The organism is Streptomyces sp. JLBJ103, assembly GCF_058215575.1.
The window spans coordinates 2,052,338-2,110,008 of record NZ_CM177089.1 but is presented as its reverse complement, the minus strand read 5'-3'; the positions used below and the strand labels follow the sequence as shown (position 1 = coordinate 2,110,008).

Here is a 57,671-nt window from a genome sequence, read left to right as displayed (position 1 = left end):
GAACTGCTCCTCATCACCGCGATGCAGCTCCGGGCCGAGGACCCGGAGGAGATGCGCCGCTATGTGCGGCGGCTGGCCGGCGCGGGTGTCGTCGGGCTCGGCTTCGCGGTCGGCGTCAAGTACGACGAGGTCCCGGCCGCCCTGGTGGCAGCGGCCAAGGAGGAGGGGCTGCCGCTGCTCGCCGTACCGCGCCGCACCCCCTTCATCGCCATCAGCAAGGCCGTCTCCGCGGCGATAGCCGCGGACCAGTACCGGTCGGTGACCGCCGGGTTCGAGGCACAGCGCGAGCTGACCCGCGCCGCCATCGGCGCCGAGGGCCCCGCCGCGCTGCTCGCCCGGCTCGCCTCCCACCTCGACGGCTGGGCGGCGCTCTACGACGCCTCCGGCTCCGTGGTCGCCGCCGCCCCCGACTGGGCCGCCCGCCGTGCCGCGCGGCTCACCGCCGATGTGGAGCGGCTGCGCGCCCGGCCCGCCCCCGCCAGCGTCGTGGTCGGCGGGGACGGCGCGGAGTCCGCGTCCGACGCGGCCGTCTCGGACCGGGTGGAGCTCCAGTCGCTGGGCACCGGGCGCCGTACCCGGGGCGTACTCGCCGTCGGTACCGGCGCCCCGCTGGGCACCGCCGAGCGTTACGCCGTGCACGCGGCCGTGGCGCTGCTGACCCTGACCACCGAGCGGTCCCGCGCCCTCCAGGAGGCCGAGCACCGCCTGGGCGCCGCCGTGCTGCGGATGCTGCTGGCGGGCGAGCCCGATCATGCGCGGGCGGTCGCCGGGCGGCTGTACGGGAGTCTGCTCGACGCGCCGTTCCGGATGCTCGTCGCCGAGGCCGCGGCCGGTGCCGGGACGTCCGGCGCCACCACGTCCCCTGCCGCCCCCGCCACCGCCGTCACCACGGACGACAGCGACCACCGCGCGGACACCGGCACCGCCCCCGCCGCGGGCGAGCCGGTCACCGCCGCCCCCCTCGCCACCCTCGCCGACGCGATGGAGGCCGCCGCGGCCCGCAACGGGGAGGCGGTGCTCGTCGTGCCCGACGGCGGACGGCTGATCGTGCTCGCTCCCGACGGCGGCGCGGCCGTCGCCGTGTGCGGGGAGCACGCCGGGGCGATAGAGCAGCGCCGGGGCGCCGCCACCCGCCCCCGCGAACGCGCCGCCGCCACCCCGGGCGACGACCTGGTCATCGGGCTGTCCGCGCCCGCGGGTCCCATCGCCGCCGCGACCGCCTACCGCCAGGCGGAGCAGGCGCTGTCGGTGGCCCGCCGCCGCGGCCGGGTGCTGGTCGAGCACGAGCAGGTGGCCGCGGGCTCGGTCCTGCCGCTGCTCGCCGACGACGCCGTACGGGCCTTCGCCGACGGCATGCTGCGGGCCCTGCACGAACACGACGCCACCGGTCGCGGTGACCTCGTCGCCTCCCTGCGCGCCTGGCTCTCCCGCCACGGCCAGTGGGACGCGGCCGCCGCCGACCTCGGCGTCCACCGGCACACCCTGCGCTACCGCATGCGCCGGGTCGAGGAGATCCTCGGCCGCTCCCTGGACGACCCGGACGTCCGTATGGAGCTGTGGCTCGCCCTGAAGGCGACCTCCCCCGCCACCGCGACCTGACCACTCCGGACCGCCCCGCACCGCCACGCCATAGCGGAGCGCACCCGCCGCCGACTGCTACGCCTCGGACAAACGCCCGGCGCGCCCCGCGGACCTACGGTGGGAGGCAGAGACATCCGCACCATCACCCCACCACTCCAGAAGGGTCGGGATCCGCCGTGCCAGAGACAAACGAAGCTGTCACCCATGCGTTCTGGCTCGCCGGCCGCAAGGCGACGGGCGAGAGCACGCTCGAGGTCACGTCCCCCTGGGACGGCCGTCGCGTCGGCGCGGTGAGCGTTCCCACCGAGGCGCAGATCGAGGAGGCCGTCGCCGCGGCCGACGCCGTCCGGGACGAGTTCGCCGCGACGCCCGCCCATGTCCGGGCCGCCGCGCTCGACCATGTCTCCCGGCGGCTCGCCGAGCGCACCGAGGAGATCGCCCGGCTCATCTCCGACGAGAACGGCAAGCCCATGAAGTGGGCGCGCGGTGAGGTCGGCCGTGCCGTCTCCGTCTTCCGGTTCGCCGCCGAGGAGGCCCGCCGGTTCAACGGCGGAGAGGCCCAGCGGCTGGACACCGACGCGGGCGGCGTGGGCCGTCTGGCGCTGACCCGCCGCTTCCCGCGCGGCACCGTGCTGGGCATCGCGCCGTTCAACTTCCCGCTGAACCTGTGCGCCCACAAGGTCGCCCCGGCCATCGCCGTCGGCGCGCCGATCATCCTCAAGCCCGCGCCCGCGACCCCGCTCTCCGCGATCGTGCTCGGTGAGCTGCTGTCCGAGACCGAGCTCCCGGCGGGTTCCTGGAGCGTGCTGCCGGTGCCTAACGACCGGATGCCCGCGCTGGTCCAGGACGAGCGGCTGCCGGTCATCTCCTTCACCGGCTCGGACAAGGTCGGCTACGCCATCAAGGAGTCGGTGCCGCTCAAGCACTGCACGCTGGAGCTCGGCGGCAACGGCGCCGCGGTCGTCCTCGGCGACTACGCCTCCGAGGCCGACCTCGACTGGGCCGCCACCCGCATCGGTACCTTCTCCAACTATCAGGGCGGCCAGTCCTGCATCTCCGTACAGCGGGTGATCGCGGACGCGTCCGTCTACGAGCGGCTGCTGCCGAAGGTCATCGCGGCGGTCGAGGCCCAGGTCACCGGCGACCCGACCGACGACGCCACCGATGTCGGCCCGCTGGTCAGCGAGGATGCCGCGCGGCGTGTCGAGGAGTGGGTGGACGAGGCCGTCCAGGCCGGTGCCCAGCTGCTGACCGGCGGCAAGCGCGACGGCGCCGCTTACGCCCCGACGGTGCTCGCGGACGTCCCGGCGGATGTCACGATCGCCCGCGAGGAGGTCTTCGGCCCCGTTCTGACCGTCCAGAAGGCCGACGGCGAGGAGGCGGCGTACGCGGCCGTCAACGCGTCCAAGTACGGCCTCCAGGCGGGTGTGTTCACCCGTGACGTCCAGACCGCCTTCCGCGCCCACCGCGCGCTGGAGGTCGGTGGCGTGATCATCGGCGATGTGCCCTCCTACCGCGCCGACCAGATGCCGTACGGCGGCGCCAAGCAGTCCGGTGTCGGCCGCGAGGGCGTGCGGTTCGCGATGGAGGACTACACCTACGAGCGGGTCATGGTCCTCACCGGCCTCGACCTGTAGGACCGGCCGTCGGCCGCGCCCGCGGCCTCAGGCGCCCACGTGGACGAACGCGGCCCACCGCGTGGGCGCCCCCGGGTGCGCGTCGCGCAGGGCCCGCACCGCGTCGTGCAGGGCGCGGGCGGCCCCGGCCGTTCCCGTCGCGGTGAACCGCGCGTAGCAGGCGTCCGCGATCCGTTCCGCCGCCGTCTCCTCGGGGCTCCACAGCGTCCCGAGGACATGCGCGTACCCGGCGAGGTGGAACGCCGCGGTCAGATGGACCGGTTCGGCGCCCGGCCCCCTCCGCGTCCCCGTTGTCACGCACCCCGGCAGATACGCGAGACGTGCGTCACCCAGGGGGAGGCGGGCGAGGTCGGCGGCGGTCAGCGGACGCTCCCGGTGGTCGTGGAGCAGCACCCGCCCGGCCGACGGCGCGCCGATCTCGCTCACCGCGCGGCAGGCGAAGTGTGCCCAGCGGTGCCGGGGGAGGGTGTCCAGCACCACGTCCCGGCGGGCCCGTTCACCGGTCAGCACCCGGCCGGCGGGCAGTCGGCGGGTCAGCGCGGCGCCCCCCTCCCGGCCCCCGGGCGGGCCCGGCGCCTCCGCGGTCGCCGGTACCGCCACCACCAGTGGTTCCTCCGGCCCCGGCGGGCCATCGGCGCCGCGCCGGACGGCGCGGGCGAGCGCGTGGACGGTGGGGGCGTAGGAGGAGACCACCCGGTCCAGTACGGAGTCGGCCGGACGGCCCGACGCGTCGTGGCGCCCGGCCGCGTGCAGCGGCAGCCCGGTCAGCGGACCCGTCGGAACCCACCACAGCCGCGGAAGCGCACCGTCCTTCGTGCCCCGGGACCGCCGGCCGGTGAGGCCCAGCGCGCCGAGCACCGGCCCGGCCACCGCGGTCCACAGCCACTCCAGCGTCTCGCGCACCCGGGCCCGCGCGCGGGCCCGTTCCTCCTCCGCCACCCCGGCGTCCTCCGCCGTGCGCACCGCGGGGAAGAAGGCGTCGGCGCGTCGGACCGCCTCCTCCCGGCTCAGCGCGGGCAGCGGAACGACCCGTACCGAGCGGCGGGTGAGCACCAGCGCGTCACAGCGCAGCCCGCTCACGTTCACGACCACGGCCCGGCCCCGCCCGTCGAGGGCGGCCAGCAGCTCCGGCACCTCCGGAGGGCGCAGGAATCCCTCGAAACCCGGCTGCTGACGGATCCGCGCCGTCAGCCGCTCCCACTCCTCCGCGAGCGCGTGCCGGTCCTCACCGCCCAGCGCGAAGGCCGCCGCGCCCGTACAGCCCGCGACGCTTGCCGAGGACCCGAAGACCGACTCCTCCGGGCGGTCCAGGGCCTTGCGCAGCTCCTCAAGACGGTGGGTCAGACCCGGGTGCTCCGCCCGCAGTTCCGGTGGTTCCGGGCCGAGGTCAAGCGCCTGGCCGAGCAGCACTCCGCGGCCCTGCTCCAGCAGCCGCAGCGCCCGCTCCGGGGCGCCGAGCCCGATCGCGCAGGCCGCCGCGTCCGACGCCAGCCCGGCGAAACCTTCCTGCGGACGCTCATCGGTGGACCGGCCGCCGCGGCGCGGTGCGGTGCGCGGCAGCAGCTCGACGGCGAGCGCGAACGGCTCCAGGGCGCCGGCGAGGTCGCCGGCCCAGAGCGCCGAGTACGCACAAGCCCGGGCGGCGCGCACGCGTGCGCTCACGGCGGCCGTCGCATCGTGGGCCAGCTCGCGGAGGACGGCCTCGGCCGCCCCCCGTGCCTCGGCCGACCGTGCCGCAGCCGCCCCCCGTGCCCCCGTGTCCCGCCCGTCCGCCGTCCGGAGTTCCAGGGCGTGGGCGTACAGGGTGAGCGCCTGGGCACGCAGCCGGTGGCCGGGCGGCGCCGCCTCGGCCGCCGCGCGGGCGTCGTCGATCAGGGCGTCCAGCGCCTCCGCGTCCCGCCGCCGTTCATGGTCCAGTCGCCGGACCTGTGCCAGCACGCTCAGCCGTTCCGGCCGGTCGGGGTCGCCGACCGGAGTGGCCGCCACCGCGCGCCGGGCGGCGTCCGCCGCGGCGCGCAGATCCTCCAGGTCGGCACGGGCGGTGAACCGCTGGTACAGGGTGATGCCCAGCCGGCACTGGAAGCGCGCGTACAGCGGCCGGCCGTCGGGGGTGGCATCGAGCGCCGTCCGCGCCAGCGCGACCGCCTCGTCCAGCGCCTCCGCCGCACCCGCGCCCTCCAGCCCGGCCAACTGCCGCAGCGCCTCGGCCAGTCGGGAGCGGGCCCCGGCGTCGTCAGGGGTGGCGGCCAGCGCCTCGCGACAGACCTGGACGGCCTCGGCGAGCGCGGAGGCGTCTTGGTGGTGCAGAAAGATCCCCAGCAGCCCTCCGGCGAGTCCGGACAGCAGCTCCGGGCGGCGCGGATCCTCCGGCGCGGTTGCCGCCAGCGCGGCGCGCGACAGTTCGACGGCGGCCGTCAGATCCTCACCGTCGTGGGTGAGCCGCCAGCGCAGCCGCAGCACCGCGGACAGCCGCGCCCGCACGGCGGGCGCCTCCGGATCGTCCGGCGGGCTCATCGCCAGCGCGTCCGCGAACAGATCGACCGCGCGGTCCAGATCGCGGCGTTCCCCGCCCCGCTCGTAACGCGACCGCGCGGCGGTGCCCAGTCCGTCCGCCGCCGCGGCACGCAGCCCGGCGTCGGCGGAGGACCGCAGCACGGACTCGAAGCCCGCCACCGCCGCCTCCAGATCCGGCAGAGCGCGGTCGCGTTCGTACCCGGCGAGCCGGGCGGCCGCCTCCCGCAGCACGGCGGCGGCCCCGGCGGCCGCGCCGTGCCGCGCGGTCCGGGGCCGCTGGGTGGTGCCGCGGCCAGCGTGCACCGCCTGCCGGACCCGGGCGCAGGTGGCCAGCGCCTCCCGGGTGCGCTCACGGGCCGGATGTCCGGCCGGGAACGTCTCCAGCGCGCGTTCGTAGGCGTCGACGGCCTCGTCCAGGGCGGGCAGTTGGACGGTGACGAGCGCGTACTGCAACAGAGCGGCGGCCAGATTGCTCAGGGCGGTCGGATAGCGCGGATGATCCGGGGGAGTGCCGCGCACCGCCGAGCGCCCGGCGTGCACGGCCTCGTCCAGGAGCGCGGCGTCCGGGTCCTGGCGGGCCCGGCGCAGCAGGCAGGTGCCGAAGTCCGTCCGCAGTCCGGCGTGTTCGGGATGGGAGGGCGGAACGGCGGACAGACAGGTGCGGTAGAGCGCGATGGCCTCGTCGATCACGGCGAGGTCGCCCGACCGCTCGAAGACCTCCTGGAGGGAGCCCGCGAGCCCGGACAGATGCCGGGCGTACTCCGGGTCCTCCCGGGAGGAGGCGGCCACCGCCGCCCGCCCCGTCTCGACGGCCTCGGCCAGCAACCCCGGGGAGCGCTCGCGTTCGTACGCCATGCGCAGCAGTACGCCGAGGGTGGACAGGGCGAGCGCGTAGCGGTCGGTGCGGGCGGAGCCCCGGTAGGTCTGGACCGCCAGCCGGCACATGTCCAGGGCGAGTTCGAGCAAGGGGGGATCGCCGGTCCGGACGTAGGCCAGCCGCAGCCCGTCGGCGGAGGTGAGCGGATCACCGGGGTCGATGGTGACGGCGGCTTCCTCGCGCGGTCGGCGCCCGGCGTCGGCGGACGGCCGCGGCTCCTGGTCGGTGAGCAGTGCGCCCAGGGTCCGCATGGCGTCCGTGGAGCCGTACCGCGCGGCGCGCTCGTAGAGGGGCCGTGCCGCACCGGGGTCGCCGAGCACCTGGTGGTGCACACCCGCGACGGCGCACAGCACCTCCGGGTCGTCCGTGCGGGCGGCCCGCGTCAGCCACTGCCGTGCCCCGTCGGCGTCCCCGCGCCGGGCCAGCCGCAGCCCGATGGCGGCCAGGGCGCGCGGATCGTCCGGGCCCGCGCGGCCAGGGCCGGGACGGTACGCCGGACGGTCCTGGAAGCCGTACGGGGAGCCGCCGCCGGAACGCGCCCAGGAGCTGTCCCCGGCGTCCGGCCCGCCGTCCTGCCGGTCCTCGTCCCACGGAGCGCGGGATGGACAGAAAGGCCGATCTCCCCCCATGCGCGGCACCCCCAGAACGTCTGGATCTCCCAGGGGGAGTGTGGCAGGAGACATGCCACACGGGGGGCGAATCGAGCCTGAGCGGACAGGGTCCTGGGTGAAGTACCGGAAAACGTCCTGAGAGGTTGCCCCGGGCCGGTCCCGCACCCCCGGAGGCGCTCGTGGACCCGTCCCGGCTTCCGCGGACCCTCAGCCGGAGAAGCCGGGGCGGGCCGGTCCCGGTCCTCCCACGGGCAGCGTGGCACGGCTCCCTCGCGCCCCACTCGGAGATCCGCGGAGGATCGTCGCGTCCGCCCGCTTTGCCGGAGTGCCCGACCGGAGGCACACTGGCAGCGGTACGTGCCGGTAATGTCACGAGATCGTCATTCGCGGCAAGGGAGCACCGATGACCGCATCATCCGTCAGGCCGGTGTCCGAGCGTGAAGCGCGCCAGGTGGCCGAGGCCGCCCGCGAGCAGGTATGGCACAAGCCGAGTTTCGCCAAGGAGCTGTTCCTCGGCCGCTTCCGACTCGATCTGATCCATCCGCACCCCGCCCCCGCACCCGACGATGTGCGCCGCGGGGAGGCGTTCCTCGTCAAGCTCCGCGAGTTCTGCGGGACGCGGATCGACGCCGCCCGCATCGAGCGCGAGTCCCGGATCCCCGACGAGACCATCAACGGCCTCAAGGAGATCGGCGCCCTGGGCATGAAGATCGACACCAAGTACGGCGGGCTCGGCCTCACCCAGGTCTACTACAACAAGGCGCTGGCCCTGGCCGGTTCCGTCAGCCCCGCCGTCGGCGCGCTGCTCTCCGCCCATCAGTCCATCGGTGTGCCGCAGCCGCTCAAGCTGTTCGGCACCCAGGAGCAGAAGGACCTGTTCCTGCCGCGCTGCGCCCGCACCGACATCACGGCGTTCCTGCTCACCGAACCGGATGTGGGCTCCGACCCGGCCCGGCTCGCCACCACCGCGGTCCCGGACGGGGACGACTACGTCCTCGACGGCGTCAAGCTGTGGACCACCAACGGCGTGGTCGCCGATCTGCTCGTGGTCATGGCCCGGGTGCCGCGGTCCGAGGGGCACAAGGGCGGGATCACGGCCTTCGTCGTCGAGACGGCGTCCGAGGGCGTCACGGTCGAGAACCGCAACGCCTTCATGGGGCTGCGCGGCCTGGAGAACGGCGTGACCCGCTTCCACCGGGTGCGGGTCCCCGCCATCAACAGGATCGGCCCCGAGGGCGCCGGGCTCAAGATCGCGCTGACCACGCTCAACACCGGAAGGCTCTCACTGCCCGCGATGTGCGCGGGCTCCGGGAAGTGGTGTCTGAAGATCGCCCGTGAGTGGTCCGCCGCCCGTGAGCAGTGGGGCAAGCCGATCGCCCGCCACGAGGCCGTCGGCGCCAAGATCTCCTTCATCGCGGCGACCACCTTCGCGCTGGAGGCCGTGATCGACCTGGCCTCCCAGATGGCCGACGAGGACCGCAACGACATCCGGATCGAGGCGGCGCTCGCCAAGCTGTACGGCAGCGAGATGGCCTGGCTGATGGCCGATGAACTGGTCCAGATCCGCGGCGGCCGCGGCTTCGAGACGGCGGCCTCACTCGCGGCCCGCGGCGAACGGGCCGTCCCCGCCGAGCAGATGCTCCGCGATCTGCGCATCAACCGGATCTTCGAGGGCTCCACGGAGATCATGCATCTCCTCATCGCCCGCGAGGCCGTCGATGCCCATTTGTCGGTGGCGGGCGACCTCATCGATCCGGACAAGTCCCTGTCGGACAAGGGCAAGGCGGCCGCCAAGGCCGGTGGCTTCTACGCCCGCTGGCTGCCCGGCCTGGTCACCGGCCCCGGGCAACTTCCCCGCTCCTACGGTGAGTTCCACCCTGAGGGCCACCGGGATCTCTCGCCCCATCTGCGCTATGTGGAGCGTTCGGCGCGCAAGCTGGCGCGCTCCACGTTCTATGCCATGTCGCGCTGGCAGGGCCGGATGGAGACCAAGCAGGGCTTCCTCGGCCGGATCGTCGACATCGGCGCGGAGCTGTTCGCGATGAGCGCGGCCTGTGTGCGGGCCGAGATGCTGCGCAACCGCGGTGACCACGGCGTGGAGGCGTACCAGCTGGCCGACGCCTTCTGCCGACAGGCCCGGATCCGCGCCGAGGAGCTCTTCGGCCGGCTGTGGACCAACACCGACGAGCTCGACCGCAAGGTCGTCTCCGGGGTGCTCTCCGGCTCGTACACCTGGCTGGAGGAGGGGGTGCTCGACCCCAGCGACGACGGTCCCTGGATCGCCGACGCCACCCCCGGCCCCTCGGCGAAGGACAACGTCCACCGCCCCATCCGCTGAGACCCCCGCCCGCCGTAGGCCCCCCGGCCCGTGATCCCAGGGCCGGGGAGGGCCGGGCGGGGGCTGGCAGGGGTGTCGTCGAGTGGGTCCCCCCGAGCCGCCACAATGGGGGGATGACGGAATCCCTGGCTGACCCGCATCTGAGCTTCCCGGCGGCCACCGCCGCCGCCGGAGCCCTGCGCGACCTCGTGATCCTGGGCTCCACCGGATCGATCGGCACCCAGGCCATCGACGTGGTGCTGCGCAACCCCGACCGCTTCCGGGTGACCGGCCTGTCCGCCGCCGGCGGGCGGGCCGGGCTGCTTGCCGAGCAGGCCCACCGGCTGCGGGTGGCCAGGGTGGCGGTCGCCCGGCAGGAGGCGGTGCCCGAGCTGCGCGAGGCGCTGGCCGCGCACTACGGCCCCGGTGAACCGCTGCCGGAGATCCTGGCCGGGCCCGACGCGGCCACCGAGCTGGCCCGTTCCCAGTGCCACACCGTGCTCAACGGCATCACCGGCTCCATCGGCCTGGCGCCGACCCTGGCCGCCCTGGAGGCGGGCCGGGTGCTCGCGCTGGCCAACAAGGAATCCCTCATCGTCGGCGGGCCGCTGGTGCGGGCCGTCGCCAAGCCCGGCCAGATCGTCCCTGTCGACTCCGAGCACTCCGCCCTCTTCCAGGCGCTGCTGGGCGGTACCCGCCAAGAGGTGCGCAAGCTGGTCGTCACCGCCTCCGGCGGCCCCTTCCGCGGCCGTTCGAAGGAGGAGCTGACCGCGGTCACTCCCGATCAGGCGCTGGCCCACCCCACCTGGGACATGGGCCCGGTGATCACGATCAACTCCGCGACCCTCGTCAACAAGGGGCTGGAGGTGATCGAGGCGCATCTCCTCTACGACATTCCCTTCGAACGGATTGAGGTGGTCGTCCACCCGCAGTCGTATATCCACTCGATGGTTGAATTCACCGATGGCTCCACGCTCGCCCAGGCGAGCCCGCCCGATATGCGCATGGCCCTCGCGCTCGGCATCGGCTGGCCCGAGCGGGTGCCGGACGCCGCGCCCGGCTGCGACTGGTCCAAGGCCCACACCTGGGAGTTCTTCCCACTGGACAACGAGGCGTTCCCCTCGATCAACCTCGCCCGGCACGTCGGCGCCCTCGGCGGTACCGCGCCCGCCGTCTTCAACGCGGCGAACGAGGAGTGCGTGGACGCCTTCCTCGGCCGGAAGCTGCCCTTCAACGGAATCGTCGATACGGTCGCGGAGGTGGTGGCCGAGCACGGCACCCCCACCGCGGGAACGCAGCTCACCGTCGCGGACGTCCTCGAGGCCGAGACCTGGGCGCGTGCCCGCGCCCGTGAACTGGCCGCCCGTGCGGCGAAGGCGACCCCGGAGGCTTGCGCATGACGACACTGATGACGGTCCTCGGCATAGTGGTGTTCGCCGTCGGCCTGCTCTTCTCTATCGCCTGGCATGAGCTCGGCCATCTCTCCACGGCCAAACTCTTCGGCATCCGGGTCCCGCAGTACATGGTCGGCTTCGGGCCGACCATCTTCTCCCGCAAGAAGGGGGAGACCGAGTACGGCGTCAAGGCGGTCCCGCTCGGCGGCTACATCCGCATGATCGGGATGTTCCCGCCCGGTGACGACGGCAAGATCGCCGCACGCTCCACCTCGCCCTGGCGGGGCATGATCGAGGACGCCAGGTCGGCCGCCTTCGAGGAGCTCCAGCCGGGGGACGAGTCCCGGCTGTTCTACACGCGCAAGCCGTGGAAGCGCGTGATCGTGATGTTCGCCGGGCCGTTCATGAACCTGGTCCTCGCCGTGGTGATCTTCCTCGGCGTGATGATGTCCTTCGGCGTCAACACCCAGACCACCAGCGTGGGCACCGTCTCCGAGTGTGTGGTCCGGGCCTCGGCCAACACCGACACCTGCCCCAAGAGCGCCAAGGACTCCCCGGCCAAGGCCGCCGGGCTCAAGCCCCGTGACAAGATCGTCGCCTTCAACGGCCATCCGACGCCCGACTGGAGCACTCTCCAGCAGGACATCCGGACGACCACCGGACCGGCCACGATCACCGTCGAGCGGGACGGCGTCCGCAAGACCCTGCACGCCAATCTCATAAAGAACCAGGTGGCCAAGTCCGACGGGGACGGCGGCTATGTCGAGGGCAAGTACGTCACCGCGGGCTTCCTCGGCTTCACTCCGGCCAACGGTGTGGTCCAGCAGTCCTTCGGACAGTCCGTGGACCGTATGGGCACCATGGTCGAGGACGGCATCGACTCACTGCTCGACCTGCCCTCCAAGGTCCCCGACCTGTGGAACGCGGCCTTCGGGGACGGTGAGCGCAAGGCGGACTCCCCGATGGGCGTCGTGGGCGCGGCCCGGGTCGGCGGCGAGGTGGCCAACCTCGACATCCCGCCCTCGCAGCGGATCGCGACGATGTTGTTCCTCGTCGCGGGCTTCAATCTCTCGCTGTTCCTGTTCAACATGCTGCCGCTGCTTCCGCTGGACGGCGGACATATCGCGGGCGCGGTGTGGGAGTCCGTACGGCGGCATGTCGCGCGGCTGGTGCGGCGGCCCGACCCCGGGCCGTTCGACGTGGCCAAGATGATGCCGGTCGCCTATGTGATCGCGGGGGTCTTCATCTGCTTCACCCTGCTGGTGCTGGTGGCCGACGTCGTGAACCCGGTGAAAATCTCCTGATGGCCCGATATGTCCCGAAGTTCACCTTTGGGTGGACTTCGGGTCCGGGTGTGCTGGCGCCCGGCCCCGTGCCGTAATCTCGGACGCGGAGCCCGCTGATCTCGGGCCTGTCACATACCTTGGGGTTGCTCGCCAGATGACTGCGATTTCGCTAGGCATGCCGTCCGTACCGACCAAGCTCGCCGACCGCCGGGTCAGCCGGAAGATCCAGGTCGGGTCGGTGGCGGTGGGCGGTGACGCTCCGGTGTCGGTGCAGTCGATGACGACGACGGTGACCGCGGACATCGGCGCCACCCTCCAGCAGATCGCGGAGCTCACCGCCTCCGGCTGCCAGATCGTGCGGGTGGCGTGCCCCTCGCAGGACGATGCCGAGGCGCTGCCGGTGATCGCGCGGAAGTCGCAGATCCCGGTGATCGCCGATATTCACTTCCAGCCGAAGTACGTGTTCGCGGCGATCGATGCCGGGTGTGCGGCGGTGCGGGTGAATCCGGGGAACATCCGGCAGTTCGACGACAAGGTCAAGGAGATCGCCAAGGCGGCCTCGGACGCCGGGGTGCCGATCCGGATCGGGGTGAACGCGGGGTCGCTGGACAAGCGGCTGCTGGAGAAGTACGGCAAGGCCACGCCGGAGGCGCTGGTGGAGTCGGCGCTGTGGGAGTGCTCGCTGTTCGAGGAGCACGGTTTCCGGGACATCAAGATCTCGGTGAAGCACAACGACCCGGTGGTGATGGTCAACGCCTACCGTCAGCTGGCCGCGCAGTGCGACTACCCGCTGCACCTGGGGGTGACCGAGGCCGGGCCGGCGTTCCAGGGCACGATCAAGTCGGCGGTGGCCTTCGGCGCGTTGCTCAGCGAGGGCATCGGCGACACCATTCGCGTCTCCCTGTCGGCGCCTCCGGCGGAGGAGGTCAAGGTCGGCATCCAGATCCTGGAGTCGCTGAACCTGCGCCAGCGCCGTCTGGAGATCGTCTCCTGCCCCTCCTGCGGCCGCGCCCAGGTGGATGTCTACAAGCTCGCCGACCAGGTCACCGCGGGTCTGGACGGCCTCGAGGTGCCGCTGCGTGTCGCCGTGATGGGCTGTGTGGTCAACGGTCCCGGTGAGGCGCGGGAGGCGGACCTCGGTGTGGCCTCCGGCAATGGCAAGGGCCAGATCTTCGTCAAGGGCGAGGTCATCAAGACCGTGCCCGAGTCCAAGATCGTGGAGACCCTGATCGAGGAAGCCATGAAGATCGCCGAGCAGATGGAGAAGGACGGCATCGCCTCCGGCGAGCCCCAGGTCTCCATCAGCGGCTGAGTCCCGCCGCCCGTATCCGGCCTCCCGATCCCTATCCGGCCCGGCCGGAGCGTGCGGGTGCGGACCACGCCGCAGGTGGCCCGCTCCGACTGCGGGGTACAGTGCGGAGAATCGACTCCCTCTTGGCCCGCAGGCCCGCGTCCGGCCCGCAGGCCCGCGACCGGTGAGGCAAACACTCGCGTGCTGACCACCTCCACCACCAGGGTCCTCGAGCCCGGCGAGCTCGACGCGGCCCTCGCGGTCCTCGACCGCGACCCGGTGTCCAATGCCTTCGTCGCCGCCCGGGTCCAGGTGGCCGGTCTGGATCCGTGGCGGCTCGGCGGCGAGATGTGGGGCTGGTACACCGGCGGACGGCTGGAGTCGCTCTGCTACGCCGGGGCCAACCTGGTCCCCATCTGCGCCACCTCCGAGGCCGTCCGCGGCTTCGCCGAGCGCGCCCGCCGGGCCGGACGCCGCTGCTCCTCCATCGTCGGCCCCGCGGACACCACCGCCGAGCTGTGGTCCCTGCTCGAGCCCAGCTGGGGACCGGCCCGCGAGGTCCGCGCCCACCAGCCGCTGATGGTCACCACCTCGATGCCCGCAGGTGTCCCGCCCGACCCGCTGGTGCGCCGGATCCGCAGGGACGAGATGGACGTGATCATGCCCGCGTGCGTGGCCATGTTCACCGAGGAGGTCGGCGTCTCCCCGCTCGCCGGTGACGGCGGACTGCTCTACCAGGCCCGGGTCGCCGAACTGGTCACCGCCGGGCGCTCGTTCGCCCGCGTGGAGAACGGCCGGGTGGTCTTCAAGGCCGAGATCGGCGCCGCCACCCCGCACGCCTGCCAGATCCAGGGCGTCTGGGTCGCCCCCGAGTACCGCGGCCGCGGACTCTCCGAGACCGGGATGGCCGCCGTGCTGAACTACGCCCTGCACGAGGTCGCCCCCGTGGTGAGCCTGTACGTCAACGACTTCAACACCGCGGCCCGCGCTGCCTATCGCCGTGTCGGATTCCAGGAGGTCGGCGCCTTCATGAGTGTGCTGTTCTGATCGACGGCCCAGTAGGGTCTGGCCCATGGTGCATCTGCCCGGGGAGCGGTTCCCGGACTCCGAAGGCGTCGCCGTCGGGCCGCTCGACCTCGCCGCGCGCGTGGACGACGCCCTCGCCGTCCAGGCCGTGGCCTTCGGGCTCACGGCCGAGGAGGTCGGCGTACGGCGCCATATCGTGCTGCGCCACCTCACCAGCCCCGGCGCCCGCGCGCTGGGCGCCACCACCCCCACCGGCCGGCTCGTGGGCTTCGTCTACGGCATGCCGAACGACCGCACCCACTGGTGGTCCACCGTCGTCCAGCCCTATCTGCGCGCCGCCGGACACGAGGACTGGCTCGACGACTCCTTCGTCATCACCGAACTGCACGTCCACCCCGCCTACCAGAACCGCGGCATCGGACGCCGGCTGATCACCGCCATCACCGACGGCGTCTGCCAGCCGCGCTCCCTGCTGTCCGCCATCGACACCGACAGCCCCGCCCGCGGTCTGTACCGGTCCCTCGGCTACACCGACCTCGCCCGCCGGGTGCTCTTCCCGAGCGCGCCGAGCCCGTACGCGGTCATGGGGGCGCTCCTTCCGCTGCGCCGCTGAGCCGCCTCAGGGACCGCGCGCGCACAACGCATTTCCCGGTTGTGCGCACCTGCGGCTAACCTCCTGCACATCCCATACCGCACGCAGGAGAGACCTCATGGCCCACGCCGTCAACGTCCAGCGCATGTCCACGATGATGCTGAAGACGCTGCGCGAAGACCCGGCGGACGCCGAGACCGCCAGCCACAAGCTGCTCGTCCGGGCCGGTTACGTCCGCCGCGCCTCGGCGGGCATCTGGACCTGGCTGCCGGTCGGCAAGAAGGTCCTGGAGAACGTCGCGCGGATCGTCCGCGAGGAGATGGACGCCATCGGCGCCCAGGAGGTCCTGCTGCCCGCGCTGCTGCCCAAGGAGCCGTACGAGGCCAGTGGCCGCTGGGAGGAGTACGGCGACCTGCTGTTCCGCCTCAAGGACCGCAAGGGCGGTGACTACCTCCTCGGCCCCACCCATGAGGAGATCTTCACTCTGACGGTGAAGGACCAGTGCACGTCCTACAAGGACCTGCCGGTCACGCTCTACCAGATCCAGACCAAGTACCGGGATGAGGCCCGCCCCCGCTCCGGTGTGCTGCGGGGCCGCGAGTTCCTGATGAAGGACTCCTACTCCTTCGACACCACCGACGAGGGTCTGGCCGAGTCCTACCGGCTGCACCGCGAGGCGTACCGCCGGATCTTCGAGCGCCTGGGCCTGGACTACCGCATCGTCTCCGCGGTCTCCGGCGCGATGGGCGGCTCGGCCTCCGAGGAGTTCCTCGCCCCGGCGGCGGCCGGTGAGGACACCTTCGTGGACTGTCCGAACTGCGACTACGCGGCCAACACCGAGGCCTACACGGTGACCGTGCCGCCCGTCGAGGGCGGTACCCACGGCCCCGTCGAGGAGGTGGACACCCCCGACACCCCCACCATCGAGACCCTCGCCGAGCACCTGGGCATCCCGGCCTCCGCGACCCTGAAGAACCTCCTGATCAAGGTCGACGGCGAGATCACCGCGGTGGGCGTCCCCGGCGACCGCGAGGTGGACCTCGGCAAGCTGGGGGAGCACCTCGCCCCCGCCGAGATCGAGCTGGTCACCGCCGAGGACTTCGAAGGCCGCCCCGACCTGGTGCGCGGCTACGTGGGCCCGCAGGGCCTGGCGGGGAAGTCCTTCCGCTACATCGCCGACCCGCGCGTCGCCCCCGGCACCGCCTGGGTCACCGGCGCCAACAAGGCCGACACCCACGCCCGCAATGTCGTCTGCGGCCGTGACTTCGACGTCGACGACTACCTGGACGTTGCCGTGGTCGAGCCGGGCGACCCCTGCCCGAAGTGCGGCGCGGGCATCGAGCTGGACCGGGCCATCGAGATCGGCCACATCTTCCAGCTCGGCCGCAAGTACGCCGACGCCTTCCAGCTGGATGTGCTCGGCCAGAACGGCAAGCCGGTCCGCGTCACCATGGGCTCCTACGGCGTCGGCGTCTCCCGCGCGGTGGCCGCCCTCGCCGAGCAGACCCACGACGAGTCCGGTCTGTGCTGGCCGCGCGAGGTCGCCCCGGCCGATGTCCACATCGTCGCCGCGGGCAAGGCCCTCCAGACCGAGCTGGCCGTCGACATCGCGGAGAAGCTGGGCACGGCGGGCGTGCGCGTCATGGTCGACGACCGCGCGGGCGTCTCCCCGGGCGTGAAGTTCACCGACGCGGAGCTGATCGGTGTCCCGACCATCCTGGTCGTCGGCCGCGGCGCCAAGGACGGCGTGGTGGAGCTGAAGGACCGTCGCACCGGCGAGCGCGAGGAACTCCCCATCGACGACGCCATCGCCCGTCTCACCGCCTGACACCCCCTACGGAACGACGCCCGGCCCGCCGCCCCAGCATGGCGCGCCGGGCGGCGGACCGTGCCGGGGCGGCGTGCCGGGGCGGGGACGCGTGGCCGCCGGGGCGGCCCCTGTGAAGACGGGCCTCAGAGCCAGCCCGCGAACTCCAGCAGCAGTTCGGCGCGGGGGCGGTGGCCGGCGTCGGCGTGGTGCCGCGCGGTGGCCACCGCGCGGTAGAGGGTCCAGCCCCGCAGCCGGTCGCGGTCCACGTCCAGGGAGTCGGCCAGCTTGGCCACCCGGCGGCGGGCCGCCGCGGCCGGGCCGGAGCCCGCGGCCAGGTCCTCGCAGCGGTCGAGCACCAGCTGCGCCAGGTCGTAGGCACGCTCGCCGACCAGCGGGGCGGGGCCCACCGCGAGCCAGGGCGCCCGTTCCCCGGCGAGCACCTTGCCCTGCCGGAAGTCACCGTGCAGCAGGACCGTTTCGGGAGGCTCCGCAAGCAGTTCCGCCCGCAGCCGCACCGCCTCTTCGGCCAGTGGGCGCGCGTCGGCCGCCCAGCTCCCGGCGGGGAGCAGCAGCTCCACCTCGTGGCCCGCGCCGGTGCGCTCCGCGACCGTGTCGAAAGGGTGCTCATCGGGCGGCGGTACCCACAGCCGCCGTACCGTGCCCGTCGCCTCCAGCAGCGCCTTCGCCTCGGGCAGCGAACGCACCGAGACAGCGCTGCTCAGCCGTTCGATCAGCAGCGCACCGGTGTCGGGGTCGGCGCGCAGCAGACAGGCCGCGCCCCATCCGTTCCAGTGCGCGAGCGCCGCGCGCTCCCGCTCCGCCTCGGGCCCGGGGACGGGCAGCTTCAGCGCCGCCGGAGTGCCGTCCGCCTGCCGTACCAGGGCGACCAGGCTGCCCAGGCCGCCGGGCGTCACCACCCGCTCCGGGGTCAGCTCCCAGGCGTCGAGCAGCTGCCCCACGGTCTCCGGCAGGGCGTCCAGCCAGCTGCGGACGGGGCCTTCCGGAGCGTCGCTCAGCGCGTCCAGCAGCCGCTTCGGCGGGTGGAAGGCGGCCGTATCCCGTCCACCGGGCTGCGGTGCCGATGCCATGCCTGAGCCGTCCCCTCCATCAACGTCATCACCATCACCGTTCGCTTCACGGCCTCTGTCACAGCGCGTCGGCCGGACCGCTCGCCGACGAGGACGGGGCGGCCGAGGCAGCGTGTTCGGTGAGTCCAGGGAAGGCTACGCCGCTGCCGCGCCAGCGCACCGCCCGGACCGCCGCCTCTCGCAGCGCGCCCGCCGCCTGACGGCGCAGCGAGGCGTCACCCGCCCGTACGAGATCGGCGTAGACGGCGGCGATACGGCTCTCCAGCTCCGCGGCGAGCCGCACCGCGGCGGCGGCGTCCGGTACGGCGAAGGGCAGTGCGTAGGCGGGCGCCGCGCCCGCGGGGGTGCCGCCGAGGTCGCGCACGGTGCGGACGAGCGCGTCCCGGCGTGCGCGGTGCGCCGCGTACCCCTCGCGGGCCTCCGCGAGGCGGTTGTCGCCGATCCGGCCGCCGACGACGCCGTAGCCGTAGACGGCGGCGTGTTCGGCGGCGAGCGCGGCCTGTGCGGCTCTGAGCGCCGCGGCGCGGCTGCCGCCGGCCGTACGGCCTGGTCGAGAGGCCATGTCAGTACCCCTTCGCGGTGGTCATGAGCCCGAGCCGTCCTGGGCCAGCAGATACACATGGGCGGCGCCGCAGGCCGCGACGGAGGCCAGCAGCCGGGCGAGTTCGGGCGGCGCGGTGACGAGGGCGGTGGTGCGGGTGTCGGCGATGTGCCGCTCGGCCTGGGCGAGCGCGGCGAGGGCCTGCTTCTCGTCCTTGGGCACCGCGGACGGCCGCTCCCGCCGCGCGGAGGCCGATGCGGACGCCGAGGGTGCCCCGGAAGCGGTGGGGGAGGCGGACCGCTCGTGGCCGCGGAACGCGGCGGCGTGCCGTGCGGTCTCCGCCCGCAGCGGTGCCAGGCGCTTCGCAAGGGCGGGGTGCGCGTTCACGGTCGCGTCGTAGCGTGCCAGTAGTGCGGTGGAGTCCCGCGCGCCGGTGGCGCGGAGTTTTGCGACGCTCGCGGCCTCGCCGGTGCCGGGCCGGGTCTCGGAGTCGTCGGAGCAGCCGCTCAGCAGCGCGAGGGCCCCCAGCGCTCCGCCGCCGAGCAGCAGCGCACGCCGTGGGGGCGTTCCCGAGCCCGGGGCCGCGGGGGAGGTGCCGGTGGGGGACGGGGGGCCTGGTGGGGGCGTGCTGATCGACACGTTCCTCTTTCCGGGCTGCGGCAGCTCCCGGCCGCCGTTAGTGATCACAGCAGGCGAGCGTACCCGCGCGGGAGCCCGAAGCCCGGCAGCGCCCACCGAATCGTCAGCCCGCCGCCGGAACAGATAGGCTTTGATCTGAGACGCGACCTTCCCACAACAGCACACGCGGCCGAGGAGTCACCCGGATGAGCACCACCCAGAGCGAGAGGCTGCGCGGACTGCTGGAACCGCTCGTCAGCGCGCGAGAGCTGGATCTGGAAGAGGTCGAGGTGACCCCCGCAGGGCGGCGTCGTGTGCTGCGGATCGTCGTGGACTCCGACGACGGCGTGCAGCTGGACACCTGCGCGGAGCTGAGCCGCGACATCTCCAGCACGCTCGACGAGACGGACGCGATGGGTACCACCCCGTACGTTCTCGAGGTCACTTCTCCGGGCGCCGAGCGCCCCCTGAGCGAACCGCGCCACTACCGCCGTGCCACCGGCCGCCTCATGCGGGCCCGGCTGACCGACGGCGGCGAGCTGGTCGCCCGGATCACGGCCGTGGACGACGATGGGCTCGATGTGGAGGTGCCCGGCGTGAAGGGGCGCAAGCCCACCGCCAGGCGGCTGCCCTTCGAGGAGATCTCCAAGGCTCGGGTGGAGATCGAGTTCAACCGCAAGCCCGCTGGTCAGGGCGATGAGAGCAAGGAGGAGGCGTAGCCGTGGACATCGACATGAGTGCCCTGCGGGGTCTGGTGCGAGAGAAGGAGATCTCCTTCGACCTGCTGGTCGAGGCGATCGAATCGGCCCTCCTCATCGCCTATCACCGCACTGAGGGAAGCCGCCGCCGCGCCCGCGTGGAGCTGGACCGCAACACCGGCCACGTGACGGTATGGGCCCAGGAGGACGCCGAGGACCTGGAGGAGGGCGCCGAACCGCGCGAGTTCGATGACACCCCCTCCGGTTTCGGCCGGATCGCCGCGATGACCGCCAAGCAGGTCATCCTCCAGCGGCTGCGGGACGCCGAGGAGGAGATCACCTTCGGCGAGTACGCGGGGCGTGAGGGCGATGTGGTCGCCGGTGTCGTCCAGCAGGGCAAGGACCCCAAGAACGTGCTGGTGGACATCGGCCGGCTGGAGGCCATCCTGCCGGTGCAGGAGCAGGTGCCCGGTGAGGACTACGCCCACGGCACCCGGCTGCGGACCTATGTCGTCCGCGTCGTCAAGGGCGTGCGCGGTCCGTCGGTGACCCTTTCGCGTACCCACCCCAATCTGGTGAAGAAGCTCTTCGCGCTCGAGGTGCCGGAGATCGCGGACGGCTCGGTGGAGATCGCGGCCATCGCCCGCGAGGCCGGTCACCGGACCAAGATCGCGGTCAGGTCCACCCGTTCGGGTCTGAATGCCAAGGGCGCGTGCATCGGCCCGATGGGCGGCCGGGTGCGCAGTGTGATGGCCGAACTGCACGGCGAGAAGATCGACATCGTCGACTGGTCGGACGACCCCGCCGAGCTGGTCGCCAACGCGCTGTCCCCCGCGCGGGTGAGCAAGGTCGAGGTGGTGGATCTGGCGGCGCGCTCGGCGCGCGTCACCGTGCCGGACTACCAGCTGTCCCTCGCCATCGGGAAGGAAGGGCAGAACGCCCGGCTCGCGGCGCGGCTGACCGGGTGGCGGATCGACATCCGGCCCGACACCGAACAGCCCGGTGATCAAGGCTGATTCAAGCCGCTGTGGCCCGGAATCCAGCCGAAAACGAGTAATCGTTCGATCACTCCCCCCGAGGGGTGAGGTCGGTACAGGGAGGTAGACTTAAGCAGTGTCTGGCCGCGCGCGTGCTCGTGCCTGCCCTGAGAGAACCTGCGTGGGATGCCGGGATCGGGCGGCCAAGAAGGATCTGCTGCGCATCGTGGCGGTCGAGGGCGTTTGTGTCCCCGATCGGCGCGGTACGCTGCCCGGTCGGGGTGCGTATGTGCACCCCACACCGGTCTGCCTCGACCTGGCGGTCCGCCGCCGGGCTTTTCCTCGGGCCTTCAGGGGGCCGGGGACGCTCGACATCACGGACGTGCGCCGCTGTGTCGAGCAGGGTGAGCAGGCATCACCGTAAGTAGTTGGAAGAACGGCACGGGACACCGTGCGGTCAGGTACCTCGCGAGTCGGAAGTAGGTCGAGATTGCGATGAGCACTCGATGAGTACGCGATGAGTACGCCCATGAAGTAGCGACGGTCCGGCGTAACCCGGACCTCAAAGGAGCGAAGTGGCTAAGGTCCGGGTATACGAACTCGCCAAGGAGTTCGGAGTTGAGAGCAAGGTCGTCATGGCCAAGCTCCAAGAACTCGGTGAATTTGTACGTTCGGCGTCCTCGACCATCGAGGCGCCGGTTGTGCGCAAGTTGACTGACGCATTCCAGGGCGGCAACGGTTCCGGCCGCGCCGCCGGCAAGCCCTCGGCGCCGCGCAAGGCGACGCCCGCCAAGCCGCCGACACCCGGTCCGGGTGCTTCGGCCCGTCCGGCTGCCCCCAAGCCCCCGACGCCCGGCCCCAAGCCGGCCGCCGCCGAGGCTCCCCGCAGCACGCCCGCGGCGCCCACCCCGGGCCCGCGTCCCACGCCCGCGGCCCGTCCGACGCCCGGCCCCAAGCCGGGTCCGGCGCAGCCCGCGGCACCGCAGCAGCCCGCGGCACCGCAGCAGCCGGAGTTCACCGCCCCGGCGGCGGCCGCCGGTCCCAAGCCGGCCCAGGCCAAGCCGGGCGCGCCCGCGAAGCCGGGTGCCACGCCCGGTCCGCGCCCCGCCCGTCCGGGTGCTCCGGGCCAGGGCCAGGGTGGTCAGGGCCAGGGCGGCCAGGGTGCCCGTTCCGGTGCGCCGCGCCCCGGTGGCGAGCGCGGTCCGCGTCCGGGCGGCCGTCCGGCCGGTCCGCGGCCGGGCAACAACCCCTTCACGTCCGGTGGTTCGACCGGTATGGCGCGCCCGCAGGCGCCCCGTCCCGGCGGCGCCCCGCGTCCCGGCGGCCAGGGTGGCCCCGGCCCGCGCCCGCAGGGCGGTCAGGGCGGTCCCGGCCGCGGTCAGGGCGGCCCCGGCGGTCCCCGGCCCACTCCGGGCCAGATGCCCCGTCCGCAGGGCGCCCAGGGTGGCGGCCCGCGTCCCGGCGGCGGCCCCGGTGGTCCGCGTCCGAACCCGGGCATGATGCCGCAGCGTCCCGCCGCGGGCCCGCGTCCGGGCCCCGGTGGCGGCGGCCGCGGTCCCGGCGGTGCCGGTCGTCCCGGCGGCGGCGGTCGTCCCGGTGGTGGCGGCGGCTTCGCCGGTCGTCCCGGCGGTGGCGGCGGCGGTCGTCCCGGTGGTGGCGGCGGTTTCGCCGGTCGTCCCGGTGGTGGCGGCGGCTTCGGTGGCGGCGGTGGCCGTCCCGGCTTCGGCGGTCGTCCGGGTGGTCCCGGTGGCCGTGGTGGCACGCAGGGCGCGTTCGGCCGTCCCGGCGGTCCGGCTCGCCGTGGCCGTAAGTCGAAGCGGCAGAGGCGCCAGGAGTACGAGGCCATGCAGGCCCCGTCCGTCGGCGGCGTGATGCTGCCGCGCGGCAACGGCCAGACGGTCCGGCTGTCGCGTGGTGCCTCGCTCACCGACTTCGCGGAGAAGATCAACGCCAACCCGGCGTCGCTGGTCGCCGTGATGCTCAACCTCGGCGAGATGGTCACCGCGACCCAGTCGGTCTCCGACGAGACGCTTCAGCTGCTCGCCGACGAGATGAACTACATCGTCGAGATCGTCAGCCCGGAGGAGGAGGACCGCGAGCTTCTCGAGTCCTTCGACATCGAGTTCGGCGAGAACGAGGGCGGCGAGGAGATGCTCGTCTCCCGTCCGCCGGTCGTGACCGTCATGGGTCACGTCGACCACGGTAAGACCCGACTGCTGGACGCGATCCGCAAGACCAACGTGGTCGCGGGCGAGGCCGGTGGCATCACCCAGCACATCGGTGCCTACCAGGTCTCGACCGAGGTCAACGAGGAAGAGCGCAAGATCACCTTCATTGACACCCCGGGTCACGAGGCGTTCACCGCCATGCGTGCCCGTGGTGCCAAGTCGACCGACATCGCGATCCTCGTGGTGGCGGCCAACGACGGTGTGATGCCCCAGACGATCGAGGCGCTGAACCACGCCAAGGCGGCCGACGTGCCGATCGTGGTCGCGGTCAACAAGATCGACGTCGAGGGCGCGGACCCGACCAAGGTGCGCGGTCAGCTGACCGAGTACGGCTTGGTGGCCGAGGAGTACGGCGGCGACACCATGTTCGTCGACATCTCCGCCAAGCAGGGCCTGCACATCGACAGCCTGCTGGAGGCCGTGGTCCTCACCGCGGACGCCTCGCTCGACCTGCGCGCCAACGCGGAGCAGGACGCGCAGGGCATCGCGATCGAGGCGCACCTGGACCGCGGCCGCGGCGCCGTGGCCACCGTCCTGGTCCAGCGCGGAACGCTGCGGGTCGGCGACACGATGGTCGCGGGCGACGCCTACGGCCGTGTCCGGGCGATGCTCGACGACAACGGCAACGCGCTGGAGGAGGCCGGACCGGCCACCCCGGTCCTGGTGCTCGGTCTGACCAACGTGCCCGGCGCGGGCGACAACTTCCTCGTTGTCGACGAGGACCGCACCGCCCGCCAGATCGCCGAGAAGCGTGCGGCGCGCGAGCGCAACGCGGCCTTCGCCAAGCGCACCCGCCGGGTCTCCCTGGAGGACCTGGACAAGGTGCTCAAGGCCGGTCAGGTGCAGCAGCTCAACCTCATCATCAAGGGCGACGCGTCCGGTTCGGTGGAGGCCCTCGAGTCCTCCCTGCTCCAGCTCGACGTCGGCGAAGAGGTCGACCTGCGCGTCCTGCACCGCGGTGTGGGTGCGGTCACCGAGACCGACATCGACCTGGCGACCGGCTCCGACGCCATCGTCATCGGCTTCAACGTGCGCGCCGACGGGCGTGCCACGCAGATGGCCGAGCGCGAGGGCGTGGACGTCCGCTACTACTCGGTCATCTACCAGGTGATCGAGGAGATCGAGGCGGCCCTGAAGGGCATGCTCAAGCCGGAGTACGAAGAGGTCGAGCTCGGTACGGCGGAGATCCGCGAGATCTTCCGCTCGTCCAAGCTGGGCAACATCGCGGGTGTGCTCATCCGCTCCGGCGAGGTCAAGCGGAACACCAAGGCCCGCCTCCTCCGCGACGGCAAGGTGGTCGCGGAGAACCTCAACATCGAGGGCCTGCGTCGCTTCAAGGACGACGTCACCGAGATTCGCGAAGGCTTCGAGGGCGGTATCAACCTCGGCAGCTACAACGACATCAAGATCGACGACGTCATCGCGACGTACGAGATGCGCGAGAAGCCGCGCGGCTGACGCGCTGGCTCTCATCCGGGGCCGGTCGGCGGGAAATTTCCGTCGATCGGCCCCGGCCCTTGCGTGTACGGTTCGAGGAGCCTCAACCCAAGCCCGCACCTTCAAGGCCCCACGGGTGGCTTGACCCGGACTGCATGTATGTAGGGACGTTGTCCTTTGACCTGCTCCTTGGCGACGTACGGTCGTTGAAGGAGAAACGCTCCGTCGTCCGGCCGATCGTCGCCGAGCTGCACCGCAAATTCGCGGTCAGCGTGGCGGAGGTCGGCGACCAGGACCTCTATCGCAGGGCACAGATCGCCCTCGCGGTGGTCTCCGGGGACCCGGGCCACCTCACGGACGTTCTGGACCGCTGTGAGCGCCTGGTCGCGGGGCGGCCGGAGGTGGAGCTGCTGTCGGTACGACGGCGGCTCCACGGCGGCGATGACGAGTGACAGACGGGGAACCCGGCGGTGACGACCACCGTCGACGACCACCCCGGCCATCGATGACCGAAGCGAAGAAGAGAGAAGTAGACGCATGACCGACACCGCGCGGGCACGCAAGCTGGCGGACCGCATCCGGGTTGTGGTCGCGGAGACCCTTCAGCGGCGGATCAAGGACCCGCGGCTCGGCTATGTGACCATCACGGACACCCGGATCACCGGCGATCTGCGGGATGCGACCGTCTTCTACACGGTCTTCGGCGACGACGAGGAGCGCGCCGCCTCCGCCGCGGCCCTGGAGAGCGCCAAGGGCGTGCTGCGTTCCGAGGTCGGCCGTCAGACCGGGGTGCGGTTCACCCCCACCCTGACGTTCGTCCCCGACGCCCTCCCGGACAACGCCCGCACCATCGACGATCTGCTCACCAAGGCCAAGGCGGCCGACGCGCAGGTCCGCGAGGCGTCCTCGGGCGCCGAGTACGCGGGTGACGCCGACCCGTACCGCAAGCCCGGCGAGACCGCGGACGAGGACGGGAACGGGAACGAGAACGACGCCAAGGGCTCCTCGGACGTATGACGCGCAAGGGCAGGGCCGGCTCCGGTGCTCCGGACGGCCTGGTGATCGTCGACAAACCGGCCGGTTACACCTCGCACGACGTCGTCGCCAGGATGCGCCGCTTCGCCGGGACCCGGCGGGTCGGCCATGCCGGCACGCTGGACCCCATGGCCACCGGCGTCCTGGTGATCGGTGTCGAGAAGGCCACCCGGCTGCTCGGCCACCTGGCGCTGACCGAGAAGGAGTACACGGCCACCATCCGGCTCGGCCAGACCACCGTCACCGATGACGCGGAAGGGGAGATCACCGCCGCGCACGGGGCCGCCGGGGTCGAACTCGGCGCGGTCCAGGCCGGGATCGCCGCGCTGACCGGCGACATCCAGCAGGTGCCGTCCAAGGTCAGCGCCATCAAGATCGACGGCAAGCGGTCCTACGCGCGGGCCCGTGAGGGCGAGGACTTCGACATCCCGGCGCGGCCGGTGACCGTCTCGTCCTTCGCGCTGCACGAGCACCGCGAGACGAAGGCGGAGGACGGCACCGCCGTCCTGGACCTGGACGTCACGGTCGTCTGCTCCTCCGGCACCTATATCCGGGCGCTCGCCCGCGACCTGGGCGCCGGGCTGGGCGTCGGCGGCCATCTGACGGCGCTGCGGCGCACCCGGGTCGGGCCGTACGGGCTGGCGGCGGCCGAGACGCTGGAGCGGCTGGAGGAGTCCCTGACGATCATGCCCATCGCGGAGGCCGCCGCGGCCGCCTTCCCGCGCTGGGACGTGGACGCCGACCAGGCCCGGCTGCTGGGCAACGGCGTACGGATCGCGATGCGCCCGGTGACGCCGGGGGAGGGGCCGGGCGGTCCGGTGGCCGTCTTCGATCCGGACGGGCGCTTCCTGGCCCTGGTGGAGGAGTCGAAGGGCAAGGCCAAGAGCCTGGCCGTCTTCGTCTGAGCCGGCTGCCCGCTCGGCTTCGGCCGGAGCCCGAGCCCCTGGCCGCCGTTGAGGGCCGTCCCGCACCGCGGGGCGGCCTGTGCCGTCCTGCGGTGCGTTGCGACCCCCCGATCTCTTCCCCTCACGGTGTCTTTCCGCTGCCGCCGGAGAATTCACCCCATCGTGCGGGCGCCCGGAAGGCATCACGGGAGTGAAAGGGGGCGCATGAGGTCTCGCGAGGCCCCTGGCGACCGTGGTGAACCCGGGGCCGGGCGCCAGGAGTGGCCACCGATGCAAAGTACGTGCCGATGGCATGGCACTCTTAGACCTGCGAAGTCGACAGACAAAGGTTCGGGCGAGGAGCGGGCAAAGTGCAGCGCTGGCGTGGCTTGGAGGACATCCCCGAGGACTGGGGACGCAGCGTCGTCACCATCGGTTCCTACGACGGGGTGCACCGAGGACACCAGCTGATCATCGGCCGCGCGGTGGCACGTGCGCGTGAGCTGGGCGTACCGGCGGTCGTGGTCACCTTCGACCCGCACCCCAGCGAGGTCGTACGCCCCGGAAGCCACCCTCCGCTGCTCGCCACCCACCAGCGGCGCGCGGAGCTGATGGCGGAGCTCGGGGTGGACGCGGTGCTGGTGCTGCCGTTCACGGCGGAGTTCTCCCGGCTCGCTCCGGGTGACTTCGTGGTGAAGGTGCTGGTCGACAAGCTCCACGCCCGGGTGGTGGTGGAGGGTCCCAACTTCCGCTTCGGCCACAAGGCCGCCGGGAACGTGGCGTTCCTGCGCGAGCTGGGCGCCACCTACGACTACGAGGTCGAGGTCATCGACCTGTACGAGCGCGGTGAGGCGGGCGGCGGCGAGGCGTTCTCGTCCACGCTGGTGCGCAGGCTGGTTGCCGATGGGGACGTCACGGGCGCCATGGAGGTCCTCGGACGTCCGCACCGCGTCGAGGGCGTGGTGGTGCGCGGTGCCCAGCGCGGCCGGGAACTGGGCTTCCCCACGGCCAACCTGGAGACCCTGCCGCACACCGCGATCCCCGCCGACGGCGTCTACGCGGGCTGGCTCACCGCCGAGGGCGAGGCGATGCCCGCGGCCATCTCGGTCGGCACCAACCCGCAGTTCAACGGCACCGAGCGGACTGTCGAGGCGTATGCGATCGACCGGGTCGGACTGGATCTGTACGGACTCCATGTCCAGGTGGACTTTCTCGCCTATCTGCGGGGCCAGGAGAAGTTCGACTCGATCGAGGCGCTGCTGGAGCGCATGGCGGCCGATGTGAAGCGGGCGCGGCAACTGGTCGAGGAGCACGGCGCCCGCTGAGGCCCGCCCCTCACCACTCAACGACGGCTCATACGGCGATCGCCCCGCCGGACCGGGATCAACCGGTCCGGCGGGGCGATCGCTTCGCGGTGTGCGCGCCGCTACTGCTGCGGCCCCGCCGGGGGCTGCTGCTGCCACGGCTGGCCCTGCTGCGCGGGCTGACCGGACGGCCACGGCTGACCCGGCTGCCCCTGGGCCTGTTGGGGCGGCTGGGCCGGTTGTCCCAGCTGCGGCTGCTGTGGCTGCTGCCAACCCTGCTGGGAGCCCGGCTGACCCGGCTGTCCCTGCTGGGGGTAGCCCTGCGGCTGACCGGGCTGCGGATAGCCCGGCTGGGGCTGTCCGGGCTGCGGCTGGCCCGGGGCCTGCGGCTGCCCCGGCTGGGGCGCGTACGGCCCCGGGTAGGGCTGCTGCTGTCCCTGGCCCTGCTGCGGACCCGGCTGCTGGCCCTGCCCCTGGCCCGGGTACTGCCCCTGACCGTGCGCGGGCATCGGCGGCGCCATCTGCGGCGGCGGGGCGCTGCCGCCGGCCGCCGTCCACAGGCCCTGTGCCTGCTGGGCACGGGTGAAGTCCTCCGCGACGAGGGCCGAGAGGTTGAAGTACGCCTCACGGGTCTTCGGCCGCAGCATGTCCAGGTCCACTTCGGCGCCCGCTGACAGATGCTCGTCGAACGGCACGACGACCACCCCGCGGCAGCGCGTCTCGAAGTGCGACACGATGTCGTCCACCTTGATCATCTTCCCGGTCTCCCGGACCCCCGAGATCACGGTGAGGCTGCGCGAGACCAGGTCCGAGTAGCCATGGGCGGACAGCCAGTCGAGTGTGGTGCTCGCACTGCTCGCGCCGTCCACCGAGGGCGTGGAGATGATGATCAACTGGTCGGCGAGATCGAGCACTCCGCGCATCGCGCTGTAGAGCAGACCGGTGCCCGAGTCGGTGAGGATGATCGGGTACTGCTTGCCCAGGACGTCGATGACGCGGCGGTAGTCCTCGTCGTTGAAGGTCGTGGAGACGGCCGGGTCGACGTCGTTGGCCAGGATCTCCAGACCGGACGGCGCCTGCGAGGTGAACCGCCGGATGTCCATGTAGCTGTTGAGGTACGGGATCGCGGTGACCAGGTCGCGGATGGTCGCCCCGGTCTCGCGCCGCACCCGGCGGCCGAGGGTGCCCGCGTCGGGGTTGGCGTCGATCGCGATGACCTTGTCCTGGCGCTCGGTGGCCAGGGTCGCGCCGAGGGCGGTGGTCGTCGTGGTCTTGCCGACGCCGCCCTTGAGGCTGATCACCGCGATGCGGTAGCAGGAGAGCACCGGCGTACGGATCAGCTCCAGCTTGCGCTGCCGCTCCGCCTCCTCCTTCTTGCCGCCGAACTTGAAGCGCGAGCCGCCGACGTTGTTCTTCTTCGGCTTCTGCTTGCCCCGGATGAGCCGGTCCGACGACAGCTCGACCGCCGCCGTGTAACCGAGCGGCGCGCCCGCGCCATGGGCGGCCTGACGCCGCTGGTCCGGGGTGACGACGGGCCAGCCGCCGGTCCGCGGATCGGCCGGTGCGTCCGCCCCGGCACCGGCGTTCGCGGCGGCCGCGCCGCTGTCGGGGCGCGGGTAGCCGTAGCCGTCCTGCGGTGCGGGAGCCGCGTCGGGGCGCGGGAAGCCGTAGCCGCCCTGGCCCTGTGCCGCTCCCTGCGCTGCCGCTCCCTGCGCTGCCGCTCCCTGCGGAGCCGTTCCCTGCGGACCGGGCTGGGCGTACGGACCGGGCTCCTGCTGCGCGGGGGAGGGCTGCGGGTGGTGCGGCGGGACGGCGTCCTGTGGCTCCGCCTGCGGACGCGGGAAGCCGTAGCCGCCCTGCCCGAGTGCGGGCGCCGAGGGCTGCCCCGGACCGGCGGGCCCGGGCTGTCCCTGGTGCGGATAGCCGTAGGGGGGCTGGGGTTGGGACTGAGCCGTCTGCGGGAGCTGAGGGCTCTGGGGAGGCTGCGGACCGGGGGTGGCCGGCGGCTGAGCGCCGGACACGGGCGCGCCGCCCTGGCCCGGTGCCTGGCCCGGTGCCTGGCCCGGTGCCTGATCCTGTCCCGGGAACGGGGCGGGGCCAGGCTGACCGGGGCCGCCCTGCGCACCCGGCACCGGACCGGGGCCGCCCTCGCCGGGGCGGGGGTAGCCGTAGCCGCTCTGCGGTGACGCGGGCGCCGGGATACCGGGCGCGGGCTGACCCTGCGGACCGGGCACCGGCGGCGCCCAGGCGGCGGACTGCGGCGGCAGACCGCCTCCGGTGCCGCTTCCGGCCCCGGGGCCGTCCGTACGCTGCTCCGGGACCGACGCCGGGGAGGTGCCGCTCCCGGAGTGCCACGGCGCGCCCTCGTTGGGCCGCGGGGTGGGCGGAGCGGTGGGCTCCGGCGCGGCCGTACCGCCCGCACCGCCCGTACCGCCGTCCGCGCTCTGCGGTGCGGCGGGCTGGAAGTCCGGTGGCAGCGGCGGCAGTCCGGACTGCGGAGCGGCCGGAGGCGCCCACGGCGTGGCCGGCGGCTGCTCCGGGGAGGGCGCGTCCGGCACGGCCGCGCCCTGCGGTGCCGCGCCCTCGGGGATCGCGTCCTGGGGCTCGCCGGCGTCCGCCGCCTCGCTCTCGGCATTGCGCCGTGCCGCGAAGTCCTGGCGCAGCGCGGCCGCGGAGAACCGCAGGGTGCCCTCGCTGCGCACCTCGCCGCCGGTGGGCACGGTGGTGTCCGCGGCACCGGAGTCGGAGCTGTCCGGCTCGGAGGACCGCTCGGCTTCCGCACCCGAGTCGCTGTCAGAGCTTTCGGTGCTCTCGGTGCTCTCGGTGGCTTCGGCGGCGCGGAGTTGGGCCATCTCCGCCCGCAGGGCGGCGGTGGAGAACCGCAGGGTGCCTTCGCTGCGGACGTTGCCGCTGTCGCTCTCGGCGGCGTCGGCGTCCTGGTCGGCGGTGTTCGTCTGCGCGGTGGCCGGCGGCAGCGCGTAGTCGTCGTCGGCCTTCTTTGGGGTTCCCGGGGCCGGTTCGGCCAGGTTGTCCCGCTCCGGCCGCTCGTCCCGCGCGACGCTCTTCGAGCTCTCCGCGGTGAGGTCATCCGCCTCGGCGTCAGCGGTGGTGGGAACCACCGGGTTTGGGGAGAAGTCGGGCACAGGGGGTGCAGCGCTCATTTCCCCGGAACGCTCATCTCCGGTCCCGCCCGGCCCGGCATCGTTCGCGGTCCGCGGAGGTGTCTCGTCCTCACCGGACCCGCTCGAAGCGGAACCGGTCGCAGCGGAACCGGTCGCGGGGGACGCCGTCGCGGCGGGCCCCGTCGGATCGGGCCCCGCAGGCGCGGTCTCGGTGGACGGCGCCGGGGGCGGCGGCCACGACCCCGCGAAGCCGTTCGGATCCGGAACGCCCGGTACGGACACCGGGGTTCCGGTCGGCGGCGGAGGCGGAGGTGAGGGTGCGGCCCCCGCGCCGGCCCCCGTGTCCACTCCGGATCCGTTGGTCCCCCCGGGTGTCGTCCCGGCCGGCCCGGGGACGGGCGGCGCTGGTGACGGCGAAGCGTTCTGCGTGTACCAGGCGGGCGGGGTGTAGTCGATGGTGAACTCGCCCGTGTGCTCGGTCTCCGCGTCGGACCGATCATCGCCGGGTGTGGTTCCGCCCGTGCGGATCTCGTCCCGATCGCTGCTCACAATGCCTCCTGGTGTGGTCGAACACCGTTGAAATTCTTGGCGAGGCCGATCTGTTGCCGATCGTTACTGTCGTCCGACCGTTCGGCTTTCCCCTTTGGTGACGCCGGGGATACCTGATCAGGTTCTCCACCGCGTACACCAAGACTAATCACCCTGAGCGCCCCTATGGCAGGCCCGTCGGCACTCAAGGTGCTGTCCGATGCCTCACCATGCCTTACCTGGCCGTGTACCCGCTCAACCCCGGGGAGAGCCACGGCCTAACGGTGGTAGAAAGAAATCCGCTCGAATGCCGACGGACCTGCCTAAGAGGGGAGCGCTGATGTCGCGGCCGCCTCAACCGCCCCGCCGCCCGCCCGCGGGGGGCTTCGGTCCGCCACCGGAACCCGAGCCTTCCGAAGGCGGCTTCGGTCCGCCACCGGAACCCACCCCGCCTCAGGTGCCGCCGGCCCCCCCGGCTTCGGCTGCCCCTCCTCCGTCGGACCGGCACACTCCACCCCAGATCTGGCATACCGGGGCGCTCCCCGCGAGTCAGTCCACACCTCCTCCATCCCCGGCGCCCGATGTGCCGCAGCCTCCCGGGCCGCCGTCGCCCGCCCCCGGCAATCCGTACGCGACGGACCCGACCCGGCCCGCGGGCGACGGTCCGTACTCCGCGACGCCGTACGGCATATCGCCGGCCGACGGCGGCGAAGGCGGTGCCGGTGGTGGTCGAGACAAGAAGCGGAAGGTTGTTGTCATCGGCACGGCGCTGGCCGTGCTGCTCGCGGCGGGCTGCGCGGTCTTCGCCGTCCTCAGCGATGACGATGGCGAGAAGAAGCCCGCCGCCTCGAGCACCGCCCCGGCCGAACCCCACCGGAAGAAGCCGACGGCCGGGCCCACCGGTGGTGGCGACAGCGACAACAAGGACGACAACGCCCAGGAGAGCGACCCCAACGACGTCCGTCGGCCGGGCGAGGCGAAGGTCCTCTACCAGACACCCGCGCCCGACCTCACCCGGCGCGGTGTCGACGCGCCCGGCTTCTGGGTGCGCAAGGGGCATGTCGTCAAGGCCGTTGACACCAAGGTGACCGCGTACAAGGACAACGGCGCGGAGAGGTGGTCGCTGTCGCTGCCCAAGGCCGTGTGCGCCGCGCCGGACTCGGCCACGGACGGCAAGGTCGTGGTCGCCTACGCGGGCCACCGCAAGAACTCGTGCAGCCGGCTCGCCCTGATCGACCTCGACAAGGGCGTCAAGCTCTGGGACCACGACGCCCCGGAGTCGGGCCCCTTCGGCGGCGACCACTCGAACATGGGCATGGCCCAGAGCGGCAATCTGGTCGGTCTGGCCTGGTTCGGCGGCTCGGCCATGGTCCGGGTCGACAACGGCAAGGAGGTCTCGCCGGGCGAGATGAGCCCCGCCTGCTCGGTGGACGGCTACGCGGGCGGCAAGGTCCTGCTGCGCGCGTACTCCTGCAACGACGGTTCCGCCAAACTCCAGCAGCTCACCCCGGCCGGAAAGATCAAGTGGACCTATGTCGTCCGCAAGGGCTTCAAGGTCAGCAAGATCTTCTCCAGCAGCCCGGCCGTCGTCGCGCTGAGCAATGAGGACCGCAAGTCCGGTGGGATACTGGCGATTTCGGACCGCGGCAAGGAGCGTTCCTCCCTGGCCCTGGGCAAGCAGTCCTACCAGCCGCAGTGCCGGATGGACCTCTTCGGCACCGACATGGGCGCCTGCCAGGGCGTCGCCGCCACCGCGGACACCTTCTACCTGCCGACCGAGGTGAAACCGGCCGTCGGCTCGGGCCCCGGCAACGAGATCCACGCCTTCGACCTGGACAGCGGGAAGAGGAAGTGGGCCCTGAAGGTGGGCGGCCGGATGCTGCTGCCGCTGAGCTTGGACGGCAAGAACCTCATCGTCTACGAGCAGCCCACACTCAACGGTGGTGGGACGGTCGTGAGCGTCGGCGCCGGTGGTGGTACGCCGAAGAAACTTCTGCAACTGCCCCGGGCCACCCGCAAGACGGAGACCGTCCTCGCCACCGCCACCCGGATCTACCGGAACGGCGTCTTCTACATCGCCTCGGACCGTGTCGCGGGGACCACGGGCACACACGAGAAGATCTTGATCGCCTTCGGGTCCTGAGTGCCCCTGGCGCCATCCGTTGGAGACATGAGGAGGGGCGGACACCGGCCGGTGTCCGCCCCCTCCGCCGTACGCTCAGCGCAGGTCTCAGCGCAGGTCGAATTCGCCGTCCCGCGCGCCCAGGACGAAGGCGCGCCACTCGGCCTCCGTGTAGCGCAGGACCGTCTCGGGATCGGCGGAACTCCTCATCGCCACCGCCCCGTTCGGCAGGTAGGCGATCTCCACCCGGTCCTCGGAGGTGCTGCCAGGCGCGCTGAGCCATTCGACACCGGAGATATCGAGGGCGTACAGCTCGGCCTTTTCTTTGGCGTCAGCCATCGGTGGAGATTCCCTTCACATACCGCGGACATCCGTCCGCCCGACGGGACAAGTCTGATCCACCCCGCGGGCGGCGGCAATCGAACACGGAGAACCACTGGGGAGAAACGCACGGTGAACCGACGCGAGGTCAGTCCATCCGGCGCGGCCCGCCCAGCAACCCCGTCTCCACATCGGTGGGATGCGTGGCCACATACAGCCGTGAGCGGCGGTTGCACCACAGCGTGACCCCGTCCGGCAGGGTGGACAGCGACTCGACGTCCGTGGTCGGCAGGCCCATGATCTTCCCGACCTGAGTGGCCTCGTCGGGGGAGACCCGCTGGATGCCGACCAGATCGGCGTTCTCCATCAGCCGCGGCGCGACCGGGCTCAGATAGGGCAGCAGCGTCAGCACCGACTGCCAGGGCGCCGCGGACACCCGGCCGCGCGGCGGCCGCATTCCCGCGTCCCGGATCACCAGTACCGGGCTGCCGATCGACGCGCCCTGCGGCGGCACCCGGCCCACGTCATGGAGGGTGATGCTCTGGTGGCCGCCGTTGGCCGCCTGGGTCAGCGCGGTCCACATCTGACGGCGGCCGGTCTCGACGGTGACGCGCGCGCCGGTGGCCACCGCGCGCAACCCGATGACCTGTGCCGTCCACAATCCGCCGACCAGCAGGATGTTGAACGGCGTGGGGCGGTGCAGACCGAGCACCGCGGGTTGGTCGCGGGCGCCTACGCCGATCACCACCCCGTCGTCACCGATCGGCAGCGCCAGCGCTTCGAACTGCTCCGGGGAGAGCTCATGCGGCTGCCGTCGGGGGCCGATCAGCCCGAAGCCGCGCCGCATCCTGCGCGGTGCGGGTGCGACGGCGGGATCGCCCGCTCCGCCGGGGGCGGGAGCGGGGGCCGGGGCGGGGGCTCGGTAGGGGGCGGTCGTCGGCGTGGCCATCAGTGGGTCCCTCCCAGGGGCAGAGTGGCGAGGACTCCGGGCACCTGCTCGCGATCCAGCCGTACGAGCCCGACCCGCACCCCCCGCGCGGTGCGCTGCAACTCCCGCCGGATCTCCACCAGTTCATCGGCGCTGCGGCCGGTGATCCGCACATGTCCGCTCACCGTCGGAGCGTGCCGCCCGCCCTGGGTGCCGCCGCGGCGCAGGGTGAGGGTCAGGGTCGTGGCCAGTGCGGGCAGCGAGGTCAGCAGTGCGGCCAACTGCGGAAGCGGGGCGGCGCTCGGCCCCATCTGCGGCCAGCGGCCCACCCAGTAGGTGGTGTGCCAGCGGTCGTCGCACCGCCAGGTGCGGGAGGTCTCCACGGTGCGCCGGGACAGGGTGTTGGTCTGCCGGGCCTGGGCGGTAGCCACCGGATTGACGCTTGCGGCCGTGGAGATGGCCGCGGTCAGCGCCTCCTCCGTCAGCAGCGTCACCCCGAAACCGGCCCCCTGCAACCGGCTCGCGAGCTGGTCGGCCGTACGCAGCACACACCGCTGCGCACCCTCCAGACCGCCACCGCGCGCCTCCACGGCCTCCGGGCACAGCTCCGGATCGAACTTCAGCGCCACCCAGGTCAGCCGGGTGGACGGCGCGCCGGTGTTCTCCTGCAACGGCCCGTAGTTGCGCACCGCCACCGCCTGCGCGGGCAGATGGGGCGCGGGCGCGGTCATGGCGTGCTGGACGACCTGCACCGACTCCAGCAGGATCCCGTCCACGTCCAGGGCGTCGCGCAGCAGCGCGAGCGGCAGCGGACGCTGGGCGCGCTGCGGGCGCAGCGGCGCGTCCACCGCCTCCACCTGGATGACGGCGGTCAGAAAGGTGCCGTCCCCGACCATGCCCACCGCGCGGCGCTCACGGTCGGTGTAGGTGTACGTCCGCAGGGCGGGCTCGCATTCGACGACGGGCGTGAAGCCCGGGTCGATGCCCGCGTCGACCGGCTGCGACGCCTGCCGCCGACGCCTGCGCAGCGCCAGGGCCGTGGCCAGCCACTCCGGGATCGCCTGCTGATGGCGCCTCACCACGGCCAGCAGGATCAGCGCCACGGCCACGACCGCCGCCGGGACCAGCATCAGTTCATCGATGGTCCATGCCACCAGCGTGACCGCCGCGGCCACCTCGATGAGCACGAGCTGTTGCAGCCGCAGCGGACCCAGGCTGCCGGGGCGAGGCAGCGGGCGCGGGGTCACCGAACTCGGCGCGGCCCCCGCGGCCGGGGAAGCCGGAGCGGGGGCCGGGCCACCGGGTCCGCTCGGTGTGCGCCGGCCGGACGCGCTCCTCGCGGTACGTGTGCGCGTTGCGGCAGCCATCCCCGTCAGCCCCTTACAGTCCGAAACCCGCCCCAACGGCCCGGTCGTTGGTCTTCCCTACCAGTGTCCCCGAGCACCATGAGTCAATTGACTACCGGCATAGTAGAGGGTCGGTACGAGACCGGGTCCGAGGGCAGGCCACCTGACTACCGAGGCCGAAAAGCGGGGAGAAGCGGCTAAACATGGCATCACGGCGGGATGAACTCAACGCCTATATCTTTGCGAAGAAGCGGACAGTCGCCGCGTTCTTGCAACCCACACCGAGCGGCACCGAGGAGGGCGCTCCGCGCCCGCTGCGCGCGGTGCTCCCCGGGGTGGTGGTCGGGGCCCTGATCCTCGCGGGATTCGGCGCCTGGGGCATGTTCAAGCCGGTGGCACCCAAGGGCTGGGACGACGTCGCCTCGCACGTGGTCGTCGGCAGCGACTCGACCACCCGCTACGTCGTGCTCAAGACCGACGGGAAGGTCCAGCTCCACCCGGTCCTCAACTTCGCCTCCGCCAAACTGCTGCTCGACCCCGAGAAGTCGAGCATCGTCAAGGTGAAGGAATCGGAACTCGACAACGGGCATATCCCGCGCGGCCCGACCATCGGCATTCCCTACGCCCCGGACCGGTTGCCCTCGGCCGAGGAGGCGAAGAAGCAGATGGAGTGGGCGGTCTGCGAACAGCCGGGCGGAAACGGGAAAACCACACAGAAAGCGGTCTTCCTCTTCTCCGACCGCGACCCGAAGCTGAAGAAGCTGCACGGCTCGCAGGCGCTGCACAGCGGTCAGGCCCTCTATGTGGAGGACAAACAGGGCGCGCGCTACCTCGTCGACCCGAAGGGCACCAAGTACCTCATCGGTGGCCCCAACCTTCAGAAGACCTCCCCGAGGACCTACAGCCTCCTGCTGCGCACCGTCTTCCATGATGGCGAGAAGCCGCAGCGGGTGACGAACGACTGGCTGGCCACCTTCCGGGACGGCAAGCCCATCACCTTCCCGGACATCCCCGGCACTGTCGGTGCCAACGCCGGAGTGCCCAGCCTCGGGAAGGCCAACAAGGTCGGCATGGTCCTCGAGACCTCGACCGGCAACGGAAAGCAGCACTATGTGGTGCTCAAGGGCAAGGTGGAACGCATCTCGCAGTTCGTCGCCAAATTGCTGCTCGCCAGCGATGACTTGGGCGACCTGGGGCAGAAGAACCGTCCGGAGCAGGTGCGCCCCTCCTCCTTCGTCTCGGACGAGGAGGAGTTCTACGGCGACGATTACAACTGGCCCGACGAAATTCCTGCCCAGGCCAATTCCGTCGACCCGGAACTGGGCAGCAGCGCGCGCGACACCAGTTGCAGCGTTCTGCGCGGAGTCAGCGGGAAGGGCGACCCCAAGACGGCCACCTGGGCCGGCCGTGATTTCCCGGCCACCATTCCGGACGGTGCCACCAGCGCCTATGTCACCCCCGGCTCCGGCGTTCTCTACCGTCAGGTCCAGGGCCACCAGGTCAATAACGGTTCGGTGTTCCTGGTGACCGACACCGGTCTGCGCTACGCCGTCCAGTCCAACAACGACAGCGATGCCCGCAAGTCGAAGATCGGCGCTGAACCGGACGACAAGTCCACTGCCAACGCGGCCCAGCAGAACCCCGAGGAGGCCAAGCAGCGGCTCGGCTACAAGGAGGTGACCCCGGTGCCGGTACCCGACACCTGGTCCGAGTTCCTCCCCCGTGGGCCGCGGCTGGACAAGAACAGCGCCCGGCAGCCGCAGGGGTCCTGAGGTCATGCGGATCATGAGGAATCCCCAGCGCGGGTCGCGCATCACCCGATCCCTGGCTCTGTCGGCCGCGGCCTCCCTCACGGCACTCTCCGCCGCGAGCGGGCCCCTTTCGCCGTCCCCGGCCGCGGTCATGTCCCTGGCGGGCAACGGCCAGTGCACCTATCCCGCCAAGCCCATCAAGGGCACCCCCTGGTCGCTCCAGCGGGTTGTGCTCGACCAGCTGTGGCAGGACACCAAGGGCAAGGAGAAGAACGGCCGTCCGGTGAAGGTCGCCGTCATCGACACGGGTGTGGACAACACCAACGAGCAGCTGAAGGACGCCGTCGACACCAAACTCGGCACGGAGGTCCTGGACACGCGCAAGAAGAAGAAAGACCGCATGGAGAAGGGGAAAAAGGGCAACGGCACCGACGACCTGGTCGGCCACGGCACCAAGGTCGCGGGCATCATCGCCGCCCGTCCCCACCCGGACACCGGATTCGTCGGTATCGCCCCCGAGGCGAGGATCATTCCGATTCGCCAGAACGACGAAAAGGGATCCGGTACGACCGACACCATGGCCACCTCCATCGACAAAGCGGTCCATGCGGGCGCCCGCGTCATCAATATCTCCCAGGACACCGTCAAACCGCTCCGGGCCAACAACAAGCTTCAGCAGGCCGTCCGGAATGCGCTGAACGCCAATGTCGTCGTGGTCGCTTCCGCCGGCAACGACGGCGTCGACGGAAAGCTGCGGGAGACCTATCCCGCGGCCTACGACGGCGTCCTGGCCGTGGGCGCCTCGGACCGCAACAACGAGCGCGCGGCCTTCTCGCAGTCCGGTGACTTCGTCGATGTGGCCGCCCCCGGCGTCGAAATGGTCTCCACCGTCCCCAAGGGCGGCCAATGCGTCGACAACGGCACCAGCTTCTCCGCCCCCTACGTTGCGGGCGTCGCCGCACTGATCCGGGCAAAGCATCCCGACTGGAAGCAGAACGAGGTCGTGGCCCAGATCGAGCAGACCGCCGAGCGTTCCATCAACGGCCATGACTCACGGGTCGGTTGGGGTGTGGTCGACCCGGTCCGTGCCCTCACCGACGACGGTGAGGCCATCAACCACGTCACCCTCGACAAGGACCCCGCCGCGAACGTCGACTCCCCGGACGCGGCTCCGTTGACGGTCGGTGAGACCCCCCAGGAGCGCAAGGAACGCCTGGCCACGTACGCCCTCGGCGGCGCCCTGGTCCTCGTCACGGTCATCGCGGGGCTCGCGACCGTGCTCAACGAGCGGAGGCGTCGCCGGGCGGCGAAATAGGTATGCGTACTCAGGTCAGAGTGTGGTGTCCTCGGTAACGTGCACCGGGGCCGTGGGCTGTTACGGAACTGTCGAGTGAACTGCACTACTTGGGAGTTGGGGTGTCCACGCCGAGTGGCTAGAGTGGTGTAGGACATCGTTGGTGTCATACGGGGTACGGGGAGGAACAGCGTGAGGCCACTTGATCCGGGGTCTGTGCCTGAGACGCCATTCGGCAAGAGGCTGGTCGCGAGCTCGGAGAAGCTCACCAAGCTGCACAAGCGGATCGAGAAGGTCCTGACCGACCTTGACCAGACTCCTGCCTCGAGCAAGGAGATTTCACAGCAGGCCATCACCCGGGACGTCTACGGCTCGGGTCAAGAATTCAAATCGTCCGACGCCCTGGCCAACCTGTACGAGAAGATCCACACTGATCTGACCACCATGTGGAAGACCTTCGGGGATCAGGTCGAAGCGTTCGGTCTGATGGCCCTTGTCTGTGACGACCGTTACGGCGGCATAGACGCCGAACAGGCCCGTCGTCTGCACGAGATCCAGACACAGACGAGGGAGCACTACCGCGATCCCGAAACGGCGAAGCAGCACAACCGCGGTGGGCATGGCGGTGGGCACGGCAGTGACCAAGCCAGCGGCGACGCGACGTGAGGGGGAAGAAGTAGATGGCTAAGGGTGATTTCGAAGGCCTCACCAAGGCAGACCTCTTCAACATGATCGCCAGCGCGAATCCGACCCGGCTGTGGGACGTGGGGACGGCGCTGCAGGCCACTCACACTCCCCTCTTCGAGCTTGCCGAGGAGCTTAGGGCTCACGTCGAACGGGCGGACTGGGAGGGCGAGGGCGCGACGGCGTTCCAGAACTGGGGCAGGGAACTCGCCAACCAGACATTCATCATGGCCGAGTACGCCAAGAACGTCGGCCATTGGATGAGCGAAGCCGGTACAGGTCTGTCGGACGCCAAGCGCGACATCGACTCGCCGGGGAAGGTCGGCGTGGGTCTGTCGACGAAAGAGAAGGCGGCGGTTGAGGACGAGCGTCAAGACGCGCTCAGAGCGATGGCCAGGCTGGACTCGCACTACGAGGCTGCTCACACGGAGATGGGGAAGCTCGAGAAGCCGAACTTTCCGTTGTTGCCGCCTGCGGCCGTCGGGCGTGGCGATGGCGAGGCGCCTTCAGGCGTCGCCCCCGCTTCGGCTGCCGCCTCCCCGGATGGAGGGGTGACCGCTTCTCCGAAGTCCTTTGCCAGTGCTCCCCACTCGTCTGACGGTGGGAGCGCCACGCCGATCAGTCACCCGGGTGTCGGTACTGATGGAGAGGTCGGCTCGGGCGTCGGTGCGACCGCTCCTCCGGCGACGGGCACGAACATCGACTCCACCGCACCGCCCATCGATCCCATCGACCGACCGACCTTGCCCACGGCACCGCCCGTCGGACCGGAGCAGCGCACCACCGGCCCAGGCCCGTTCCCCGGCCCAGGCCCGTTCCCCGTCCCTGGCCCCGTGGTGCCGGGAACTACCCGCGCCATTCCCCCAGGGACCACCCGCGCCATCCCTCCGGGGGCCAGTCGCATGCCAAACGTTCCTCCGACTCTGCGCGGAGGGCCCCCGCCTGGCCCCGTGGGGCGGCCTATCGGAACGCCCCCGGGACCGACGACGGGTCGGCCGCTGATCCCACCGCGTAACGGACCTCAGGACGGCATCACCAGTCTGTCCCGTCCGCCGCGCGGCCCTGTTTCCCGGCTTCCGCAGGCCCCCGTGGTCGGTGAAGAGCGCCCTCTCATGGGGCGAAACCTGACAGGTGGGGGATACCACCCGCTACACACCAACCCGACCACCCCCGGTCCCAACGGCTCGGGCCGACGCCTGGCCTCCGAGCGCGGTGGCATGGTCGACCGCCCGAACGGGAAGGGGCCGGCGAACGGTCAGCGCCTGCCGCGGACCACGGTTGTGGGCGAAGAGCGCGGTATGCCGGTGCGTGGCCCCATGGGGACGGGGTCCCATCCGATCACCGGAGGCCCGAACGGTCCCGGTGGCACTGGTGCCCGGCGGGTTTCTTCGGAACCGGGTGGGGTGACCGGCAGCCCACGCGCAACAGGCAAGGGGCGGTCCGAGTTCACTCCTGGGGGAACGGGCCTGGTACGCAATGCCCAGACCCCGGGAACGATTCCGCCCCGCGGCGGAGCCACTCACCCTGGTGACCGGCAGGACCAGAACGGAACCAGGCCCGACTACCTTCAGGAAGATGAAGAGACGTGGACCGCAGGGCGGCGCGACACCGTCCCGCCGGTCATCGACTGACGCGTCAGCCGCAGGTGCAAGGCCGAGGAGAGCACTCACATATGCCATTTCGGAACTATGGAGCGCGTCAGCGTTCCTTGTCGGCTCTCGCATTGCTGGGAGCCGGTCTTGTGGCGATGAGCGGTCTTGCACCTGTGGCAATCGCGGAGGACATCAGGTCCCAGCAGTGGTACTTGGAGGCCATGCAGGCCGAGCAGATGTGGAAGGTGAGCAAGGGGAAGGGGGTTACCGTTGCTGTCATCGACGGGGGGGTCAACGGATCTCTCCCGGAACTGCGTGGTCAGCTGCTGAAGGGAACTGATGCCGCGCGCAAGGCCACGGATCCTCATCAGGACCCTGATGGGCACGGGTCGAACATGGCAGGGATCATCGCGGGTACCGGAGCGGGCGGCGGCATCCAGGGCCTGGCACCCGAGGCCAAGATTCTTCCGATTAAAGCCCTGCGGATCGATATGCAGGTAGAATCTGCTGGATCGGTGCAGGCAAAGGCCATTCGCTACGCAGTTGATCACGGTGCCCGGGTTCTGAACATGTCGATCGGAGCCGAGGGGATTCCTGAATACTTCACCAAGACCCAGGCTGCGGTGAACTACGCTCTCCAGAAGGGGAGCTTGATTTTCGCATCAACAGGCAACGACAGGGAAGGGAAGAACCTCCTGTCGTATCCCGCCGCGCTTACCGGCGTTGTGGGTGTTGGTGCCATTGACAAGAACGGCAAGGCTACCAAGTTCTCAACGAGCAACGGCAGTGTGTCATTGGTAGCCGTCGGGAACGACATCGCAGAGCGCTGTACAAAATCCCAAGGCATCTGCAAGGGACGCGGCACCAGCCAAGCTACGGCCATCGCCTCCGCCTCCGCCGCTCTCATCTGGGCCAAGCACCCCAACTGGACCAACAACCAGGTCCTCCGGGTCATGATGCAGACCGCGGCGAAGCCCAAGTCCGGACCCATTCCGAGTGATTACATCGGATACGGCTCCGTTCGCCCCCGAAAGGTACTTCTCGACGGCGAGGGCGACCCAGGCCCCGCCAACACCAATCCGTTGCTCGCTCGCGAGGGCGCGACGAAACCAAATCCCTCCTCTTCTGCGTCTAAGTCTCCAGACGCTGGATCACAGAAGCAGTCTCCCGGCTCGGACTCGGGCAAGGAGCAAGCCCAGAAGCCCGATAAGGAGACCAAGGCAAGCAACGGCGACGATGGTGGCAACCTCACGTTGTGGATCGCTTTGGGAGCCGGTGTCGCCGTTGTGGTCGGTGGTGCGGTCGCCTTCGCCGTAATGAGGCGCCGTGGTGCCCTATGACGGCGTGGGTGAAAGACGAGGGGTTGCCAGTTCGGCCTACGGTAAGTAGGAATTCAGTGGTGAGTTGAAGCAAGACCCCATCCCAACTCACCAACACATCATGGGGGAAGGTGGAACATGTCGGGCACTCAGAGGATAAGCGACGCAGCTTTCAAGAAGTTCGAAACCGACCTCGGTCTTGTCAGCGAAGGCCTCTCCGCGAACCTGCGCACCCTGATCAACGCCGTCGCCACAGTCGAGTCGGCTTGGACGGGTCAGGCTGGCATGAAATTCAGGGAGAAGCAGACCTCTCTGAACGAGGACCACGAGGCATTGCGCCAGTTGATCGTCCAGATTCACGAAGCGGTGGCGCTCACCCACCGGTCCAGTGGCGCGAACGATGATGAGATCGCTGCCCAGTTGAGCCAGATCGACGTCAATGGTGCCGACAAGGGTGGCCACCTCGGTCGCGGTGCGGACGGTCTGGCCCACAGCAAGGTCGACGCGTTCTGATCCGGCCGGGCGCGACACGGGCGCCCGGCGCGGACATATGGCTTCGGCATGACCAAAACTTCACCAGGAATGGGGGCATAAATGTCCGGCGACCCGATGGACATCAAGGTCACATACGCTTCGCTCGAGGACACCGCCGGTGACATCGAGCGGGGTGCGGCGGCGGTGCGCAGGCAGATTGAGGACATCGTGGCCGCGGTCAAGAAGGTGACCGCCGGCTGGGAGGGCGAGGCCCACCAGATGATGTTGGCGGCCGAGAAGCAGTTCAACGTTCGAGCCAACCACATCGAGACCACGCTGAAGGACGTCGCACACAAGGTCCGCAAGGGCAAGATGGACTACCACACCACGGACAAGAAGAACGCGAACCTCTTCCAAGACATCTCGTTCTGAACGATGGCGCCACCGCGAATGGGGTGGACGACCGGTCACGGTCGTCCACCCCATTCGCCTTTCGCGTCCTGTGGGGTGCCCGTTCCGTTCACCCCAGTCCCACACGGGCTTCCCCTACCTCCCTTTGCCAGGGGCCAGGGAGGTAGGGGAGGAACAGCCCTCGTGACGAGGCGGCTTACTGGTCAGGCAGCCAGCCGAGCTGAGTCAGCGGAATCCCGCGCTTACGGGAGACGAAGAAACCGCGGCCCGGCGGCATGGGCCGGGGCCGGACTCCACCCAGAATGTCGCCTTCACCCGGGTCACCGGACAACACCACACCCTGGGCGCCGAGTTCCTTCACTCGCTGCATGAACGACTCGAACATCGAACGCGAGGAACCGGCGGAGTTGCGGGCGATGATGAACCGCATTCCCACATCGCGTGCGAACGGGAGATTCTCCGTGAGCACGGCCAGCGGATTGCCGCTGCTGGTGGAGACCAGCTCGTAGTCGTCGATGATCACGAAGAACTGGGGACCGCTCCACCAGCTGCGGTCGCGCAGCTGCTGCGGGGTGATGTCCGGCTTCGGGGCCCGTCGCTCCATCAGCCCGTTCAGCGCGTTGGCGTGGAGCTCCAGGGCCGAGGCGATCGGCGCGTACTCCAGCAGATGCGAGTCCGGGATGGCCCCGAGCAGCGAACGGCGGTAGTCGCCGACCACGATCTTGGCCTCGTCCGAGCTGTAGCGCTCGGTGATCTGCTTCACGATCAGACGCAGCAGCGCGGTCTTGCCCGACTCACTCTCACCGAAGACCAGGAAGAAGGGGTCGGTTTCGAAGTCGACGAAGACAGGCTCGAGGTTGGTCTCGTCGATACCGATGGCGATGCCGTGCTGCGGCTGCTCGAATCCCTTGGGGAGTTCGTCCGCGCGCAGCCTGCGCGGCAGCAGCCGGACCCGGGGGGCCTGCGGGCCGGACCAGGCGGCGCCCGCCGCCCGTACCAGCTCGGCCGTCGCGTCCGTCATCGTCTCGGGGTCGTTGCCCCCGTCGATCCGCGGCTGGGCGCCCATGAAGTGGAGCCTCTCCGGGAGCTGCCCGCGACCGGGGACGCCCACCGGCACGTTCGCGGCGACCTTGCGGTCGAACTCGGAGTCCATCGTGTCACCGAGCCGCATCTCGAGCCGGTTGAGCAGCTGGTCCTTCAGGGACGCGCGGACCTCCATGTTGCGGGAGGCGGTGACGATGATGTGGACGCCGTAGCCCAGACCGCGTCCGGCGATGTCGGTGACCACACCGTCCAGGATGTCGTACTCGGAGCGGAAGTTGGCCCAGCCGTCGACGATCAGGAAGACATCGCCCCAGCCCTGGTCGGCGTGGAGCCCGTTGGCCCGCTGGCGGCGGTAGGTGGCGATGGAGTCGATGTTCTGAGAGCGGAAGTACTCCTCACGACGAGCCAGAATCCCGGCCACCTCGGCGACCGTCCGCCGCACCTTCTCCGGGTCCAGTCGCGAGGCCACCCCGCCCACATGCGGCAGATCGGCGACGGCGCTCATACCGCCACCACCGAAGTCGAGCCCGTAGAACTGGACTTCGGCCGGGGTGTGGGTGAGCGCGAAGGACGCGATCAGGGTGCGCATCAGCGTGGACTTGCCGGACTGCGGACCGCCGACGACGAGCATATGGCCCGCGGCGCCGGAGAAGTCGCGGTAGAGGATGTCACGCCGCTGCTCGAAGGGCTTGTCGATGAGGCCGAGCGGTACGACCAGACCGCCGGGCCGGGCGTAGTCCGCCGACTGGAGTCCGCGCTCGGCCGAGGGCGCCAGCGACGGCAGCAGCTCGTCCAGCGACGGGGCCTTGTCCAGCGGCGGCAGCCACACCTGGTGCGCGGGCTGTCCCTGGCCCTCCAGTCGGCCCACGATGACATCCAGGACCGTCTCGGCCAGCGCGTCGTCCTCGTCCGTCCGGGCCGAGGCAGAGGCCAGCAGGGCCGCCGGGTCCGGGGCGGCGTAGCTGACCGGCACCGGCGCGGCCGTGAAGAGCACCGGCTTGCGTTCGATGGGCAGCTCCGCGGTTCCCTCGGTGGTCGGGGCGCCGGTGCGGTACGTCCCGGAGACGTACGCCGCCTTGAAGCGCGTCATCTCGTCCGTGCCGAACTTCAGATACCCCGAACCCGGGACGGACGGCAGATGGTAGGCGTCCGGTACCCCCAGGACGGTGCGGGACTCCGCCGCGGAGAACGTCCGCAGACCGATCCGGTACGACAGATAGGTCTCCAGACCGCGCAGCCGCCCCTCCTCCAGCCGCTGTGAGGCCAGCAGCAGATGCACAGCCAGCGAACGGCCGATCCGGCCGATCTGGATGAACATGTCGATGAAGTCCGGCTTCGCGGTCAGCAGCTCACTGAACTCATCGATCACCAGGACCAGCGAGGCCAGCGGCTCCAGCGGGGCACCGGCCGCCCGCGCCTTCTCGTAGTCGTGGACGTTGGCGTAGTTGCCCGCCGAGCGCAGCAGCTCCTGGCGGCGCTGGAGTTCACCGGTGATCGAGTCGCGCATACGGTCGACCAGCGTCAGGTCGTCGGCCAGGTTGGTGATGACCGCGGCGACATGCGGCAGTTCGGACATCCCGGCGAAGGTCGCACCACCCTTGAAGTCCGCCAGGACGAAGTTCAGGGTCTCCGAGGAGTGGGTGACCGCCAGCCCCAGCACCAGGGTTCGCATCAGCTCGGACTTGCCCGAACCCGTGGCGCCCACGCACAGACCGTGCGGGCCCATGCCCTCCTGGGCCGCTTCCTTCAGGTCCAGCATGACCGGCGAGCCGTCCTCGGAGATTCCGATCGGCACCCGCAGCCGCTCGGCAAGGGAACGTGGCCGCCAGGTCCGCGACACATCGACCGAACCGGCGTCGCCGAGGCCCAGCAGATCGGTGAAGTCGAGGTTGGCCAGCAGGGGTTCGTCATCGTCGCCGACACCCATGCGCAGCGGGGCGAGCTGCCGCGCCAGCGCCTCGGCAGCCTCCCTGGACAGCGTGTCCGGTACCCCTTCGTACTCCGCGACCTGCGAGAGCAGTTGCAGCTTGCCCGGCCGGACCACGACCGACAGACCGCCGCGCAGCTCCTCCAGCTCGCCCGGCACCACCTCGATGACGGTCACACCCTGAAGGCCCTCGGCCGACGCCAACGCCGAGTCCGGCGGCACCATGCCGCCGTCGAGGACGACCACCAGATGCGGCTGGTCCAAGGCGGGCTGGGCGTCCCGGCTGAACCGGGTACGGCCCTCGAGCCGCGGCTTGAGCAGCTCCTCCAGCTCGGCCAGCGAATCGCCGAACAGCCGCCGGGAGCCCGCCCCGTCGACCGTGCCCGTCAGCTGCACATGCGGCAGCCACTTGGTCCACTCCCACTGCTCCGCCGAGCCGCGCGCGGCGACCACCGCGATGACCAGGTCCTCCGGCGAGTGGAGCGTGGCCAGCTGGGCGACCAGCGCCCGCGCCGTCCCGTGCACATGCTCCGGCACCCCGGAGACGGTGAGGTGGTAGAAGGCGCGCAGCGACACCGCCATCGGCATACCGTCCAGCGAGCCCTGAGCCGCCAGGAACTGCTGCATCGCGCCCGCCGTCAGCGGCTCGAGGTCCTCGATGGTGGCCGTGTCGGGGGCGATCAGGGGCGTGGCGAGCTGCTGCGCCCCGAGCCCGATCCGCACCTGGCCGAAGTCCTCGTCGCTCAGCCGCCGTTCCCACACCCGGCTGCCCTCGGCCACCACCGACCACAGCTGGTCGGGGGAGGGGTGGAGGTAGTACTGCGCGCTGCGCTGCAACCGGGCCGTCTTCCGCACCGTCCGGCGGGTTTGCGCGAGGTACTTGAGGTAGTCGCGGCGGGTGTCGGCCATCTGGCCCTGTGAACCCCGCCGGTACCGCATGATCATCGCCACGGTCATGCCGAGCGTGGAGAACATCATCATCACGCCCATGATCTTCATCATGGGAGCGGCGCCCGGCATGAAGAAATAGACCATCGACGAGCCCATGCCGAGGGTCGGCAACAGCTGCATCAGGATGCCCTCTTGTTGCCCGCGCGGCAGTTCCGGGGGCGGTTCGAGGCGGAGTTCCTCGGTCGGCACCTCGGGCGGCAGAGCCCGTGGCTGGCGCTTGACGACGACCTGGCTCACCGAATCCCTCATCCCTCCACGCGGCAGGGACAGTTCTCGTCCGGCACCCCCGTGGCGACGGCCTCCCTCCGCGAGACAGCGATCCTATCGACGTATCGGTGTGATGACCCGGGTAGGGTGGCCGCCGCGCGCATCATTGAGCGAGGCAGAAGACCGAACGAGGGGGCCCCGAAAGTGAGTACGTCCGCTACGACCGGTTTCTGCAGAGTCACTGTTGTCGCGCCCGACAGCCGCATCGACGTCGCGCTCCCCGAGGACGTCCCCGTCGCCGACGTCTGCCCCGAGATCCTCCGGCTGACCGGTCAGACCCAGCCCGCGGGCGCGCCCACCGGATACCACCTGGTGCGGCGCAACGGCACGGTGCTCGACGGTTCGCGCTCGCTCGTCGCCCAGCAGGTGCTGGACGGGGAGCTGTTGTCCCTGCGTCCGTTCGCCGAGTCGCTGCCGCCCGCCGTCTACGACGACGTCTCCGACGCCATCGCCTCCGCCGTCACCCGGGACCGCACCCTGTGGCGGGACGGCTTCCTGCGCGCCGCGGGCCTGGCCGGCGGCTCCTTCCTGCTGGTCCTCATGGGCTTCGTGCTCTGGTTCGCCGACCCGATGCGGCACGACATGCACGGGCTGCCGGGCATCATCGCGGGTTCGGTGGGCCTGCTGCTGACCGCCCTCGCGGGCGTGCGGGCGCGGGTCTACGACGACCGTGCCTCCGCCGTCGCGCTCGGCCTCGGCGCCCTTCCGCATCTGATGATCGCGGGTTCCGGCCTGCTGGCCCTGGACAAGGGCGAGGGCGTCGGCCGTCTTCAGTTCCTGCTGGGCTGCGCCACCGTGCTCATCGCCTCCGTCGCCCTGGTCGCCGCCATGCCACGGGGTGACGCCCCGTTCGTCGCGGCCGTGTTCGCCTCGAGCGTCGGCACACTGGCCACCTTCTGCGCGATCCTCACCGAGGCCGGCCCCGCCGACACCGCCGCGGTCTGCTCCGTCGTGGCCATCGGCGCCATCGCCTTCCTGCCCGGTCTGTCGGCGCGCGTCGCCCGTCTCCCCATCGGCTACGCCCCACCCCATGCGGCGGCCGACGAGAGCCTGGACCCCACTACCCCGCCTGCCGCCGAGCCGCTGGACGCCGAGCGGGTGGCCACCCAGGCGCGCCGGGGCCACGAGATGCTGCTCGGCCTGGTCGGCGGCTGCTCCGCCGTCGTCGTGGGTTCCTCCGCCGTCCTCGGCTTCTCCGACAGCATGTGGGGCCAGCTGCTGGCGCTCGCCGGGGGGCTCGCGATGCTGCTGCGCGCCCGGCTCTTCCGCTACACCGCGCAGGTCGCCTCGGTCCTGGGCGCGGGTCTGGTCTCCCTCGGTCTGCTGGTGCTCGGGCTGTCGCTGAACCCGCCCGCCGACGCGGTCCTGAAGCTGATCACCGAGAACGACCGGGGTCCGCTCGACGTACGGACGATCTGGCTGGCCGCGGCCGTGACGGCGGGGGCAGCTCTGCTCGTCGCCATCGCCCTGATCGTTCCACGGGTCGGTGTCTCCCCCTTCTGGGGACGTCTGTCGGACCTGGCCGAGAGTGCCTTCCTGCTCTCCCTGGTGCCGCTGTGCCTGGCGGTGCTGGACGTCTACTCCTCCGCACGGAGCATGACCAGTGGCTGACACGGGACTCGGCCTGCCCGGTCGAGGCGGGGCGCGTGTGTGGAACCGCTGACCACGGACGATCCGCGGCGGCTCGGCCCCTACCACCTCATTGCGAGGCTGACCCAGGGGACGGGCGAGGTCACAGTGACGGCCCGGCAGTTCGTCGCGCGCAGCGCGGGCGGCACCAGGACGGTCGTGCTCACCACACCGCTGTCGGAGGCCGCCGACGACCCGGCCCATCGCGGCCGCTTCCTGGCGGAGGCGGAACGGGCCCGTCTGCTGGCCGACAGCCAGCCGCCCGACCGGCTCGCTCCGGTCGTGGAACTGGCGGGCGACCTCGCCGAGCCACCGTGGAGTGCTTCCCCATACCTGCCCATGCTGCCGCTGCCGGCCGCACTGGAGGCACACGGTGGTCCGTTGCCGGCTGCCACCGTGCGCGCACTTGGTGCCGCCCTGGCCGAGACGCTGGCAGGGATTCATGCCACCGGCGCATCCCACGCGGGAATCGCGCCGGACACCGTGTTCGTGGCGGGGGACGGGCCGCGCCTCGCCGGATTCGGCACCGTGCGAGTAGCGGGACCGGACGGTGAAATACGGGCGGACCTGCCGGGGGTGGCCCTCGCCGTACTGCCGCCGGAGCAGCTTTCGGGCGGGCGGCCGCGCCCCTTAGGCGATGTCTTCTCGCTGGGCGCCGTTCTGGCGTACGCGGCGACGGGGCGACTGGGGTCCGACGTCGACACGCTGCCCGAGGAACTGAGGGACACTCTGGGCGCCTGCCTCGCACCCGACCCGGCGGACAGGCCGACGGCTCAGGCACTGCTGGACGAATTGGCTCGCGGTCTTCCGTCGCCGGTGAACACACCGCCTGTGTTCTCGGGGCCGGATGCGGCGGACGTTGGCGTACCCGGGAGCTTGCCCGGAGCCGGCATGCTTCCCGCGGGCTGGAGCGCGACCGTACGGGACAGCGGCGGGGTGAGCCCGGCCGCGGCGCTGCTGGGGCCGGGCTGGCTGCCGGGGCGAGTGATCGCCGCACTGTCGGCACAGTCCTCGGCGGTGCTGGACGCGGAGGTCGACACCGGGCAGATGCCTTGCGCGCAATCCGCGGACGGGCTCGAGACGCTTGGCAATGGTGGGGAGCCGCCGCGGTCCGCCGAACCATTGCCGTCCACCGGACCCGCCTCATCCACCGGGCCGTCGCGGCGCGGACTTCTCGTCGGCGCCGTCTGCGGCACCGCGGGGGTCGCGGTGGGCGCCGGAGCCATCTGGACCGCGACGGCGCCCGATGACCTCCCTCCCCCTACCCGTGCCGAGCGCCTCGCCGCTGCCCATCGCTCTCGCCGCCGCATCGAGGGAGCGCCGCCCCAGCCTCGTTGGCGGCACGATGTCACGGGCGGGGCACCCGCGTACGCCCCCCTCGTCTGGCGGGACCAGGTCGTGGTCCTGACGGGGAAGACGGTGGTCCACGGGATCGATCTGCGTACCGGCAAACGGCTGTGGACACATGACGGGCTCCGCCCCGCCGGAGCGCCTTGGACCATTGACGCGGAGACGCTGTTCGTCCCGGGCGACGGACTGGTGGCGCTGGACGCGCTGACCGGCCGGGTGCGCTGGCGCAGCAAGGACTACCGACGCGGCGCTCAGGCCCTGCTCGGGCACGTATTGGCGGTGGACCGGTCCACAGTCTGGTTCACCGTGACGATCGGCGGAGGAAGCGGCGGCGACCGTCATGCCGCGGTCGCCTTCGATGTCGGCACGCGCCGAGAGGTATGGCGTCGCACTCTGCCCGGCGCATTCACCGACGGACATCTGCTGAAGGACGCGCTGGTCGTCATGGACAGCGGCAGCCAAAGCGGTAGACAGGCCATCGCGTTTGCCCGTGAGAGCGGGAAACGGCTCTGGCAACGGGCGTATCAGGGCGTGGGGACGGAAGGGTTTGTCACCAGCGACGGAAACAGCACGCTGATCGCGGCCGTCGCCAGCACCCTGCGGGGCTTCGACCCGGTCCACGGCAGCCGGAGCGCGTGGTCCCTCCGGTCGCTCGGGAAGGACGCCAAGGGCCATCTCGCGGACTTCGGCCTGCCATACGTTCATGGGAAGACGGCGTACGTCGCCGACGGCGGTTACGCGCTGCACGCCGTTGAGGCCCGAACCGGAACGGTCCGCTGGCAACGTGCCTACGGCTTCGTGATGAAGATGGCGGTGGCGCCGGACACTCCCGATACGCTGGTGAGTCCGTCGGGGCGGAGGGTGCTCATGGCCGGCGACGCCGAGGTGGACGTCTTCGACGCGGCGGACGGCTCCCTGCTGTGGCGCTTCATGGACGTCGGCGAGGGAGGGGCGCGGCGACGCACGGTGGCGCTCACGGACGACACGGTGGTCGTGGTGAATGGGCGCGGCGTCTACGCGCTGCCCATGGACTAGGGAAGGACGCATGAAACCGCCGAATCCGGACACCCGGACGGAGCGCTCCGACCAGGACGGGCCCTCGCAGCTCGGACCGTACCGTGTCCTCGACACCCTGGACGTCTCAGGCCACGCCGAGGACGCCCGGCGCCGCATCGCGCGGGACGACCGTACCGGCCGCGTGGTGGTCCTGACGTTCCCGCACTCGTCGCTCGCCGAGGACGCCGGATACGCGGTCCGCTTCCGCGCCGAAGCCGAGAACTCCCGTCGGCTGAGCGGACGTTGGGCGGCGCCAGTCGTTGACGTCGCCCCGGCCGTCGCGGACCTCCCCTGGATCGCCCACGACTGCGTCCCCGCGCTGCCGCTGCCCGCCGCGCTCGCCGCACACAGCGGTCCGCTCCCGGAGCCCACGGTGCGCGCGCTGGGGGTGGCGCTTGCTGAGAGCCTCGCGGCGGCCCATGCCAACGGCCTGGTCTACGCGGGAATATCGCCGGGATCCGTATTTCTGACACCCGACGGTCCACGGCTTACCGGTTATGGACTGGCCCGCGCGGCTTCGGCGGACGCCGGACGCCGCGCCGGGGCGGCGCACGGCATCGTTCCGTCGACCCTGCCGCCGGAGTGGCGTGCGGGCGAACAACTCAGGCCCCAGGGCGACCTTTACGCGCTCGGGGCGGTGCTGGTCTACGCGGCGACGAGCCGACTCGACGCCGCACCCGACGCTCTGATCGGCGGCCTGCGCGGTCCGATCGCCGCCTGCCTGTCCCCGGACCCCGCGGACCGGCCGGAACCCGGCTCCCTGGTTCATGTGTTCACCACCGGCGGCACGGCCCTGCCGGAAGCCGTCCGGGCGGCCTTGGCCGCACAGGCGGCGCGCCACCCGGTGACGGTGCCGCTCGCGCCGCCAACAGCCCCGGAGCCGGCTGCAAGCCAGCGGCGGCCGTCCCGGCGCGCCGTCACCCTCGGAGCGCTGTCCGGCGCGGCCGGACTCGCCCTGGGCGCGGCCGGGGCGGGGATGGCCAGGGCCTTCAACGACGGCCAGCGTCGGAGTCGGCCGGTCCCCCGGGTCCGCGGAACTGCACCCGCTCCACTGTGGCGGCTGACGGTCGACCAGGTCCCAGATCACCCGCCGCTGCTCTGGCGTGGGAGTATCGCGCTGGTTAGGGCCGAGCAGTCGGTGGCGGCGGTGCGCCTCCGGGACGGCAAGCAGCTGTGGAGCCGGGACGACCTGTGGCCGAGCGGCGACTTCACCCTGCTGGGCGGGGGCCTCTTTCTGAAGCCGTCGACCTCCGAGTTCTCGGCGGTCTCCGTCCGTACCGGCAAAGTCGTGTGGACCGAGCGGCGTTACGACGGTTCCGGCCGCCACTTGTTCTTCGACTCGGTGTTGGCGGCTGACGGAGACACGCTCTGGTTGCTGGCCGGGAATGTCGTGGACGGAAACGACCAAGGGCAGGTGGTCGTCGCCTACGATGTCGCGCGGCGCCGGGAGCTGTGGCAGACACCAATCCCGCTCAAGGGCGGCACCGAGTTCTCCGGCCAGGGGGTGCTGCGTGAGGGCGCTGTGCTCGTCCCGGGCACACGGGGCGCGCTGTCCGAGGAGCCATGGTCCTACCTCGCGCTGGACGCACGGAGCGGCCGGAAGCTGTGGAAGCGCAGCTACCGGGGCGTGAGCGCCGATGCCCAGGACATCAGGGTGACGGCACCCGGCGACCTCTTGATCTCCTATGACCGGAAGACCGTGCAGGCACACGACCTCGCCAGCGGCAGGCGGCGCTGGCAGTTCACCACCGGGGGCTATCTCTACACCGCCCCGGCGGTTCACGGCCGGACCCTCTGCCTCACCGACGAGAACATCGACACCTACGCGATCGACACCCGCCGTGGTAAGCAACGCTGGCGGCACGGTCCTGCTTTCACGCGCGTCGCGTCCATGCGGTACAGCGAGACCGGCCTGAGCCACACGGGACGCACGGTCTTCCAGCAGAACGGCTCGGAGGTCGAGGCGTTCGACGCGGTTGATGGCTCACCGCGCTGGCGCTTCGCGCCGGCGGGCACCGGACAGCGGGCCGGTGAGGTCAGCGGATACGTGACCAGCGCACCAGGAATGGCCGTCGTGGTGAACGGCGCGACCCTCTACGCCCTGCCCGTGGACTGATATCGATGCCTCATCCCCTCACCCATGACGACCCCCACCGCATCGGCCCCTACACGCTCGTCGCCCGCCTCGGCAGCGGCGGGATGGGCACCGTCTACCTGGCCCGCTCCCCGGGCGGGCGCACGGTGGCGCTCAAGACGGTGCACCACCGGTTCGCCTCGCAGCCGGAGTTCCGTACCCGCTTCCGGCTGGAGACCGACGCCGCGCGCGTGATCGGTGGCCAGTACGGCGCGCAGGTCGTGGACGCCGATCCGCTGGCGGACACACCGTGGCTCGCCACCGCCTACGTCATCGGTCCGCCGCTCGACGATGCGGTGGCCCTGTGCGGCACCCTGCCCGAGCCCGCCGTACGGGCGATCGGAGCCGCCCTGTGCGACGCGCTTAACCAACTCCACCGGTCGGATGTGGTGCACCGTGATCTCAAACCGTCCAACATCCTGCTGACCGCGACCGGTCCCAAGGTCATCGACTTCGGCATCGCACGGGCGGCGGGCGACGAACGGCTGACCCGGACGGGCGCGGCCGCCGGAACGCCTGCCTACATGTCACCGGAACAGGCGACGGGCGGTGAACACACCGCCGCGGGCGATGTGTTCGCGCTGGCGTCGGTGCTGGTGTTCGCCGCGACCGGACGCCCGCCCTTCGGCACCGGACAGCCCACGGACCTGCTCTACCGGGTGCGCTACGCCGAGCCCGAGCTGTCCGCGGTTCCCGAGGGGCTGCGCCCCGCTCTGGAGCGGTGCCTGGCCAAGGACCCCGGACAGCGGCCGGGCATGGCGGAGTTGGGGTCCCAGCTGCGGGAGGGCGTCGGCGACGTGGTGGACCACCTGCCGGACGCCGTGCTCGCGGATATCGCCCGGCGCGGTGCGGCCGTGTGGGAGGTGCGGCCTTCCCGCCTGCCCGCCCCGGACACCGAGGACATGTCCACCGTGTCGGATGTGTCGAGGGCGTCCCGTCCCGCCCGGCGCAGGCTGCTCGCCGCCGGAGGCGGTCTGCTCGTCGCAGGAAGCGCGGCCGCCGCCTGGGCCCTGCTGCGCGACGGCGGCGGGGAGAAGGCCACCGGCTCCCCGCAGCACGATGCGGCCCCGCGCCGCACGGCAGCACCGCGCCTGGTGTGGAAGGCAACTGGGAGCACTGCCCTGAGGGATGCCCGGCTGCTGCGGGTGGGCGACGGGCTTGCCCTGGTCTCCGAATCCGGGCTGCGCTGCTTCGACGCGCGGACCGGCAAGCGCCGCGGCGTGAACGACGAGCTGGTGACCGACTCGGCCGTGGTTTCCGACGGACACCGGCTGTTCGCCCTGGACCCCGTCGCCTCCACGCTCCGCATCGTCCCTGTCGACTTCGCCACGGGCACCGTACGCTCCCCCCTCGCCACACTGCGGGGAATCTCCGCGGAGGACGCCAGGTTCCTCGCGGCCACCGATTCCGCGCTGATCGTGGAGGGGAAGGCGCGCAGAGGCTGGATGCGGGCCGCCGTCGACCCCGCTACGGGGCACGAGATGTGGCGCCGTCGGATGGCCACGCCGGGGGACGACGAGATCGTGGCCACCCCGGTGGAGACAACGGGACTCATCCGGACACAGGGCGAGCAGGTGACCCTGATCGACGTCCGTAACGGTGCCCCCTGCTGGACGGCCAAGGTGCCCGAGAAGCTGACGGGCGGTCTGCTCGTAGGGGCCCGGCACATGGTCTCCGCCGGCCTGCTGTTCCTCGGCACCTGGGAGCTGATGGCGTTCCGGCTCTCCGACGGCAAACGCGCGTGGACCTTCGGCGCGGGACGGGACCTCGGAACGAGGGACAACAAACCCGGCGTCAATCGCTACGGACCCCCCGTCGTCCAGGACGGCGTGGTCTACTCCGCGGAGCGTGAGCGTGGCCTCGTCGCCCTCGACGCCGCGAGCGGACGCCTGAAGTGGGACCTGAAGAAGGACAATGTCCCGGTACTCGAGTTCGTCGCTACGCCAGCCGCGGACGACGACCACGTCTACGTCTCACCGGACAACGACAGCCAGTGGGTCGCCGCGGTCGACCGCCGCACCCACCAGGTGGCGTGGACGTTCCAGAGCCCGCTTGGCGACCAGGGCGGAAGTTTCACAACGATCATGACGCACCCCCGGGCGAAGCGGCTGATCATCGGACGCGGCGACGCGGTGTGCGCCCTCCCGCTTCCCTGACCCCTGGCTCGTGCCCGATCCCGACCCCCAGGAGCCTCACCCATGAACCCCCTCGGCACCGGTGACCCGCTGCGCCTCGGCCCCTACCGCCTCACCGGCGTGCTCGGGGCGGGCGGCATGGGACAGGTCTACCTGGGCCGGGACGCGCGGGGACAGCTCGCGGCGGTGAAGGTGCTGCGATCAGAGATAGCCCACGAGCCGGAGATGGCCCGGCGCTTCCTGCGCGAGGCGCAGGCGGCCCAGGCGGTGCGGAGCGACGGCGTGGCGCGGGTGCTGGCCGCGCAGATGGTGGGGGGACGGCCGTGGATCGCCACGGAGTTCCTGGCCGGTCCCACCCTCGACCAGGCCGTGGAGCGGTACGGCCCACTGGACGAGCCGACCGCGCGGGCCGTGGGAGCCGCGCTGGTGCGCACGCTCATGGACATCCACGGCGCCGGGCTCGTACACCGCGACCTCAAGCCGTCCAACATCGTGCTGACTTCCCGCGGACCTCGGATCATCGACTTCGGCATTGCCCGGCCCGAGTACGGGCTGACACTGACCACCACCGGGGAGTCGCTCGCCACCCCGGGCTACGCCGCGCCCGAGCAGGTCCTCGGCCAACGGACGGGCCCCGCGGGCGATGTGTTCTCGCTCGGCGTGGTCCTCGCCTACGCCGCGGGAGGACGGCCGCTCTACGAGGGCGGTCACGTGGCGGCGGTGCAGTATCAGGTGGTACACGGCGAGCCGGAACTGGGCGCGGTGCCGGAGGTGATTCGGGCCATCGTCATGCCTTGCCTCGACAAGGAGCCCGGAAAGCGACCTGCCCTCGACGCCATCGCCCGGGAATTGGCACCGGCCCGGGGCGCGGACCGGGCGTGGCGCACCGGACCGTTGGCCGAGGACATCGCGCGACGTGAGGCGGACGCGAGGCGCATGGCCACCCTGCCGGGTGACGAGGCGCCCAGACCCTCACGGCGACGGTTGATCGGTGGGCTGGCGGCGGGCGGCGCGGTGCTCGCGGCCGGGGGCGGGGCGGGCGCCTGGTGGCTGCTGCACCATGACGCCTCACAGGCGGAGACACGGCCATGGGCGGCGAAGCCGCTGGCGAAGTACCAGGAGGGGAGCGCGCCGACGTCGCTCTGGGGCCCGGTGGACACGGGCGTCTCGAACCCTGACGACGAGATCACCCCGCTGCCCGTGCATGACCTCGTCGTCGTCGCAGCCACGGGCCGTCGGCTGCGCGCATATGGCGTTCGCGACGGTGGCAAGCGCTGGACCTCCACCGTGGCCGGGTTGACCGGACGGCCGCTTGTCCTCTCCAACGACACCGTGCTCATCGCCGACACCCATGGCGCCGTACGGGCACTGAGCGCTGAGGACGGCAAAGAGCGCTGGGCGGCGGCGCCCGCGGACGCGGCCACTCTGCTGGCGGTGGACGACAAGGCCGTCTTCCTCGCCACCCGCGGTGGACGACTGCGGGCCGTCTCGCTGGCGACGCGCTCCACAGTGTGGACGGTCCGGTCGCCGGTGAAGCTGC

The 57,671-nt window shown here is 71.5% G+C and carries 38 protein-coding genes and 1 pseudogene (2 of these 39 running past the window's edge); 29 read left to right on the top strand and 10 right to left on the bottom strand.

Features of this window, described 5'->3' with window-relative positions; all coding sequences use genetic code 11:
- Together AC4BEG_RS08955 and AC4BEG_RS08950 are read left to right on the top strand one after the other, a co-directional pair.
- Positions 1-1,599 carry the 3' portion of a PucR family transcriptional regulator gene (locus AC4BEG_RS08955; RefSeq protein ID WP_490705366.1) on the top strand. Its footprint begins 141 nt before the window's first position, so the window shows 1,599 of its 1,740 coding nt (coding positions 142-1,740); its start codon lies off the left edge, out of view; its stop codon occupies positions 1,597-1,599.
- A 158-nt stretch (positions 1,600-1,757) separates the two neighbouring features.
- Entirely contained in the window at positions 1,758-3,218 is a 1,461-nt protein-coding gene (locus AC4BEG_RS08950; protein ID WP_490705365.1) for an aldehyde dehydrogenase family protein, read from the top strand.
- A gap of 27 nt (positions 3,219-3,245) precedes the next feature.
- Here the strand turns inward: AC4BEG_RS08950 and AC4BEG_RS08945 are convergent, their stop codons facing one another.
- The gene (locus tag AC4BEG_RS08945; RefSeq protein WP_490705364.1) at positions 3,246-7,238 is read right to left on the bottom strand and encodes a CHAT domain-containing tetratricopeptide repeat protein; all 3,993 of its coding nucleotides are present in this window, start codon (positions 7,236-7,238) and stop codon (positions 3,246-3,248) included.
- Positions 7,239-7,623: 385 nt separating this feature from the next.
- On the opposite strand from AC4BEG_RS08945, the gene AC4BEG_RS08940 reads away from it, so the two are divergent.
- The 7 genes from AC4BEG_RS08940 (at position 7,624) to AC4BEG_RS08910 (ending at position 16,954) form a co-directional block, all read left to right on the top strand.
- On the top strand, positions 7,624-9,558 hold the full coding sequence (locus AC4BEG_RS08940; RefSeq protein ID WP_490705363.1) for an acyl-CoA dehydrogenase family protein: 1,935 nt from the start codon (positions 7,624-7,626) through the stop codon (positions 9,556-9,558).
- A 113-nt stretch (positions 9,559-9,671) separates the two neighbouring features.
- A complete protein-coding gene (dxr, locus tag AC4BEG_RS08935; RefSeq protein ID WP_490705362.1) occupies positions 9,672-10,937 on the top strand; it encodes a 1-deoxy-D-xylulose-5-phosphate reductoisomerase in 1,266 nt (421 codons plus the stop codon).
- Positions 10,934-12,235, top strand: a complete 1,302-nt coding sequence (locus AC4BEG_RS08930) for a M50 family metallopeptidase (protein ID WP_490705361.1) — start codon at positions 10,934-10,936, stop codon at positions 12,233-12,235. Before dxr ends, AC4BEG_RS08930 begins: the two co-directional genes overlap by 4 nt.
- Before the next feature lie 136 nt (positions 12,236-12,371).
- Entirely contained in the window at positions 12,372-13,529 is a 1,158-nt protein-coding gene (gene ispG / locus AC4BEG_RS08925; RefSeq protein ID WP_490705360.1) for a flavodoxin-dependent (E)-4-hydroxy-3-methylbut-2-enyl-diphosphate synthase, read from the top strand.
- A 180-nt stretch (positions 13,530-13,709) separates the two neighbouring features.
- Positions 13,710-14,555: a GNAT family N-acetyltransferase gene (locus AC4BEG_RS08920; RefSeq protein WP_490705359.1), complete on the top strand. Its 846-nt coding sequence runs from the start codon at positions 13,710-13,712 to the stop codon at positions 14,553-14,555.
- Positions 14,556-14,580: 25 nt separating this feature from the next.
- A complete protein-coding gene (locus AC4BEG_RS08915; RefSeq protein ID WP_490705358.1) occupies positions 14,581-15,147 on the top strand; it encodes a GNAT family N-acetyltransferase in 567 nt (188 codons plus the stop codon).
- A 97-nt stretch (positions 15,148-15,244) separates the two neighbouring features.
- Complete coding sequence (locus AC4BEG_RS08910; protein WP_490705357.1) at positions 15,245-16,954, top strand: proline--tRNA ligase; 1,710 nt, start codon at positions 15,245-15,247, stop codon at positions 16,952-16,954.
- Positions 16,955-17,079: 125 nt separating this feature from the next.
- On the opposite strand, the gene AC4BEG_RS08905 is transcribed toward AC4BEG_RS08910, so the two are convergent.
- The 3 genes from AC4BEG_RS08905 to AC4BEG_RS08895 are packed head-to-tail and all read right to left on the bottom strand — an operon-like array spanning position 17,080 to position 19,252.
- Positions 17,080-18,024, bottom strand: a complete 945-nt coding sequence (locus tag AC4BEG_RS08905; protein ID WP_490705356.1) for an aminoglycoside phosphotransferase family protein — start codon at positions 18,022-18,024, stop codon at positions 17,080-17,082.
- 58 nt (positions 18,025-18,082) lie between these two features.
- Positions 18,083-18,586 (bottom strand): ferritin-like domain-containing protein, encoded by a 504-nt coding sequence (locus AC4BEG_RS08900; protein ID WP_201882729.1) that lies wholly within the window; start codon positions 18,584-18,586, stop codon positions 18,083-18,085.
- Positions 18,587-18,607: 21 nt separating this feature from the next.
- The gene (locus tag AC4BEG_RS08895; protein ID WP_490705355.1) at positions 18,608-19,252 is read right to left on the bottom strand and encodes a hypothetical protein; all 645 of its coding nucleotides are present in this window, start codon (positions 19,250-19,252) and stop codon (positions 18,608-18,610) included.
- 137 nt (positions 19,253-19,389) lie between these two features.
- Here AC4BEG_RS08895 and rimP point away from each other — a divergent pair, with 137 nt between their 5' ends.
- The 8 genes from rimP to AC4BEG_RS08855 all read left to right on the top strand — a co-directional run bounded on the left by rimP (position 19,390) and on the right by AC4BEG_RS08855 (position 27,767).
- Positions 19,390-19,902: a ribosome maturation factor RimP gene (gene rimP, locus AC4BEG_RS08890; protein ID WP_490705354.1), complete on the top strand. Its 513-nt coding sequence runs from the start codon at positions 19,390-19,392 to the stop codon at positions 19,900-19,902.
- Between the two features lie 2 nt (positions 19,903-19,904).
- Positions 19,905-20,897 carry a transcription termination factor NusA gene (nusA, locus tag AC4BEG_RS08885; protein WP_254745065.1) on the top strand — a complete coding sequence of 331 codons (993 nt, stop codon included), beginning with the start codon at positions 19,905-19,907 and terminating at the stop codon, positions 20,895-20,897.
- Between the two features lie 97 nt (positions 20,898-20,994).
- Positions 20,995-21,282, top strand: a complete 288-nt coding sequence (locus tag AC4BEG_RS08880) for a YlxR family protein (protein ID WP_490705353.1) — start codon at positions 20,995-20,997, stop codon at positions 21,280-21,282.
- Positions 21,283-21,433: 151 nt separating this feature from the next.
- Positions 21,434-24,544 (top strand): translation initiation factor IF-2, encoded by a 3,111-nt coding sequence (gene infB / locus AC4BEG_RS08875; protein WP_490705352.1) that lies wholly within the window; start codon positions 21,434-21,436, stop codon positions 24,542-24,544.
- Positions 24,545-24,678: 134 nt separating this feature from the next.
- Positions 24,679-24,975, top strand: coding sequence for a DUF503 domain-containing protein (locus AC4BEG_RS08870; protein ID WP_490705351.1), 297 nt, complete (start codon positions 24,679-24,681; stop codon positions 24,973-24,975).
- An 85-nt stretch (positions 24,976-25,060) separates the two neighbouring features.
- Entirely contained in the window at positions 25,061-25,540 is a 480-nt protein-coding gene (rbfA, locus tag AC4BEG_RS08865; protein ID WP_490705350.1) for a 30S ribosome-binding factor RbfA, read from the top strand.
- On the top strand, positions 25,537-26,463 hold the full coding sequence (truB, locus tag AC4BEG_RS08860) for a tRNA pseudouridine(55) synthase TruB (RefSeq protein ID WP_490705349.1): 927 nt from the start codon (positions 25,537-25,539) through the stop codon (positions 26,461-26,463). Before rbfA ends, truB begins: the two co-directional genes overlap by 4 nt.
- A 350-nt stretch (positions 26,464-26,813) precedes the next feature.
- Positions 26,814-27,767 carry a bifunctional riboflavin kinase/FAD synthetase gene (locus AC4BEG_RS08855; protein WP_490705348.1) on the top strand — a complete coding sequence of 318 codons (954 nt, stop codon included), beginning with the start codon at positions 26,814-26,816 and terminating at the stop codon, positions 27,765-27,767.
- A 101-nt stretch (positions 27,768-27,868) separates the two neighbouring features.
- On the opposite strand, the gene AC4BEG_RS08850 is transcribed toward AC4BEG_RS08855, so the two are convergent.
- On the bottom strand, positions 27,869-30,907 hold the full coding sequence (locus tag AC4BEG_RS08850) for a MinD/ParA family ATP-binding protein (RefSeq protein WP_490707029.1): 3,039 nt from the start codon (positions 30,905-30,907) through the stop codon (positions 27,869-27,871).
- Positions 30,908-31,342: 435 nt separating this feature from the next.
- Positions 31,343-31,417: pseudogene (locus AC4BEG_RS08845) on the bottom strand (SCO5717 family growth-regulating ATPase); the annotation flags it as partial.
- Positions 31,418-31,979: 562 nt separating this feature from the next.
- Here AC4BEG_RS08845 and AC4BEG_RS08840 point away from each other — a divergent pair.
- A complete protein-coding gene (locus AC4BEG_RS08840; protein WP_490705347.1) occupies positions 31,980-33,539 on the top strand; it encodes an outer membrane protein assembly factor BamB family protein in 1,560 nt (519 codons plus the stop codon).
- An 87-nt stretch (positions 33,540-33,626) separates the two neighbouring features.
- Here the strand turns inward: AC4BEG_RS08840 and AC4BEG_RS08835 are convergent, their stop codons facing one another.
- The 3 genes from AC4BEG_RS08835 to eccE all read right to left on the bottom strand — a co-directional run bounded on the left by AC4BEG_RS08835 (position 33,627) and on the right by eccE (position 36,134).
- Positions 33,627-33,857 carry a DUF397 domain-containing protein gene (locus AC4BEG_RS08835; RefSeq protein WP_201882713.1) on the bottom strand — a complete coding sequence of 77 codons (231 nt, stop codon included), beginning with the start codon at positions 33,855-33,857 and terminating at the stop codon, positions 33,627-33,629.
- Positions 33,858-33,987: 130 nt separating this feature from the next.
- Entirely contained in the window at positions 33,988-34,788 is an 801-nt protein-coding gene (locus AC4BEG_RS08830) for a hypothetical protein (RefSeq protein ID WP_490705346.1), read from the bottom strand.
- Entirely contained in the window at positions 34,788-36,134 is a 1,347-nt protein-coding gene (eccE, locus tag AC4BEG_RS08825; protein WP_490705345.1) for a type VII secretion protein EccE, read from the bottom strand. The genes AC4BEG_RS08830 and eccE overlap by 1 nt, the downstream gene beginning before the upstream one ends.
- A gap of 182 nt (positions 36,135-36,316) precedes the next feature.
- On the opposite strand from eccE, the gene eccB reads away from it, so the two are divergent.
- From eccB to AC4BEG_RS08795, 6 genes are all read left to right on the top strand, one after another.
- Positions 36,317-37,885 (top strand): type VII secretion protein EccB, encoded by a 1,569-nt coding sequence (eccB, locus tag AC4BEG_RS08820; RefSeq protein WP_490705344.1) that lies wholly within the window; start codon positions 36,317-36,319, stop codon positions 37,883-37,885.
- Positions 37,886-37,898: 13 nt separating this feature from the next.
- Positions 37,899-39,179: a type VII secretion-associated serine protease mycosin gene (gene mycP, locus AC4BEG_RS08815; RefSeq protein WP_490705343.1), complete on the top strand. Its 1,281-nt coding sequence runs from the start codon at positions 37,899-37,901 to the stop codon at positions 39,177-39,179.
- A 171-nt stretch (positions 39,180-39,350) separates the two neighbouring features.
- Positions 39,351-39,824, top strand: coding sequence for a DUF2563 family protein (locus tag AC4BEG_RS08810; protein ID WP_490705342.1), 474 nt, complete (start codon positions 39,351-39,353; stop codon positions 39,822-39,824).
- Between the two features lie 1,765 nt (positions 39,825-41,589).
- A complete protein-coding gene (locus AC4BEG_RS08805) occupies positions 41,590-42,774 on the top strand; it encodes a S8 family serine peptidase (RefSeq protein ID WP_490707028.1) in 1,185 nt (394 codons plus the stop codon).
- 117 nt (positions 42,775-42,891) lie between these two features.
- Positions 42,892-43,266 (top strand): WXG100 family type VII secretion target, encoded by a 375-nt coding sequence (locus AC4BEG_RS08800; protein WP_490705341.1) that lies wholly within the window; start codon positions 42,892-42,894, stop codon positions 43,264-43,266.
- 81 nt (positions 43,267-43,347) lie between these two features.
- Complete coding sequence (locus AC4BEG_RS08795; protein ID WP_490705340.1) at positions 43,348-43,659, top strand: WXG100 family type VII secretion target; 312 nt, start codon at positions 43,348-43,350, stop codon at positions 43,657-43,659.
- 175 nt (positions 43,660-43,834) lie between these two features.
- On the opposite strand, the gene eccCa is transcribed toward AC4BEG_RS08795, so the two are convergent.
- Complete coding sequence (gene eccCa, locus AC4BEG_RS08790) at positions 43,835-47,797, bottom strand: type VII secretion protein EccCa (RefSeq protein WP_490705339.1); 3,963 nt, start codon at positions 47,795-47,797, stop codon at positions 43,835-43,837.
- Positions 47,798-47,971: 174 nt separating this feature from the next.
- Here eccCa and eccD point away from each other — a divergent pair, with 174 nt between their 5' ends.
- The 5 genes in view from eccD to AC4BEG_RS08765 are tightly spaced (at most 42 nt apart) and all read left to right on the top strand, a layout consistent with a single transcriptional unit that may run on beyond the window.
- A complete protein-coding gene (eccD, locus tag AC4BEG_RS08785; RefSeq protein WP_490705338.1) occupies positions 47,972-49,438 on the top strand; it encodes a type VII secretion integral membrane protein EccD in 1,467 nt (488 codons plus the stop codon).
- 39 nt (positions 49,439-49,477) lie between these two features.
- Complete coding sequence (locus AC4BEG_RS08780) at positions 49,478-51,841, top strand: outer membrane protein assembly factor BamB family protein (RefSeq protein WP_490705337.1); 2,364 nt, start codon at positions 49,478-49,480, stop codon at positions 51,839-51,841.
- A 10-nt stretch (positions 51,842-51,851) separates the two neighbouring features.
- Complete coding sequence (locus AC4BEG_RS08775) at positions 51,852-53,978, top strand: outer membrane protein assembly factor BamB family protein (protein ID WP_490705336.1); 2,127 nt, start codon at positions 51,852-51,854, stop codon at positions 53,976-53,978.
- Between the two features lie 5 nt (positions 53,979-53,983).
- Positions 53,984-56,152 (top strand): protein kinase domain-containing protein, encoded by a 2,169-nt coding sequence (locus AC4BEG_RS08770; RefSeq protein WP_490705335.1) that lies wholly within the window; start codon positions 53,984-53,986, stop codon positions 56,150-56,152.
- A gap of 42 nt (positions 56,153-56,194) precedes the next feature.
- A protein-coding gene (locus AC4BEG_RS08765; protein ID WP_490705334.1) for a protein kinase domain-containing protein crosses the window boundary here: on the top strand, positions 56,195-57,671 show its 5' portion. The gene runs 578 nt beyond the window's last position; the window shows 1,477 of its 2,055 coding nt (coding positions 1-1,477); its start codon is at positions 56,195-56,197; the stop codon falls past the right edge of the window.

Excerpts from the sequence above, each read along its gene's own strand:
- AC4BEG_RS08945 (WP_490705364.1), bottom strand. The coding sequence starts at position 7,238 with ATGGGGGGAGATCGGCCTTTCTGTCCATCCCGCGCTCCGTGGGACGAG.
- AC4BEG_RS08940 (WP_490705363.1), top strand. The coding sequence starts at position 7,624 with ATGACCGCATCATCCGTCAGGCCGGTGTCCGAGCGTGAAGCGCGCCAG.
- dxr (WP_490705362.1), top strand. The coding sequence starts at position 9,672 with ATGACGGAATCCCTGGCTGACCCGCATCTGAGCTTCCCGGCGGCCACC.
- AC4BEG_RS08930 (WP_490705361.1), top strand. The coding sequence starts at position 10,934 with ATGACGACACTGATGACGGTCCTCGGCATAGTGGTGTTCGCCGTCGGC.
- ispG (WP_490705360.1), top strand. The coding sequence starts at position 12,372 with ATGACTGCGATTTCGCTAGGCATGCCGTCCGTACCGACCAAGCTCGCC.
- AC4BEG_RS08915 (WP_490705358.1), top strand. The coding sequence starts at position 14,581 with ATGGTGCATCTGCCCGGGGAGCGGTTCCCGGACTCCGAAGGCGTCGCC.
- AC4BEG_RS08910 (WP_490705357.1), top strand. The coding sequence starts at position 15,245 with ATGGCCCACGCCGTCAACGTCCAGCGCATGTCCACGATGATGCTGAAG.
- AC4BEG_RS08905 (WP_490705356.1), bottom strand. The coding sequence starts at position 18,024 with ATGGCATCGGCACCGCAGCCCGGTGGACGGGATACGGCCGCCTTCCAC.
- AC4BEG_RS08900 (WP_201882729.1), bottom strand. The coding sequence starts at position 18,586 with ATGGCCTCTCGACCAGGCCGTACGGCCGGCGGCAGCCGCGCCGCGGCG.
- rimP (WP_490705354.1), top strand. The coding sequence starts at position 19,390 with ATGAGCACCACCCAGAGCGAGAGGCTGCGCGGACTGCTGGAACCGCTC.
- AC4BEG_RS08870 (WP_490705351.1), top strand. The coding sequence starts at position 24,679 with ATGTATGTAGGGACGTTGTCCTTTGACCTGCTCCTTGGCGACGTACGG.
- rbfA (WP_490705350.1), top strand. The coding sequence starts at position 25,061 with ATGACCGACACCGCGCGGGCACGCAAGCTGGCGGACCGCATCCGGGTT.
- truB (WP_490705349.1), top strand. The coding sequence starts at position 25,537 with ATGACGCGCAAGGGCAGGGCCGGCTCCGGTGCTCCGGACGGCCTGGTG.
- AC4BEG_RS08850 (WP_490707029.1), bottom strand. The coding sequence starts at position 30,907 with ATGAGCGCTGCACCCCCTGTGCCCGACTTCTCCCCAAACCCGGTGGTT.
- AC4BEG_RS08835 (WP_201882713.1), bottom strand. The coding sequence starts at position 33,857 with ATGGCTGACGCCAAAGAAAAGGCCGAGCTGTACGCCCTCGATATCTCC.
- AC4BEG_RS08830 (WP_490705346.1), bottom strand. The coding sequence starts at position 34,788 with ATGGCCACGCCGACGACCGCCCCCTACCGAGCCCCCGCCCCGGCCCCC.
- eccE (WP_490705345.1), bottom strand. The coding sequence starts at position 36,134 with ATGGCTGCCGCAACGCGCACACGTACCGCGAGGAGCGCGTCCGGCCGG.
- eccB (WP_490705344.1), top strand. The coding sequence starts at position 36,317 with ATGGCATCACGGCGGGATGAACTCAACGCCTATATCTTTGCGAAGAAG.
- mycP (WP_490705343.1), top strand. The coding sequence starts at position 37,899 with ATGAGGAATCCCCAGCGCGGGTCGCGCATCACCCGATCCCTGGCTCTG.
- AC4BEG_RS08805 (WP_490707028.1), top strand. The coding sequence starts at position 41,590 with ATGAGCGGTCTTGCACCTGTGGCAATCGCGGAGGACATCAGGTCCCAG.
- AC4BEG_RS08800 (WP_490705341.1), top strand. The coding sequence starts at position 42,892 with ATGTCGGGCACTCAGAGGATAAGCGACGCAGCTTTCAAGAAGTTCGAA.
- AC4BEG_RS08795 (WP_490705340.1), top strand. The coding sequence starts at position 43,348 with ATGTCCGGCGACCCGATGGACATCAAGGTCACATACGCTTCGCTCGAG.
- AC4BEG_RS08775 (WP_490705336.1), top strand. The coding sequence starts at position 51,852 with ATGAAACCGCCGAATCCGGACACCCGGACGGAGCGCTCCGACCAGGAC.
- AC4BEG_RS08770 (WP_490705335.1), top strand. The coding sequence starts at position 53,984 with ATGCCTCATCCCCTCACCCATGACGACCCCCACCGCATCGGCCCCTAC.